Here is a 57,671-nt window from a genome sequence, read left to right on the forward strand (position 1 = left end):
GGCGGGCGGCGCATTGCCTGCCCGTCACGGCAGCCATCCGGATGTGTCATGGGCAATTCCACAGCAGCAGTTGTCGGATAATTCCCCGGAGGAGTTGCAGGAACAACTGTTGGCACACATCGGATCTCTCGACGGTGTGGCTGTGGGACCGTCGCACATCTCGGTCCCTGGAGCGCGTGCACTCACGCTGGACGACTCGTCTGCTGGGGTGGATGGTTTTCTCGTTTCATCGGTAGGCGAGTTCGCCCACCTGCATCCGCCCCAGGACGGTTCGCTGCACCTGGTGTTGCCTCCTGACCAGGCCGCGGATCTGGTGACGAAGGGGTATGGGCGTATGCACCCCTGGGCAGGAACGCGACTCGCTGTCGGGTTCGTCATGGTGTACGGGCCGCGGGATGCCGAAGAGCTGGACGTCGTTCGTCGGATCGTCGAGGCCAGCTACAACTTCGCTCGAGGCAGAATTGGGTCTGCGACGTGACAATCGCTGCAGAAGCGGCAGCAGCGCGGTTGTCCCAAGCACGCCGTTCCGGTACGACGATCGAGCCATTCAGTGACGTCGATCCGAGTGTCGATGCCGCGTGGGGATATTCGGTACAGGATCTCGATCGACAGAACCGCCGCGCGAACAGCGAGAATGTCATCGGTGCCAAGCTCGGACTGACGAGCCTGGCCAAGCAGCGGAGAATGGGAGTGGACACTCCGGTCGTCGGATTCTTGACCGACGCGATGACAGTCGAAGCCGATCGCGTGTCGGTTGAGTTGGAGCGGTGGGTTCAACCGCGCATAGAACCCGAAATTGCATTCGTCATCGCTCGTGACATTTCCGGACCCATCACTCGCGCTGAGGCTGCGGCACTCGTCGATTTCGTCACGGTTGGGGCGGAAATCATCGACTCTCGTTTCACCGATTATCGTTTCGGCCTGGCCGACGTGATCGCCGACAACACCAGCGCCGCCGGCATGATTCTCGGATCGCCGCATCGGTTGGCCGACATCGATGATCTTTCTGCGGTGCAGTGCGTCGTCGAGGTGAACGGGGTCGACGTTCGGAAAGCTCTGGGTTCTGCGGTGCTCGGGGACCCGCTGCTGTCGTTGGTAGTGCTCGCGCGGCATCTGGCCGGTCGCGGTGAGACGCTGCCTGCTGGTTCAGTTGTGCTTGCAGGTGCACTGACCGACGCCGTACCACTGAACCCGGACTGCCGTTATGCACTTCGCGTCGAGAGCCTCGGTGCCGTGCACGTCGCGCTCTGACAATCGATATACGAAACAATTCAAGATCACATGGACTCCGGCTGTCACCGGAACACAACAGGCAAGGAATTCTTCATGGTTACGATCGGCACCTCATCGCTAGAGGTTTATCCACTCGCATTGGGCGGCAACACCTTCGGCTGGACCACCGACGAAGACGCATCGTTCGAGATTCTCGACGCCTTTACCGCCGGCGGTGGCAACTTGATCGACACCGCTGATTCGTACTCCGCCTTCGCGGACGGTAACTCCGGTGGAGAATCCGAGACCGTCATCGGCAACTGGACGGCCAAGCGCAACAACCGTGACGATGTGGTGATCGCAACCAAGGTCAGCCAGCACCCCGACTTCATGGGCCTGTCTGCCTCCAACATCGTTGCAGCAGCCGACGCGTCGCTTGCTCGACTGCAGACCGATCACATCGATCTCTATTACGCGCACTACGACGACGAGACGGTGCCTCTGGTTGAGACCCTCGGTGCATTCGACGCGCTGGTGAACGCCGGTAAAGTCCGTTACGTTGCGATCTCGAACTACAGCCCCGAGCGCATCCGCGAATGGGTCGACACCGCGAAAGACAACGGTTTCGCCGCACCCGTTGCGCTGCAGCCGGAATACAACCTCGTCGCCCGCAGCGACTACGAGGGTGAGCGACAGCAGTTGGCACTCGACAACGATCTCGGTGTGTTTCCGTACTTTGCCCTCGCGGCGGGATTCCTCACCGGGAAATACCGCACGCAGGACGATTTCACCACTCACATTCGTAGCACGATGGCCAAGGGATACTTCTCCGATTCAGGTCTGGCCGTTGTCTCGGCCCTCGACGACATCGCTTCGGCTCACTCCGCCGAGATTTCTTCGGTGGCGTTGGCGTGGTTGCTGGCTCAGCCCGGCATTACGGCACCTATCGCCAGCGCCAGCAAGATCTCCCAGTTGCTTGCCCTGCTGGCCGCGCCTGAGCTGACCCTCGCTTCGGATGAGATCGACCGACTGACCACAGCGTCCGACGCTGTGTGATTTCACAGGTCCGATGATTCGGCAAGACAGACCTGGACCGGATGAGACGAGCCAACCGGCGCGCATGGAGATGATCTTCGTCCCCATGCGCGTCGTCGTCGATAGTGCAGTCAGCAGGACCACTGGTCGCATCTGCCCATTACACGCAACGGCATCGAACGGATTTGGTATCTTTTGGAGATCAATGCGTGAGATTTTGAGACAGTAAAAGAATTAATGTGGAGGCCAAGTATGGACCTCAGGCACTTCGAAGCGTTCATCGCCGTAGCCGAGGAGCTGCACTTCAGCAGAGCTGCGGAGCGGCTGCGCATCGCCCAGCCACCTCTCAGTCAGCGGATCCGGCAGATGGAAAAGGAGTTGGGGGTCGCTCTGTTCGTTCGGAGTACACGGGCGGTCTCGCTGACTCCGGCCGGTGAATCGCTGTTGGGTCCGGCTCGGAAAGTGGTGTCCGGTGCCGCCGAGGCGCGGGATGCGGCACTGGCGGGCGCTGCGGGCGAGTCGGGACGGGTAACCATCGGATTCGCCGGTGCTTCCAGTCGCATCGCTCTGCCCCAATTGGCCGGTGCCGTCCGCGATCGGTTTCCGAAGGTGGACCTGCAACTGCGTGGTCAGACGTACGCGAATTCAGCCCTCGAACAGGTCAGGGAAGGTTCGCTGGACCTCGGATTCGTCCGCCTGCCTTTCCTCAGCAGGGGAGTGGACTACGTGGTGATCGAGCGTGAAGAATTGATCTGTGCGCTCCCGTCGTCTCACCGGTTGGCACATCGACCGACGGTCGCGCTCTCGGATTTGGTCGACGAACCGTTCGTGACCTTTCCCGCGAACTCGGGGTCGAGTTTGCACGCCATCGGTGTTCAGGCGTGCGCGCACGCAGGTTTCCAGCCGCGGGTATCGCAAGCTGCGCCGGATTCCTACACCATTCTGGCGATGGTGGCGGCCGGGGTCGGCGTCACGCTCACGTTGAGCTCCTGCAAGGACATTCAGCCTTACGGGCTGGTGTACAAATCCATCTCGGACTTCACCCCAGCGTTACACTCCGCCCTTGCATGGAATACCGAGTCGGCATCTCCAACAACCCATTCGGTGGTTTCCGTGGCGAAGGCGCTGTTTGCGCAACGTGACTCGCAGGCGCAGTCTCCGGACGCATGAGCGAAAGCAACCCTCAGGGTTGGTTGCTCTATCTCAGATAGACCCGATTTGGGTCGATGTGATGCCGCAGCAGGTCGAGCTGATGCAAGTCCGGTTCGGGTAGCTCTACGATATTGCGTGCATGCTTCAGCGGCCAACCGGTCGCCTCGCTCACGACAGACGGGTCGACACCGGGGGACACGGCCACGAGTTCCAGTTCGTCGTACATGCCTTCGCGGGCCAGAACTCCTAGCTCGGTGTACACCTTGGTGACGCCCCGGCCGAATGGGCGTCCACCGGCGCGCCGTATGCGTTCAGGTCCGGGAGAAGTGCAGAAGTCCAGTTCGTCGACGAAGGATTGCGGATTGTGTCGACGCATGATCACGTGGACTTCCCGAGCATTCATCATCACCTCATGGGCACCGCCCGAACCTGGTAACCGTTTGTCCGGCTTGTGCCAATCTCCGATGACCGACGAGTTCAGGTTTCCGTATCTGTCGATCTGCGCAGCGCCGAGGAAGCCGACATCGACGCGGCCACCCTGAAGCACATAGCCGAAAAGCGCAGGCAGCGTCAGGACGGCCTCAGCACCTGTGATGAGCACGGAATCTGCAATGGTTGCGGGCAGTTCGCTGGGATGCGCGCCAGCGACCCCGGACTCGTAGACCACCTCGATGTCGGGTGCCACGGTCTGCTGAGCCAGGGCGACGACCACTGTCGGCAAACCGATTCCGGCGAACACGATCCGCTTGGCTGCGAGATCTCGAGCCGCGGTGATCGTGAGCATTTCGGCCTGTGTAGCGCCCCGGAGTGTCGTCGTGCCTACATCGTTCATCATCGCGGGATCCTTCTTCCATAATCGACGGGAGTGCTTTCGGCTCGTCCGACAGCCAAGCCATCGATTCGGGCGGAGCCGAGCTTGTCCAGATAGCCGAAATGGTCCTGCGCTTCGATGACCCACTCCTGGAGCCAAGCGATGAGCCGCTCGTGGTCGGCACTGATGTGCGCCCATTCGAGATAGAACGCGTTGTCTCGGTCGTAGTAGCCCTGAGCGAACGACGGATGGGCACCCATCGGCACGGGAACGACCGCGTCGACCGCATGGGACGGCAAAATCGTCCGGTTCGGGTCTCCACGCACAATGTCGTCATCGACGATCTCTTCCACGGTGACGATCACACGGTCTGCGGCAAAAGCGGCCTCGGCCTGAATGCCGGTCAGACCCCACATCTGGATGTTGCCGAGTCTGTCGGACCGCTGCGCATGGATCACTGTCACATCGGGGTTGATCGGGGGGACCACGTAGATTTTCTCCCGCGTTCCATCCGGACCGGGGAACGGTGACTCGACCTGCCGATAGTCGGGGTTGACGCTCGGGAGGTCACTGCCGGTGATGGACCGCAGCGGGTAGAAGGGAAGGCGTTGCGCACCAGCGAGATAGCGGCACACCATGCTGTGGTGCGTGTACTCGACGAATTCGAGCGGCGCGGGATCAGCTCGTTCTATGCGGCGTCTCAGCTCGCCGAGAGAGCCCGCCGAGGAATTGCCGATGAACGACGACACCAAGGTGGATACGCATCCTGCGGCCACCAGCTGGTCGGCGATGATGTCGGCAGTCATCCGAACCAGGGTCAAGTCGGTCAAGCCTTGACGAATGATCTCATGCCCTGCTGCCACCGGAATTGCATGCGTGAAGCCCTCGATGGACACTACGTCTCCCGAGTGAACATGTTCTGCAATTGCATCTTCGAGCGAGGCGATCTTGCTCCGGTCTACGGTTGTCACGTTCGTTTCTCCTGTCGGTGCACTGCTGGATGAGCTTGCCTGCCGGATTGTTTCGAGTCCAATATCCAAAGCGATTGTTTTAAGACGTTGAAGACATCAGTGCGAGGAGACCTGTTGCGGCTGAACGAAGGATCAATCAAGACGCATTGATATCGAAGGCCTCTGAATTGGTGTCGACCCAGTATTGGACGGGTCGCTTTGTGGCTTGCGACACTCGGTTGACCATCTTCGAAAGGAACCACCGTGGAGCTTCGACTTCATCACGTCAATGTCACGTCCGACGACATGGAAGAGTTGGGCAAGTTCTACTCCGACGCCCTCGGCCTGGGTGAGATCCCCAGCCCACCGATGATCGCCACCTCACGTTCTTCCGATAGCGGTGAATCGGGTGACGACGAATGGTCAAGTCGCGCAAAGTTCTATGATGCGGGCGATAAGGACGAGCTCCAACTTCATGCGACCCGGCGACAGCCCTACCTTGCGTTGACCGAGGGCCACACCGTGAATCCGCTCATCGGTGGGCATGTCGCCTTCCGAACGGACGATATTCAGGAACTGATGCGCCGGTTGCGCGAGCACAACATCCCGTTCGACGACTGGGGTATCTGGTCAGTGGAGGGGTGGTACCAGATCTTCTTCACCGACCCCGCCGGAAACATGATCGAGGTTCATCAAGTCATGGAGGCAGAAGAAGAGTCATGAGTGCCGCGTCGTCGGGACCAGGGTTGCCGACCTATGCACAGTTGCAGCAACGACCCGATGATGTACGCGGCACCGCGTGGGGACTCTTCGGCTGGGACGATCAGCTGGGGAGTCTCAATCATCTGACTGCCGCTCGGGTCGTCGCTGCGGCACGTCTGGTCACGGCCGGCCATCGCGTCAACCTCAATCTGTCGCTGTCGGCCTTTTCCGAACCGCTCATTGCGCACCGCGGTAACCCGGTGCACGAAGTGTTCGGGCTCAACGAGTTTCATCGGGACGATCGTGTGGACAGCTTCTACCCACAAGCATCGACGCAGATCGACAGTCTTCGACACTTCGCCCACCCCGACCGGGGTTTTTACAACGGGGCAGACCCAGCCGACATCGTCGCAGGCAAGGGGTCTCTGGGAATCCAGCACGTGGCTGCCTCCGGTATCGCAGGTCGTGGCGTACTTCTCGACGTTTCGGGTTACCGGAAGTTCTGTGGCCGCCCCGTCGATCACCACACCAACGAACAAATCGGCGTCGAGGATCTGGTAGCAACGGCGCGCTGGCAGAACGTCGTACTCGAACCCGGAGACATCGTGCTCCTGAGATTCGGTTGGACCGAGCATTTCGTCGTCGATGCGAACCCGTACGAGGGTCTGTCGGTGGGCCTCGAGCAGTCCGAGAAGATGGCCGCCTGGTTGTGGGACAGCCAGTTTGCACTCGTTGCTGCGGATAACGTCGCCTTGGAGGCCTGGCCGTCGGATCGTTCGGGTCTGCCGACAGTCCATGCAGAAGCCACTGGGGCCCTGCCACATTCGTCACACACGGGGATGCTCCATCGTATTCTGATCCCCCTGCTGGGCATCTATATCGGCGAGTTGTGGGACCTCGAAGAACTGTCGCAACGGTGTAGGGACATAGGGCGCTTCGAATTCTTGGTCACCGCAGAGCCGTTGAATCTGCTCGGCGGGGTCGGTTCCCCGGCCAATGCTCTCGCCATCCTCTGACATACGTCTGTGTACCGCGCAGGGCCGCATACGATGCGTCCTGCCTCGTGAAGGGAAATACTGTGTTGTTGGAAGGGAAGACCGCCGTCGTCACCGGTGGGCCGGGAGGGCTCGGCCGAGCTATCGCGTCTGCATTTCTGGCAGAGGGCGCGAACGTGGTCCTGACCGATATTTCGAAGGCCGCCCTCGACCGTGCGCGCGCGGATCTCGATGCCGGCGACAAACTCATCAGTGTCTCCGGTGACGTGTCGTCGGCGTCCGACGTGAAGGCGGCTGGTGCCACCGCGGTGGAGCAGTTCGGTACGCTCGACATCTGGGTCAACAACGCGGGTTTCACCCGCGATGCCACGATGCGCCGCATGACCGAAGACGAATTCGACGACGTGATCCGCGTACATCTCAAGGGTGCCTGGTTGGGAACCCGGGAAGCTGCGGCCATCATGCGCGAACAGGACAGCGGCGGGTCGATCGTCAACATGTCGTCTATCTCGGGAAAGGTGGGCATGATCGGACAGAGCAATTACAGCGCAGCCAAGGCCGGCATCGTCGGTCTGACCAAGGCTGCGGCGAAGGAAGTCGGGTTCGCCGGTGTCCGAGTCAATGCCGTGCAGCCCGGAATCATCGACACTCCGATGACATCCGGATTGCCGCAGAAGGTCATGGAGTCCAAGCTGGCGGAAGTTCCGATGAACCGTTTCGGTCGACCGGACGAAGTTGCCGGGGCGGTGCTCTTCCTTGCCAGTCCGCTGTCGAGCTACGTCACCGGCTCGGTACTCGAGGTCACCGGAGGTCGGCACATCTAGAATTCTCCAACACTCGTGATCGCCGATGCCGGTGCAGGATAACGTCCTTGCACCGGCATCGGCGTCTGTACCTACTTGTCGGTGCGGTAACGACTCAACTTGTCCGGATCGACGCTGACTCCGACGCCCGGACCGACCGGGATCTTCATGACACCGTCGCGAATGTCCAAGGGCTCGGCGATCAGATCGTCGGCGAGGTCGAGGTAGTTCGACAACTCCCCGGGCCGCGAATGAGTGGCCTTGAACGCCGAGCCGAACGCGACCGTTGCCGCTGAACCGATCTGAGTGTCGATCTGATTTCCCATGAGGACATCGACGCCCATTCCCTGACAGAGGCCCAGGACCGCAACACTGTTGGTGAAGCCCCCGCGCGCGGTCTTGATGCTCACCGCATCGCATCCGCCGGACATCAGTTCTCGGGACACGTCACCGGGGCGTGGAACGCTCTCGTCGCCCACGATGGGAATCGTGGACGTCGCTACCAACCGACGTCTACCCATGGTTTCCCTTGCGTCGCAGGGCTCTTCGAAAAGGCTCGTCCGGGAATCCGCCAGTGCCGGCAACGCCGCGATCGCTTCGTTTGCAGTCCAGCCTCGGTTGGCATCGACGTACAGTTCGATATCGTCATCGAGTTCGCGCGCGAGTATCGCGCACAGCTCGAGGTCCAGATCCATCGGGCGGCGACCGACCTTGATCTTGAATGCTCGTATTCCGTGTTCGTCGACGAAGTATCGGGCTTCGTCCAATACCTCTTGCGCGCTGTGAAACCCGAGCATGTGTGACACCCGCAGGTGATCCGAGTAGCCACCCAACAGCTTCGAGACCGACACTCCCAGGGTAATTCCGACTGCATCCCAGATCGCGATGTCGATCGCTCCTTTGGCGACGTCGTTGTGCACTGTTCGGTCGAGGATCGCGCTGATTCGTTCGCGCTCGAGAATCGACTGTCCGACAAGGGCCGGTCCGAATACATCGTCGATGACAGCCACTATCGAGCGTTGGGTCTCGCCGTACGTGTAGGGCCGCGGCGGTGCATCGGCGATACCGATGACGCCGTCACTGGTGTGTACCCGAATCAGAACATGGTCCGCTACGGTCACCTCGCCGCTGGCGAACTTCAAGGGCTTCCGGAACGGGATGACGTACGGAATTGCCTCGATCTTTTCGATCTTCATGATGTGGTGCACCTTTCGATCCAGTGTGCGTCGAGCATGGGTGTGCGGTCGGGCCCGACGGGTCCGACCGCACACCCATGTGGGGGTGAATTTTCAGCGAGCATCGATTGCAGTCGGATCCAGAGCCACCGTCGTCTTGGTGTGGAGTCCTCCGGTGACCTTGTCCGTCCATCGACTCATCCCGAAAACCAGAACGGCTGCGGCGACGAAGAAGCCGGACATGATGAGTAGGCCGGTCTCGCTCGATCCTGTTCTGTCCTGCAGGAAGCCGAACAGGTATGGGCCGATCAGCCCGCTGAGGCTGGCAAGGCCGTTGATCATCGCGAGGGCCACAGCAGCCAGACCCGCAGTGAACACCTGCGCAGGCATGGAGTTGAACGAAGGAAGTGAGCCGAAGAATCCACCGGCCGCGAGGCTGATGCCGAGCAGTGCGAGGTAGGGATTACCGGTCAGGGCCGCGGTCGCCAGTCCGACTGCACCGGCTATCTGAAGGATGGTCATGTTCCAGGTGCGCTCACCGGTCTTGGATACGTTCTTCGAGACGAGGATCATGACTACGGCCGCGAATGCCCACGGTATGGCCGACACCATTCCCGATGCGACGAAGCCGAGATCGAATTGGCTGCGAACGATCGTGGGGAGGAAGTACGCAATCGTCCAGTAACCGATCGTCATGCAGAAGTACAGGATCGTGAACGCCCATGCGGCGGGGCGACGCAGCACAGCCCAGAGGTACTTGATCTCGTGGCCGGGACCGTCGGGACGTTGTGCGGAATGCTTGGCGAGGTACTCCTTTTCGGAGTCATCGAGCCACTTTGCCTCCGACGGTCCGTTCGGAAGGCGGAGGTAGATATAGGCCGCGAGTGCGATGGCGGGGATGCCCTCGATGAGAAATGCCCAGCGCCATCCCGCCAGCCCGAAGAGTCCATCCAACGACAGCAGCGATGAGGTAAGGATGGATCCGACGGCGAGTGCGATCGGCACTGACAGGTTCAGCATCGAGTACGTCTTGGGGAGCATTCGTGGGGGACACCAGAAGGCCAGGAACAGCAGTGCACCGGGGGAGAATCCGGCCTCGGCGACGCCGAGCATTATTCGCACGATGTACAGCGTTACGTCGTTCTGGACGAACGCCATGAGCATTGTGCAGGCACCCCAGCTGACCATGATGCGGGCGAGCCACACTCGAGCTCCGAATTTGGCCATTGCCATGTTGGACGGGATCTCGAAGAAGCAGTAGCCGATGTAGAACAGCCCGGCGGCCAGCCCGAACGTTGCGGCAGACAGTCCTAGGTCCTCCGACATGGGTCCGGCCAGAACACCGATGTTGGCTCTGTCGATGTACGAGATGAACATTCCCAGCATGATGACCGGGATCACCCGGCGAAGAGTCTTCTTGTAGATCCGTACTTCGATGTCGTCGACGGGTGAATCGTCCGACGTGAGTTGGTTTTTCATCGGTTGGCTCCTCGGGAATACGATTGTGCGGTGCGTGTCCGGTGCTGTGGCGGCTGCAGGCGGGGTGTTGTAACTGCTGGACTTCCCGCGCGCCGCGTTCGATGTGCTCATGTGATCCACAGCACTTGCTGCTCAGGCGACTATAGGTACGCGCGGCCATCTCTGACCAATACCAATCAGCTGTACTTTCAGTGCAAAAATTGATGAATCCCGGACGCGGCCGCCACGTCGGCAGCCGACAGCACCCTTGATCCGGATGGGCTCGTTTATCCGTCGCGGATATGAATACGTCGCGATCGAGTATTGGACGTCATCCCATTTGGGGTGGACGCTCGAAGTCAGCGCAACACCGCGCAGCACCGTGTGGTCATCGATGCCCAGATGACGGTGGCGGCCATCGACTTCAGGAGTTCAAAGTGAGTACTACCCGACATGAGGGTGCCTACCTGGTCACAGGTGGGGCCGGTGCCATCGGTACTGCCATTTGTGAGCGGCTGGTGGACATAGGACTCTCCGTTGTGGTCGCAGACGCGAACGAGCAGGCCGCAGAGGACGTTGCAGGTCGTCTGAAGTGCGACTACGTGACGGTCGATCTCCGCGACCGCGCAAGCGTCGACGCTGCCGTCGAGACCGTGGTCCAGGAGCATTCCGCCATCCGCGGTGTCGTCAACTGTGCGGGCGTGACTCGATTGATGGACTTCTTCGAGATCTCGACCGAGGACTGGAACTGGATGATGGATATCAATGCGTTGGGAACGATGCACGTCATGCAGGCCGTAGGTTCTCGCATGCGGGATGCGGGTGCCGGCGGAAGTATCGTCAACGTCGCCTCGATCGCGGGGAAGGGCTACCGGCAGACGTCCAACGCTGCCTATGCCGCAACCAAGGGTGCTGTTCTCGCGCTCACCAAGGTTGCTGCGATTCAGTTGGCACCGTTCGACATTCGAGTCAATGCCGTGTGCCCGGGCCCCACCAACTCGCCGCTGCTCAACGTGCACAATACGCCCGAGGCGCAGGGACGAATCGCAGAAATGGTCGAGCACGTACCGCTGCGCCGCTTCAGCGAACCGTCCGATATCGCTGCCGCCGTGGCGTACTTGCTCATGGCGAATGCAGTCACCGGGCAGTCCATGAACGTCGACGGCGGCTTGGTCTTCGATTGATGCGCTGACGTCGGGCCACTCGGGTCGTCAGAGGACCCCGGATCGACATCGCCACCCCGGCACTCCTGGAGGGGAGCGCTGGGGCGGCGATGTCGAAGGACTCGGTACGAGTCTCAGCGGTCGAGGAACGTATTGATCGCCGAGGCAACCTGACCCGGATCGACGAGATTCGCGAAGTGGGCTTGTCCCGTCAAAACGTGTTTCGATACGTTGCGGAGCCTGGATTCCAAGTAGGCCGAGGCACCGACGAGATGTTTCGGGCTTTGTTCGCCCACGAGAAGCAAAGTCCTGGTTGTCGATTCGCCATATTCCGACATCACTGAGACACACGCGTCGATCTCGGCCAACTCTCGAGTCCAGGTGGGTGCGAGCGAGAGAAACAATCCCCACAACGGTGTCGCCGAAATGGCTTCCGTCTCGGCTGCAGGTGCTCGAATGAAATGCTCCATGGCGATTCGCATCGCCGCGTCGTTGTCGGACGCTGCGATCGCTGCCGCATACGGGGCGAGATGCTGCCCCGCGACCGGCCCGTCCACCGGTAGTGGCGGCTCGTACAACACCAGGGACGCCACCTGCGAACCTCGTCGAACGGCTTCGAGGGTGCAGATCGCACCGTAAGAGTGACCGACCAGGGTCGGTACTCCTCCGGTCGACTCGGCCGCCAGGGCGAGGACAGCTGCGATGTCGGCGGCCTCGGTCTCGAGCGTGTACTCCGGTGCGTCCCCGCTCAGACCTCGTCCTCGGCGATCGAGAACGAAGACCCGGTGGTCGACAGCGAGATGTGAGGCTACCTGCAGCCACGACTCCGCTGTCGAGATACTGCCGTGCACAATCACGACAGGCGAACCGGATCCGAGGCAATGTACCCCCAGCGAGGTTCCATCGGCCGACGTGACCATCTCGGTGGTGATGTCGTCTACGGGTGAATCAGGCTGCGCCATGAACACACTCCCATCATCGAGGTCGAAACTGGATACGGGGGGCGGTCACTTGAGCAGCCGAATCGAGTGCTCGTCGACGTACTCGCGCATTCCGGCTTCACCGAATTCACGGCCGATTCCGCTCTGCTTCACCCCGCCGAACGGCATCCGCAGATCGAGTGACTCGAAGGCGTGAGTATTGATGAACGTGCTGCCCGCTTCGATTCGACGCGCAATGGCCAGACCACGATCGGGATCGGTGGTCCATACCGAGGAGCCGAGCCCGTACTCGGAATCGTTTGCCCACTCGACGACCTGGTTCTCGTCGTCGTACGCGATCAACGGAATGACCGGTCCGAACTGCTCGCAGCTGCTGACCGGAGCGGAGTGTTCCACGTCGCGGACCACGTGAGGAAGAATGTAGTAACCGTCGGATGCAGAATCGAGCTTACGTCCGAGCTGCACGATCTTCGCGGACGAATTCTTCGTCTCTTCGATGAGTGCGTTCACCGAGTCGTACTGAGTCTTGTTGTTCATCGGCCCGAAGCTGGCACTTTCGTCGAGGCCGTGACCGACGGAGTACTGGTCCACACGCTCGCAGAAGGCGTCGGCAAATGTGCCGTACAAGGCGCGTGGAATGTAGATTCGCTTGACGGCGAAGCAGATCTGGCCTGATCGAGTGAACACACCCTTGAGCATCCGGTCCAGGGCGGCGTCGATGTCGACATCGTCGAGCACGATGGCCGGGTCGTTGCCGCCGAGTTCGAGGGTCAGGTTCTTGATGGTCCCCGCAGCTGCCGCCATCACCCGGCCTGCAGTAGCCGTACCCCCGGTGAAGCCGATCTTGCGAACGAGTGGATGGGAGGTGAGAGCCTGTCCCACATCGGCATTGCCGTGAACGACGTTGATGACGCCGGCGGGGAGGGTCTGGGCCATGCGATGCAATGCCACGGTCAGTGCGGCCGGCGCGAAAGGCGACGGCTTGATGACGATCGTGTTCCCTGTGGCCAGCGCGGGAGCCAGCTTCATCATGGTCAGCACCACGGGCATGTTCCACGGAACGACGGCACCAACGACGCCGCGGGGCACCCGCTCGACACTGATGAAGCTTTCGTCGTCGTCGAACTGGACGGGATCGAAGAATCCGTCGACGAGGCTGGCAGTATGTTGCATGACGCCGGTGCCGAGGCCGAAGTCGGTCTGGGCTTCCCACAGCATTCCTCCGTGCTCGCGCACGAGCTGTGCGGCGAGATCGGAACCGCTCCCCGCCAACGCATCCGCAGCGGCGAGCATCAGGCGTGCTCGTTCCGCCGAGTCCACGTTGCGCCAGGACAGATACGCGCGGTGCGCGGCCTTCACTGCGCGATCGACATCGTCGGGCGTGCCGACGGCGACGCGGGCGGCCACGTCACTCAACCTGCCCGGATCCACGACGTCGTCGTACCGATCGGAATCGGTCAATTCGTTGTCGATGAGATGGCCGACAGTGAGCAGGTCGTTCATGGTGGTCATGTGCGTTTCTCCTGGTTGTTGTGCGACGTGAGGGTGACGAAAATCAGAAGACGACAACGGGTTTGACGGTCGATCCGTTCTCGGAATCTGCGAACGCGGTGTTGATGTCGTCGAGCGTGTAGTTCTTGATGAGCTTGTCGAAGGGGAAGCGTCCCTGCTCCCAGAGAAGAACCAGCCGCGGAATGAACTGCTGAGGCACCGAGCTCCCTTGAATGATGGTCTTGAACGTCCATCCCTTGACCAGTGACGCGCCGATCTCGAAAGTGACGTCCGTGCCCGGTGCTGCCGCACCGACCAGCGCCACAGTTCCTCCGATGCCCAGGGACGCGGCCGCCTGCTGAAGCACTGAGGGAACCGCTGTGGTGTCCAGCGCGTAGTCGAGCCCCTTGCCTCCGGTGATCTTGTCCAGTTCGGCGAGCACATCCTCGCTCTTGCCGTTGATGGTGTGAGTGGCTCCGATGGTCTTGGCCAGTTCGAGTCGCGAGTCGTGCAGGTCGATGGCCACCACCGTGGTGCAGCCTGCGATCTGGGCGGCCATGATGGCGGCAGATCCGACGGCACCGGTGCCGAATACTGCGATCGAAGTGCCGGGTGCCGGCCGCAGGTCGTTGAGTATCGCGCCTGCGCCGGTCTGCAAGCCGCAGCCGAGAGGGGCGATGATCTCGAGCGGTGCTTTCTTGTCCACCTTGATCACGCTGGTCTCCACCACGTTGGCGTGAGTGGAAAATGCGGACTGCCCGAAGAAGTGCGAGGAAATGGCTTCCTCGCCGGCAGACAGTGAGGTGGAGCCGTCGCGGCGCGCACCTCCGAAATCTTCGGCGAACAGGTTCTCGCAGTATGCAACTCGTCCCGATCGGCACTGCACACACTTGCCGCAGTATGCGGCGGAGAGCACGACGTGATCGCCGACCTCGACGGTGGTGATATCGGAGCCGATCGCTTCGACGACGCCTGCACCCTCGTGTCCGAGGACGGCGGGCAGGGGCGTCGGGTAGATGCCGTCCCTGACGATGGCGTCCGTGTGGCACACGCCGGACGCGACGATGCGGACCCGTACCTCGTTGGCTCGGAGGTCGTCGAGTTCGAGCTTCTCGATGGTGAGAGGATCGCCGGTGGCGCGTGCTACAGCGGCAGTAACGGTGGTGCTCACGAGTGTGCTTCTTTCGATTCGGTGTCCACCCGCACAGCGGGCGACACAGTGGTTGCGGTGGAATGGTCGGCGGGCTGCCGGGTAGCGGAGTGACGATTACTGACGAGTAGGACAGCGAGGCAACCGATTCCGGCGAATGCTGCGAACGTGTAGAAGTTCCAGTCGACGCCCAATGCCGAGGATGCGATCCATCCTCCGAGAATCGGCCCGAATATCGCGCCCACGCGTCCGAGGCCCAGGGACAATCCGAGAGCCGACGTTCGATCTCTGTCACCGAAATACGTTGCAACGTAACCGTTGACGAGTATCTGTGTCCCTACAGTGCCGAGTCCTGCGATGGCGACCACGATCATGGCGGCGTAGAGCGGCAATCCGAGGCTCAGGGAGAGTATGGCGAGGACGGCGAGCAGGAAGGAGGTCACGGTCACCGGCTTGCTGCCGAATCGGTCTGCGATTCGGGAGGCGATCAGAGCGCCGGCTATCGCACCGAGATTGAGTACGAGAAGAAATGTCAGTGAACTGCCGAGCGAGTAACCGGCTTGGCGCATGATATTCGGTAGCCAGGTATTGACGCCGTAGACGAGCAATAAACCGCAGAAAGATGCCACGACGAGCAACGCCAGCGGAACTCTGCGTGCCCCGGTGAACAACGATGCCATGGTGCCGCGGCTCTCGGATGTAGTGGCCGGGGCGGCAGTGATGCCGAATTTCTCGGCGAGAGCATGGGCTTCGTCGATCCTGCCCTTGCCTACAAGGAATGCGGCCGATTCGGGAAGGTAGCGCCACGTCAGCGGAACGATCGTGACGAGCGGAAGCAAACCGAGCGCGTACATGACGCGGAAACTGTTTTCGGGAAGCAATGCCAGGGCCGACAGCGCGGCGAGCACGCCGCCCACCGAGTAACCGCTGTACATCAGAGCGTTGTTGAACTGGCGACGAGCAGGGGGCGAGTACTCGATTGTCAGCGCGATGACAGTCGGAACGACACCGCCTAGTCCCAGCCCGCCGAGGAAGCGGAGAAGACCGAAGATCTCCGGGTTGGGGGCCAGCGCGGTCAGACCCATGAGAACGGAGAACGAGATCAACGAGGTCAGAATGATCGCGCGGGCTCCGACTCGGGGTGCCAGCCAGCCGGACACCAGGGCGCCGAGGAGCATTCCCATCAGCGCATAGCTACCGATGGTGCCGACCTGGCCCGGTGTCAGTTCCCATTGCTGATACGCGAGAAGAGACGGGACAGTGGTTCCGTAGACGACCAGGTCGTAGCCGTCGAAGACGATGATCACGAAGCAGAGAGCTACGACGGTCGAGCTGGAACGGCGGGCGCCCGACGGGCTTGGCCTATTCGTGGCCAGGGGATTCACCTGATTCCTCCGATGATAGGTGTTCGAACACCGGCCGATGCGATCTCGCGCAGATTCGGATGACCCCAAATGTGCGAGTCGGCTATGTGAGTACAGTCACTATGTGACAGAATGGTCGTGAAAGTCAAGAGGAATGACACATGTAAGTCGATCGGTGATCGACACAGGTGAGAGGAGGGGTCGATGCGACCACGTGCTCTGGTGTTCGACCTGTACGGGGAGTACTTCCGTTACACCGGCGGAGCGGCCAAGTTGGGCACTCTGACGGAGTTGATGGAGGTCTTCGGTATCGAATCGGCGACGGTGCGCGTCGTGATGGCGCGGCTGCGCAAAGAGGGGTGGTTCGACTCGACCAAGAGTGGTCGAGAGGTGTCCTACCTGCTCAACGAAAAGAGTTGGCGGCTGCTCGACGACGGTCGGGCTCGCATCTTCGAGCGGCACTTCGACGACTGGGACCGCACGTGGACGCAGGCCTTGGTCGATGAGGAAGGGCTGGGGCGAGAGCAGCGCAAGCGCATCGAGACGGCCCTGAACTGGTACGGGTTCGGCGAATACGGTTCTGCGACATGGTTCTCGCCGCATGACAGGGAGAAGCAGCTACGCGAAATGCTCAGCGGGGAAGACGAGCTACGGATCCAATTCCTGCGGAGTCAGACATCCGGGCTGACGAACGATCGCTCCATAGCCGATCGTTGCTGGGACCTCGCCGAACTGGGGGGCGAGTACCAGGCCTTCATCGAGGAGTTCCAGCCGCGATTGGCGGGCTTCCGTCGTGGGCTCGGCGGCCGGCAGGCGCTGGTCGAACGAATGAAACTGATTCAGAACTACCGTCGTTACCCGTTCCGCGATCCCGACCTGCCCGACACTCTGTTGCCTCCGGGTTGGCGTGGCCGTGCTGCGCACGAGGTGTTCACCGAGTGTCACGACGAACTGCGTACGAGTGCCGAGGCGTTCGTGCTCGAGGCCTCGGGAGATGCGCCGACGGCGAAGCCCTAGACGGCTTATATGTAACAAAAAGATTGACTTTGAATAGATTTATGACACACAATAAATTGGTCGCCCGAGATCCGGGCCCTCATTCCACGCTAGGGGCCGACATCGATGTCCATCCCAGAACAACACCGAACAGCCACTTCGACGCCGCTACGAATTGCGTGCATCGGAGGCGGCCCAGGCGGTCTCTTCACCGCAATCGCGTTGGCGCACAGTGCACCCGACGCAACGGTCGAGGTTTTCGAGCGAAACCACGAGAGCGATGTATTCGGCTTCGGTGTCGTGTTCTCCGATGCCACGCTCGACAACATCGACCGAGTCGACCCCGTTCTGCGTGACACTCTTGCCGATCACGGCCGCCATTGGGACAGCATCGAAGTCCACGCCAAAGGCGAGGTCACTGCGGCCGGTGGCAACGGCATGTCCGCCGTGCATCGTCGGGTGTTGCTCGGGGCACTTCGGCACCGTGCTCTCGAATTGGGCGCGAAACTGCACTACTCGACCACCGCATCTGTGCAATCGCTCGACGAGGACGGCGGGTACGACCTGATCGTCGCAGCCGACGGCACCAACTCTGCATCCCGCGAGGTGTTCGCTTCGGACCTCGACCATTCGGTCGAACAAGCAACGGTGAAGTTCATCTGGTTCGGCACGACATTCCAATTCGACGGACTCACCTTCTTGCACAAGCAGTCCGAGCACGGAAATTTCGCCGTACACGCTTACCCGATCGGATCCGATCTGAGTACCTTCATCGTCGAGACGGACGAAGACACCTGGCGCAAAGCCGGTCTGGACGGGTTCGACATGTCGTCCCCTCCCGGCGAGTCGGATACCGTCTCGCAGCGCTACCTCGAAGAATTGTTCGCCGACCTTATCGACGGTGCGAGGCTGGTAGCGAACAATTCGCGTTGGGCCAATTTCAAAACTCGCCGCACCGCGCGTTGGCACAGCCGGACCGACCGCGGCACACCTGTGGTGTTCCTCGGCGACGCCATGCACACGGCCCACTTCTCGGTCGGATCGGGAACGAAGATGGCCATGGAGGATGCAGCCGTTCTCGCGCAGACCGTCGCCGAACACGCGCCCGATCTCGATGCGGCTCTGTCGGAGTTCGAGCAGATCCGGCGTCCCCAGGTGGCCAAGGTCCAGAATTCGTCGGTTCCCAGCCTTGCGTGGTGGGACCACTTCGGGGAGTACTACCGCGAACTGGAACCGTGGCAGTTCGGGTTCCATTTCTTCACGCGGTCCATCTCCGCCGAGAAGATACGAGTTCGAGACCCGCAGTTCGTCGAGGTTGCCGAACTCGCCTGGCACGAACAGCATGGTGCCGCACCGCTCGAGACTCCTCTGAAAGCAGGGGCGGTCGCGCTCGACTCGCGGCTTCTCTCTGTCACCGCTGGCACGGCAAACTCCGTGACACTCACCGACGGCACGTCGATTCTCGTTGCGAACCAGGCTGCGCACGAAGCCGAGCCACTGTTCTCGGCACCCGACTCCGACCGCACCGCTCTGGACGAAGACTCTCTCTCACGCCTCGACGAGCTGTGTGCTGGCGGACCGGGGGCCGTGATCATCAAAGGGGGGACCGAGCTGTCGCGGGTACTGGCCTCGGAGTACGTACGCCTGCGACACCACGTCGCAGCGATTGTGATCGAGCAGGAATCGTCTGTTCGCTCCCGCCGCGCTGTCGACCGAAGAGATTGTGCAGCAACACTGGTCCTGTCCGGCCGCGCTGATGCGGTCGCTTTCGACAAGCTGGACGAATCCGAGAGCGCCGCGGCACCGTCGAGGTCGGAACTATGACAACGACTCACGTTCCGCTGGCTGTCCCGGGCGCGGAAGATGCTGCAGATTCCCTCTCCGCGCTGTTCAGTCCGACGTCCATTGCGGTGTTCGGTGCCTCGAGTGCACCTGAAAAGCTCGGCTCGGTGATGCTCGCCGCCATCGACAGAGGAAGCCGCGGCGCTGTCACTACGTACGGAATCAATCCACGCGGTACCGCCGAGGGATTCAGCTCGTCGATCGCGGACGCAGTTCGATCCCACGGCACAGCAATAGATCTGGCGGTTCTGTGCATTCCAGCCGCCGCGACCCCCGCAGCGCTGCAGGAAGCGGCCGACGCCGGGGTGCGGGCAGCGTTGATCTGTTCCGGTGGCTTTGCAGAGGCCGGCGACGACGGCATCGAGCTGCAACGCCGGCTGAGGGACATCACGTCCGAAACCGGCATCCGATTGCTCGGTCCCAATACATCCGGGTTCTTCCGTCCCGGTCACTCCACGGTCAGCTTCGTCCCGACTGTCGAGCACATCGCCGCGGGTACGGTCGCCGTCGTCGCAGCGAGCGGGGGCATGAACCATGCGCTGTCGTTCCTGTTGTCCGAGAACGGCGTCGGTGTGGGCCTCGGTGTCGGTCTCGGTAACAGCGTGGACGTCACGAATGTCGACGTGCTGCGCTACCTCCAGCATGACGATGCGATCACAGCAGTCGCATTGCACGTCGAGTCCGTCGAAGACGGCCGCGCGCTGTTGTCGGCGGTCGCAGACGTGACTGCAGTGAAGCCAGTGGTGGCCATCGTGGTGGGTCGAAGTGATGTCTCCGCGTTCTCGGAGTCCCACACAGGTGCGCTCGCCACGTCGTGGCGGACTACGCGCGCACTGCTCACCGAAGCGGGTGCCGTGGTCGTCGACGACGAACACCACCTGGTGGATGCGCTCGCCGTACTCGGCCGTACGCGACTACCCGCGTCCGCATCTCCGGGAATAGGCCTAGTCACCGCACAGGCCGGTCCCGGATTGATGGTTCTCGATGCACTGCTGGCCGGCGGGGTACGTGTTCCGACGCTGTCCGACGCCACGCTGAGTCGATTGTCCGATCTGTTGCCACCGTTGACCTATCAGGCAAATCCCGTCGACACCGGCAGGCCCGCGGCCACCTTCGCGGACGTCCTCCGGGCGACGGCGGACGACCCGGACGTCGACGCGCTTGCCGTGTATGCCCTTGCCGAACCCGACGCGATCGACCTCGCCGACGCCGTCGGGACGTCCTCGGTGCACGAGCGGCTGCCCGTCGTGCTCGGTATCGGTGGACCACGAGAGGCGGTGTCCGCAGCAACCGTCTCTGCCGCGCTCCTCGATCTGCCGGTCCTCTCGAGCCCTACGTCGTTGGCCAACGGCGTGCGCGCCCTCGTCGAAGATGCAAAGCTCCGTTACGGTCGGGTGCATACCGAGGCGTTCGTTCCTCCCGCCGGACCTTCCATCACGCTTCCTGTCGACGAGGCAAGAGGCAAGGACTTGCTCGACGCGTTGGGTATTCGTACGCCCGATCGGCGTGTGGCCCACACCCGAGAGGACGCGCACCGAGCGCTCGCGGAACTCGAGCATCCCGTCGCAGTCAAGATTCTCGACGCGTCGGTTCTGCACAAGACCGAAATCGGCGGAGTCCACCTGTTCGTTCGCACGACAGAGGAACTGGACACCGCGTTGGACGCCCTCGATTCGATCGGGGCACCGGCGTACCTGCTCGAGACCATGGCCGGTTCCGGCGTCGATCTCTTCCTCGGTGTGCGGAGAGACTCAGTGTTCGGACCGATCGTCGTGGCAGGTTTGGGTGGAACCGCAGCAGAGGCGATCGGCGACGTGGCCATCCGCAGTGGTGAGCTCACGCTGTCCGCTGCGACGACGATGCTCGACGATCTCCACACGGCCGCTGTCCTGCATGGATGGCGCGGCGGACCGAGGCTGGACCGAAACGAGTTCGGCCGCGCAGCTGTCGCGTTGGCGGCCTACGTCTCGAATCACGACGAGATCGGCGATCTCGAAATCAATCCGTTGCGACTGACCTCGGACGGTCTGATCGCGCTCGACGCCGTCGTCGTCGGGGCCGGACACACTGCTACAGAAGGAGATCGGTGATGAGTACTCGGACCCCCGTCTCGATCGACGGTGTCGTGCCGTGGCCTGCCGACGATGCTCGCCGTTATCGCGAAGCCGGGTATTGGAGCGGTCGATCGTTGGGCTCGCACATCGTGGAGCAGGTCGAACTGCATCCAGACGCCGAGGCGCTGGTCGACGGCTCGATCAGGTTGACGTACCGCCAACTGTGGGACCGGTCGGCGTCGATGGGGCAAGCGCTTCTGAATCTCGATGTCGAACCTGGCGACAGAATTGTTCTGCAGCTTCCCAATTCGTGGGAATTTGTTGCTCTCACCCTGGGGTGCTTCCGCATCGGTGCCGTACCGGTGATGGCGCTGCCTGCTCACCGACGACACGAGCTGACGCACCTGGCGGCTTTGTCGGACGCCGTGGCCATCGTGGTCGCAGACACCGACAAGGACACCGACCTGAGGTCCACCGCGCAAGAGGTTGCGGCCGAGGTTGCGTCCGTGCGGGCGGTGTTGGTCCACGGTGACCTGAGTTCCGGGGAAAATACGTCGACTCCCGAGTTCAGCCTGGCGGATGCCTCGACGACGATTCCCTCGTTTTCCGATGCCGACTACGACCCCGCGGGCGAGGATGTTGCGTGCTTCCTGCTGTCCGGTGGGACGACCGGGCTTCCCAAGCTGATCGTTCGTACGCACGACGACTACGCCTACAACATCATTCGCTGTAACGCGATCTCCGAAATCACCTCGGACACCGTGTACCTCGGTGCGCTGCCGAGCAGTCACAATTTCCCGTTGGCCTGTCCAGGAATTCTGGGCACCTTGTTCGCGGGTGGACGCACGGTGATGCTTCCGTCGGCGAGACCGGACAGGGCATTCCTCGCGATCGACAGCGAGTCGGTGACCGTGGCAACGGTGGTACCCGCGGTGGCTCAGTCCTGGATCGAGTACCAGCGTGAGCATGGCACGTTGACCGGATCCAGCCTGAGGGTTCTCCAGGTCGGTGGTTCCCGGATGCCCGACGAATTGGCGGCGCGAGTGGAACCGGTCCTGGGCGCACGTCTTCAGCAGGTCTTCGGGATGGCCGAGGGTCTGATCAACATGACTCGATTGAACGACGACCTCGAGGTCATCACCAATACCCAGGGGCGGCCGGTCAGCGAGGCCGACGAGATCGCCGTTGTCGACGAGCTCGGGGAGCCGGTCGACGACGGAACTCCCGGAGCGCTACTGACCCGCGGTCCGTACACCCCACGCGGCTATTTCCGCGCGCCCGAACACAACTCTCGCGCTTTCACTGCGGACGGGTGGTACGCCAGTGGCGACATCGTGATCCGCCGACCCGACGGGAACCTCGTCGTGGCAGGTCGCGACAAGGACATGATCAATCGGGGTGGCGAAAAGATCTCGGCCGAGGAAGTGGAGAACTTCGCCTACCAGGTCGACGGCATCGAGATGGCTGCGGCCGTGGCAATGCCGGATCCAGTCCTGGGCGAGCGCCTGTGCTTGTACGTCTCCGTTGCCGCGGGTGCCCATGTGACTCTGGACGACGTTCTCGCGGTGATGAATTCCGCGGGTGTCGCTCGGTTCAAACTCCCCGAGCGGTTGGTGGTCGTGGATGCGATACCCACCACGAAAGTAGGCAAGTTGGACAAAAAGGCCATGCGTGAGGACATCCGCACACGACTCGACGCAGATCAGGAAGGCAACCGATGACCGACACCGAAGTGCACCCCGAGGACCCAGCACTCGAGCAGCTCTACCGCGACTTCGAGTCCGAGAATCTCATGCCGCTGTGGACCCAGCTCGGCGACCTGATGCCGATGTCACCGAAATCCAAAGCTGTTCCCTTCGTGTGGAAGTGGTCGACGCTGTACCCGCTGGCGCAGCGCGCAGGCGATCTCGTTGCCGTCGGTCGAGGTGGCGAGCGCCGTGCCATCGCGCTCGCCAACCCCGGCCTGGCGGGGGTCCCGTACATCACTCCCACGCTGTGGGCAGCGATCCAGTATCTCGGCCCCAAAGAGGTCGCACCGGAACATCGCCACGCGCAGAACGCGTTCCGCTTCGTCGTCGAGGGTGAAGGGGTGTGGACTGTGGTCAACGGCGACCCCGTCGCCATGCGGCGCGGCGACTTCCTGCTCACTCCGGGTTGGAACTTCCATGGGCACCACAACGAGACCGATCAGCCCATGGCCTGGATCGACGGACTCGACATTCCGTTCGTTCACTACACCGACACCGGCTTCTTCGAGTTCGGGTCCGAGAACGTCACCGACGATTCGACACCGGACATCTCTCGGTCCGAGCGTCTGTGGGCTCATCCGGGCCTGCGCCCGCTCGTCGGGCTCGACAGCAAATCGAGTTCGCCGATCGCCGCGTATCGGTGGGAGCACACCGATGCGGCGTTGAAAGCACAGTTGGACCTCGAGGACGAGGGGTTCGCGGCGACCACCGAACCGGGGCATGCCGCGGTTCGATACACCAATCCCACCAATGGCGGCGACGTCATGCCGACGATCCGAGCCGAGTTCCACCGACTTCGTCAGGGTGCGCACACGCGACCCCGACGTGATGTCGGCTCCACGGTGTATCAGGTGTTCGAGGGGAGTGGTCGGTTCGTTCTCGCCGGCGAACAGCGTTCGGTGTCGAAGGGCGACATGGTCGTCGTCCCGTCATGGACAGAATGGTCCATCGAAGCCGACACACAGTTCGACCTCTTCGCGTTTTCGGATGCACCGATCGTCGAGAAGCTGCACTTTGCCCGCACCGTATTTTCCGAAGGAGCTTGACCTCGATGAAACTCGCTACTCTGCGCCGAAACGGCACCACTACCGCAGTGCGCGTCGACAGCGACGATTCTGCCACCGTCATCGACGGCTACGTCGACTTGTCCGCCCTCCTGGACGAAGGGAACTGGCGTGAACTGGCCGAGAACGCGGACGGAGAACAGCTCCGATTGGCCGATGCGGATTACGCTCCCGTGGTTCCGCGACCGGGCAAGATCATCTGTGTCGGGCTGAACTACGCGAACCACATCAAAGAAATGGGCCGTGATCTTCCCGAGTACCCGACGCTGTTCGCCAAGTTCCGTGAAGCGCTGACGGGCCCGTACGACGACGTCGTGGTCCCGAGTTACGCAGCAGCACAGCTGGATTGGGAGGGCGAGTTGGCCTTCGTCGTCGGCAAGCAGGCCTACCAGGTGGCCGAGGCCGAGGCCGAGAGATACATTGCCGGCTACTCGATCATGAACGACTACACGATGCGCGACTACCAGTACCGCACGTTGCAGTGGGACCAGGGCAAGACGTTCGAGAGGACCAGCGGCTTCGGCCCCTTCCTCACCACGACGGATTCGTACACCTTCGGCGGCACGCTCGAGACGTCGTTGGAGGGGAAAGTCATGCAGACGACCACCACCGACGACCTCGTGTTCACGCCTGCAAAGCTGGTCGAGTACATCTCGCACATCGTGACTTTGCAGCCGGGAGACGTCGTGATCACCGGTACCCCGGGAGGCGTCGGACATGCCCGCAAGCCTGGCGTCTACATCCAGGACGGGCAGACCGTCGAGGTGACCATCGACGGTCTCGGCTCGGTCCGCAACAAGACCATTGTCAAGTAAGGCGCGTTCGAGGTGACCTTTCACGACATGTCGCTCGTCGAGCGGCTTCTGATCGCCCGGCGCGGTACTTCGTATCTCGCGCAGCGGCTCTCCGAGGTCACCGATTCCGAACTCGACGGCGCGACTCTGCTGGCGGGATGGACCGGGCGCCACCTGGTTGCGCACGTCGGCTACAACGCTGCGGCTTTGTGCAGGTTGATGGACTGGGCGTCGTCGGGTGAGGAGACGCCGATGTACGAGTCATCGCAGCAGCGCGGCCGTGAGATCGACGAGGGTTCCACGCTGTCGGCCGCAGCCATTCGAAACCTGTTCGACCACACGGTCGCGCGGCTCGACGAGAAGTGGCGAACTGCGTCCGAGTCAGCGTGGGCGGCCGAGGTCAGGACGGCTCAGGGCCGCACGGTCCCAGCGTCGGAAACGATCTGGATGCGGACTCGCGAAGTGTGGATCCACGCGGTGGATCTCGGCAACGGTGGGCGGTTCGCGGACTTTCCCGAGGTGGTGAACGAGGGCTTGCTCACCGACATCGTCGGGATGTGGCGCAAGAAGGGTGAAGGAAGTGGGTTGGTCCTGGCAGTGGACGGGCGTGAGCCCATCGCAGTGACCGACGAGGCGACGACCACGACCGTCAGCGGTGGACTCGAGGCAGTGACCAGGTGGGCGGCAGGGCGTGGATCGATCGGTTCGACGGTCGACGGCGCGATCGACGAACCGCCTCGGTGGCTGTGAGGCAACGGATCAGCGACGCGCAGCAGAGCCCTCGAGTATCGATGTGAGCCAGGCTCGTTCTGCGCGGCTCGTTTCGCGCGCGACGAGCAACAGGCCACGCCGGTAGACGTCCGGAATCTCTTCGGCTCGAACGGTTCGATCCTCGTCGTAGAAGAAACTGGCCGGCTGCTCCAGGAAGTCCAGTCGTCGGCGCAGCACTGCGTGTTGTTCCTCGACCGACGGTACGAGGGACAAGAAGGTCAACACCACGATGAACCGCGAGAAATCCGAGACTTCGTTGGCCTGTGGATCTCGCAGCCGTGCCACCAACGCATCTCGCCCGTCGTCGGTGATGGTCAGCACGTACCGTGCCGGGCCCGCGCCGGGTTCGGCACGTCGTTCCAGCAATCCATCCCGATGCAGGCGTTTGATCGCCGGATACAGGGTGCCGTCGCTCACCGGCCTGGCATATCCCGTCAGCTGCGCGACCCGGCGCTTGAGTTCGTATCCGTGCAGGGAGCCTTCGGACAGAAACCCGAGGATGGTGAGTTCCAACATGGGGCCATTGTGTCAGAACTACCTCGGTTCGATGCGTACATCGAACCGAGGTACTGTGGTCGGGTACCGGCGAATTTCCTCTCCTCCTCTGTAAGGGTTTCGATGACTACCAGTTTCGATCTCGAACGCACCGCGCTGGTTCTTGTGGATCTGCAGAACGACAACGTCCACGCGGACGGCGCGTATGCCTCGTTCGGGGCGGCCGACCACGCACAACACCAGAACCTCGAAGAGCACGTGCGCGAGCTGCTGGCCTTCGCTCGCGAGAAGTCCATCCCGGTGATTCACAATCACATCGTGTCTCTACCCGGCCGACCGTTCGGCGGAAGCAACGCTCCGATCTTCAAGCTGATCGGACCGGACTCGCTGAAATTGGGTTCGTGGGGAGCTCGAGCACTCGACGGTCTCGAAGCGCGTGAAGACGAGCCGGTCCTGATTCGTAACCGCATGAGCGCCTTCAACGGCACCATGCTCGACACACTTCTTCGTAACCTCGGAATCAAGGATGTTCTGGTCGCGGGCGTCTGGACCAACATGGCCGTCGAGCACACCGTTCGCGATGCGGCCGACCACGGCTACCGTCCGATCCTCGTCACCGATGCGACCTCGAGCCTCAGTCAGGAATGGCAGCATGCCGCCGAAAGCTTCGCACTGACCAATATTTCCGAGTTCGCGACCACCGCAGAGGTTCTCGCGCAGACCGCAACAGCATGATCGCCGCGTGGTACGACTCGCAGGGATCGGCGCACGAGGTTCTCGAGGTCGGAACGCTGCCGACGCCCGAGCCAGGGCCCGGGGAGGTCCGGGTACGGGTGCAGCTTACTTCGGTGAATCCCGGTGACACCAAGAAGCGACGCGGATGGCTCGGGTCATCGATGTCCTATCCGCGAGTCGTGCCACACAGCGACGGTGCAGGGTTCGTCGACGCTGTCGGGTCGGGTGTCGAACAGTCGCGGGTGGGGGAGCGCGTCTGGGTGTTCGGTGCCCAGTCGTATCGCGCATTCGGAACAGCTGCGCAATTCACCGTCGTGTCCGAGTGGCAAGCGGTTGCGCTGCCGGCTTCCGTAGCGCCCGAAGTGGGCGCTTGCCTGGGGATTCCGGGTATCACCGCCCACCGCGCCGTGTTCGGCGACGGCAGTGTCGAGGGAAAAACTGTTCTGGTCCACGGAGTACTGGGCGGTGTCGGTTCATTGGCTGCTCAGCTCGCGCGGTGGAAAGGCGCGACCGTGATCGGAACGGTGCGTACCGCTGCGGACCTCGAACAGGCCCGGGCGTCAGGAACGAGATTCGCGGTCGCGCTGGACGATCCCGACGCAGTTACCCAGGTACGCGAATTCGCCGGAGGTGGAGTCGACCGCATCGTCGAAGTGTCGTTCTCGGACAACATCGACTTCGATGCGACAGTGGCGAAGAACGACACCGTTATTGCCGCGTACGGCACACGGGACGCGCGCCCGAGCCTGCCGTTCTGGCCGATGTTGTTCGACAACATCACCATTCGGCTGCTGGGTAGCGACGACTTCTCGCAGGAAGTGAAGATGACGGCCGCCCGCGATCTCACCGACGCCGCTTCCGTGGGAGCACTGTCCATCTCCGTCGACGATCCACTGCCTCTCGACCGAATTGCCGACGCTCACGACCGAGTCGACGCGGGCACTCGGTCGAGAGTCGTCCTGCAGATTCCGGAGTGATCAACCACCGAGCTTGCGGGTGACCTCGGGAATGACTTTGTCGGCAATGTATTGGATTCGTGCGGAGCCGGATTCGACGGACTCGCCCGGTAGTTGAGCCCAGTAGTGGAAGTCGCGGATCTGGGGGAACTCGGTGGCCATGGTCACCAGTTCGTCGATCGCCATCGAGGCGTCCATGAGTTTGTAGGCACCGGCATCGAGTAGGTGCTGAGGGCTGTCGAACGACGACGGCTGATCGGGGCCCTCGAATGAGCCCCATTCGATGTACTTGTTCATCTGGTAGAGCGCGTGTTCGCCGACCTCGGCCCACGTGCGTTCCGGATCGTCGGCCACCACCGTCCATTGGCTGGCGTAGATGCGGGCATCGTCCACGTTCTTCCCGTGCCGCTCGATCGACTGCTGGTAGTCCGTGAAGTGGGCGTTTTGCAGAGTGATGACACCGTCTGCCAGTCGAGCGGCGCGATCGATTCCCACCGGAGACTGTGCTCCGATCAGAATCCTCGGGGGCGTCTCGGGTAGCGGCGTCACCGGCAACGCAGGTACCGAGAACCGCTTGCCTTCGTAGGCTTCACCGGTGCCGGCCCAGGCGTGCCGAATCACGGCAATGGCGTCCTCGAGAAGGCTGGGGCGCTGCTTGACCTTTCGCCCGAATGCGGCGAATTCCTTCTCGTGATAGCCGAGGCCGAGTCCCAGCTCGAAACGGTTGTCGGTCAAGAACGACAGAGCTGCCGCATCCTCGGCCAGACGCATCGGTTCGTGTAGTCCCGCCACGATGATGTTGGTACCGATGCGCATGGTCTTCGTGCGAGTACCGATTGCCGCGGCAACGACCAGGGGAGACGACGCGTAATCGTCCTCGGCGAAATGATGCTCGCTCAACCATGCTGACCCGAAACCGAGTGATTCGGCCCAGACGACCTGGTCCACCGATTCTCGATAGAGAGAACCCAATGGTTTCCGCCATTGAGCCGGATTGCGGAAGTCGTACCACAGACCGAAGGTCGGAACCTGGTACAGCGAAGCAGTTGGGTTGAGCGAGTTCATCATTCCTCCACGTTGAGTAAGGCGAACATCAAACGAAAAGCATGCCGCCGTCGATGAGGGCGGACTGTCCTGTCATGTAGTTCGAGTCGGGTCCGGCCAAGTACGAGACGTACGCCGCAACGTCGTCGCCGGTCGAGACGCGTCCGAGGGTGATGCCGGCAGCCATTGCCTTCATCGACTCGCCCTTTCCGACACCGTTGATGGCACCGAGGTCGCGGTCCACCTCGACCCACATGTTGGTATCGACGATGCCGGGGCAGTAGGCGTTGACGGTGATGCCGTGTTCCGCCCACTCCTGCGCAGCTGCCTGGGTCAGGGCGCGGACTCCGAACTTGGTCGAGCTGTAGATGCCGAGCAACGCGAATCCCTTGTGGCCCGCGATGGACGAGGCTCCGATGATCTTTCCGCCATGCCCCTGCTTGATCATCTGACGCGCTGCTTCGGTGTAGCAGAGGAAGATTCCGCGGCCGTTGACAGCGTGGAGGCGGTCGTACTCCTCCGGTGTCACGTCGAGAAGTGCCTTCGTCTGGGCGATCCCGGCGTTGGCCACCAGGATGTCGAGCGATCCCAGCTGTTCGGCGGTGTCGGTCATGAGCGCCCGCACCGAATCTGGATCGCTGACGTCGCCGGTCAACGCGGCGGTCTTCACTCCGTGTGCGGCGACCTCGGTCCGAGTTTTCTCCAGCTCTTCCGACATCGAGGGCAGGTCGGACAGTGCGATGTCGTGTCCGTCCTGTGCGAGGCGCAGCGCGATGGCTTTGCCAATTCCGCGTGCCGAGCCGGTGATGTGTGCGACGGTCATGGTCGTCTCCTGAATCATGTTGTGTGAGCTGTGAAGTGGTGGATGTCAGGCTGTCGGATCGACGAGGAGCTTCATCTTGCGTCCGGCCCGCAATTCCTCGAACCCGCCGTCGACGACGTCTCCGAGAGCGATCGTGTCGACCCAACCGGTGGTGTCGTAGTGGCCCTTGGCCATCAGGTCGATCACCGAGCGGTAATCATCACCGGTGTAGCAGATGGTGCCCTGAATGCGCCGCTCCCGAAGAACGAGGTTGATCAGGGGTGTCGAGAGAGGCTTGTCGTAGATCGCCACACTGATCAGGGGGCGTCGCTCGCCGACACAATCCAGTGCCGACTCGACTGCGGGAGCTACGCCGGCTGCGTCGAACGCGGCGTCGACGCCGTCTCCGTCGGTTCGATCGGCGATGAGGGCGGGAACGTCGACCGACATCGGATCGAGGGTGCGAGCCCCGAGTGCTTCGATGGACTTGCGTCGAGTCTCCGACGGTTCGACGACGTCGATCTCGGTCAATCCCATGCCGCGCAACGCAAACCAGATGCCGATGCCGATGGGGCCGGCACCGTAGACCAGCGCGCGGCTCTGGTCGCCGACCTCACCCAGTACGGCTGCGTGATAGGCCACCGACATGGGTTCGACCAGCGCGCCCATCTCGACCGGAATCGAATCCGGAAGCTTGTGAACCTGGTTGCGGGGAACCACCGTGTACTCGGCCATCCCGCCGTCGGCCATCAATCCGTGGAAGCCGATCGACTTGCACAGGTTGTACTGGCCGTTGCGACAGGGGCGGCATTCGCCGCAGCGGTAGATGGGTTCGATAGTGACCGCGTCACCCTCGGCGACGTCGTCGACGCCCGCTCCGACAGCGGTCACAATGCCCGAGAACTCGTGCCCGAGAACCACCGGCATGGCTTTGTGAGTCAATGGATGCGGGTCGGACGGCGGGATGAAGATAGGACCGTCGTAGAACTCGTGAAGATCGGTGCCGCAGATACCGTTACGGGACACGCGGATCTTGACCTGCCCCGGACCGGCTTCGGGCTCGGGCACGTCTTCGATCTCTACCTTGTGATTGCCGTAGTACACAGCTGCGCGCATGGTTCTTCTCCTGAGATGAGTTGATGCAGTTGACGAGTCAGAGGGTGCGAACGAGCTTCTTGTTCGCGAATTCGTCGAGCCCGAATCGACCGAGCTCTCGGCCGATGCCGGAAGTCTTGACTCCGCCGAACGGCATGTCGGGCGCGCTCTTGATGGTGGTGTTGATGCCGACCATACCGACGTCGAGCCGGTCGGCGACGTACGCAGCTTCGCTGTCGTCCGTGGTGAACACGGCACTGCCGAGACCGAACGGGGAATCGTTGGCGAGATCGATGGCGGCGTCGGTCGAGTCGACCTTGTGCAGCACCGCAACCGGTCCGAACAGTTCTTCCCGGTATGCCCTCATATCCGGCGTGACACCGGAAAGCACGGTCGCGGGGTAGTAGGCACCGTCGCCGTCGGGGACGGTTCCACCGAGGTGCACCGTGGCACCCTTCGAAACGGCGTCCGCGACCTGCTCTGCGATTTCGTCGCGTCCGCCGATGGACGACATCGGACCCAGTCGCGTAGCGGGATCCGTCGGGTCACCCATCGACCACGACTGCGCCGCCGAAACGAACCCGTCGAGGAACTCGTCCCACACCGAGGCGTCGACAATCATCCGCTTGGACGAGGTGCATGCTTGGCCTGCGTTGCCGAATCGACCGGGGACAGCCGCGGCGACAGCATCATCGAGGTCGGCGCCGGCGAGCACGAGGAACGGGTCCGAGCCGCCGAGTTCGAGTACTGCCTTTTTCATGTACTTGCCGGCGAGCTGTCCGATGATGCTGCCCGCGCGTTCCGATCCGGTGAGCGAGACCCCCTGAATTCGGGGGTCGGCGATGAGATCGGCTATCTGGTCGCTGGAGGCAAAAATGTTCCGGTACACACCCTCGGGGCTTCCTGCATCACGCAACATCGCCTCGACGGCCAACGCCTGTTGCGGGCAGTTGCTGGCATGCTTGAGTAGAATCGTGTTGCCCAGCAACAGGTTCGGCGCTACGAATCGGGCAACCTGGTAGTAGGGAAAATTCCATGGCATGACGCCGACGAGTGCTCCGATGGGTGCCGTACGCACCAATGCTCGTCCGGAACCGGCAATGTCGAGTTCCTCGTCCGCGAGCAGGTCCATACCCTTGGTCGCGTAGTACTCGAAGATCGACGCGGAGAGTTTCACTTCGCCTCGGGCCTGTGCGATCGGTTTGCCCATCTCGAGTGTCATCAACTCGGCGAGTTCGGTTTCGCGTTCGCGATGCAGATCGGCGACCCGCTGGAGAACCGAAGCGCGTTCGGCCACTTCGGCGGTCCGCCATGTTCGGTACGCGGCGTCGGCGGCGGAGAGCAATGCCATCACCTGCTCGTCGGACTCGGTCTCGAACTTCGCCACGATGGTGCCTGTAGTGGGATCGGTGCTTGCGTACTTGCTCATCGGCATGTCTTTCGTTGCAGGACGCCGGCCGGGCGACCGGTGTAGGTCACCCGGACGGCGTGATCGATGCAGTGTCCTCGAGTGAAGGGTCAGGCAGGCTCGAGCGCGTCCGATTGCGTCAGGAAGCTCGGGTAGCCGGATGCCTTCTCGTTGTCGAGCACCGAGCGATACTCCTTGATGCCGCCGAGGTAGAACATGACCGTGCGCTTCTTGCCGGGGATGTTGGCACCGAAGATCCACGACGCAGCTTTCGGGAACAACGTCTGGTCGGCGATGTCGGCGCAGATATCGGTCCATTCTGTTTCGATGTCCGGCTTGGCCTCGATCCAGCCCATGGAGTTGTTCTCGATGGCCCCGATGGTGTCCGAGATCCACTCGACCTGTGTCTCGATCGACGGCGGCAGGTTCGTGAAAGGTCCGTTCGGTCCGAGGATCATGAACATGTTCGGGAACCCGGTGGTGGCCATTCCGAGGTAACTGGTCGGCCCGTCCTGCCAGTGTTCCTTGAGGCTTTCGTCGTTGCGTCCGCGGATGTCGACCTTGACGTAGTTGCCGTCGACGGCGTCGAAGCCGGTGGCGCAAATCAGTACGTCGATCTTGTGCAGTTCCCCATCTTCGGTGACGATGCCTTCGGCTGTCAGTTCGCGGATGGGGTTCTCGCCGACGTGAACCAGAGAGACGTTGTCCCGGTTGAACGTTTCGTACAGGCCCGAATCACACAGTGGTCGGCGGGCGTAGAGATCGGTGGGCGTCAACTTGCGTCGAGTCTCCGGATCCTTGACGATCTCGGCGATCTTGGAACGGATGAATTTCGCCGCTTCCTCGTTCGCTTCGGGATTGGTAGCGATGTCGCAGAACGTCTCGAACATGAAGCGGAACCCGCCGCCCTCGTCCCACGTCCGCTGGAAGATCTGCTGGCGTTCCTCGGCAGAGACGCTGAACGTCTCGATCTCACTTTCGACGAATCCCATTGCGACGCTTGAATTGCGGACCTGGTCCCAGTTGGCCTCGAAGTTCTCTTTCTGCCGTGCCAATTCCTCGTTGGACAACACGCGGTTGCCCGCAGGAACGCTGTACTGAGGGGTGCGCTGGAACGAGGTGAGATGCCCGGCGATCGGCGCGACCGCGGTGATCACCTGACCTCCGGTGGACCCGTTGCCGATGACTCCGACTCGCTTGCCGGTCAGATCCAAATCCTCGGGCCATGCGCCGGTGTGCACCAACCGGCCCGCGAAGTTCTCGATGCCCGGAAAATTCGGCACATTCGTCGCCGACAGGAGGCCGAGGCCGTTGACGAGATACTTGGCCTTGTAGGTGATTCCACGGTCGGTGGACACGGTCCAGGTTCCGGCAACCTCGTCGAATCGGGCCGCGGTCATGGTGGTCTCGAGCGCGATGTCTTCGCGCAGCGAGTAGCGGTCGACGACGCCGTTGAGGTACTCCAGGATCTGGGGCTGGCGAACGAACTTCGTGTTCCAGGTGGTTTGGTCGTACAGATCGCGGTCGAACGAGTACTGGTAGACGAAGCTCTCCGAGTCCGACAGGGCCCCCGGGTACTTGTTCCAGAACCAGGTACCGCCGACACCGGCGGCCTTGTCGATAGCGATGGCGGTCAGTCCGAGTTCACGCCGTAGCTTGTAAAGCATGTAGATCCCGCCGAAGCCGCATCCGACGACGAGTGCGTCGATCTCACGGATCTGATCGGGTTCGTGTGACGCCATGTGATTGCTCCTCCGGTCTTGCGACCTGTGTGGTGTAGTTCACTTCCTCTGGTCACAATGGTGAGGTGGAGCACAGGTGTCTGGTGTGTACCAATCTGGAACACCCGGATATGACTGTGCTGAACTGCAGTTATGCGCGTATGGCAGTAATGGAATAGTGATTGTTGCGACCTGTGAGTGTTCAGGTGGCGGATGAACAACTGGTTAGAGGGCGAGAACCTATGAGTGATGCGGTGCGCGAGGCGAAGCGGCACCTGATGCGCGCAGGCCTGCTGTCCGGTGCTCCCGACGAGGGGGTGGTTCCGGACCTGATCTTGCGCAGCTGGCGTCGCTCGATAGGCAACAGCGCGGACAGCACGCTGCCATCGCAGAAGTTCGACGAGATCGATACCGACTCGATTCTGCGCCGCGCAGCAGATCCGGTACTCGACCGATGGCAGGACCAGCTGGTGGACACCGGCACGACATTGTTTCTCAGCGACCGCGCAGGCAGCATCGTGGCGAGGCGCGCTAGCGATCGAGGATTGCAGCGAAAACTGGACCGAGTGAACGCGGCCGAAGGGTTCGACTATTCGGAAGACTCGATCGGGACCAACGGTCTCGGTACGTCGATGGTCGAAGGCCGAGCGGTGTACATCGAAGGCAGCCAGCACTTCAACGAGTCGCTGTCCGTGCTGGCGTGTGCCGCCGTTCCGGTCTACACGCCGTCGGGCCTGGTGATCGGATCGGTCTCGCTCGGGGGACCGTTGGCCATTGCGAATTCTCTGATGGTCACCCTCACCAAGGAAATCGGTCAGCAGATCGAAGAACGATTGAAGGCGGCAGCACGACCGCAGGACCTCGCGTTGGCAATGTCGTTCATGCGTTACGCCAACTCTCGTCGTCCCACGGTCATCATGGATCGCGAGTCGCTGCTGGCGAATACACCCGGACTGCCCTATGTGAGCGTCGACTCGCACGTGCTCCTGTGGGATCGCCTCAGCGCACACAACTGGGCGGTCGCGAGCACGGCCCGCTGGGATATCGAGTCAGGCGCGGTGGCGGTGACAGCTCGGCGAGTCGTCGAAGGAGCCCGCGACTACTACGTGCTGCACTTCGCTCCCGTTCCTCGAGACGAGGTGCCGACGGCCGCCCCCATCGGTCCCAGTGCACACGGAGACAGTGCTTCGCGAGAGGCGGCACAGGCGGCGGTGACGGTGATCGACGGTCCTCGTGGATCCGGTCGTGCATCGCGGGCGCTGGATGCACGCGCCGGTCGAGGAGAAGGCGGAGAACTCGAGGTAGTCGTTCTGTCGACAGACACCGCAACGCCCTGGTCTGCTGTGGCAGACCTGCTCGAGGGCGGCCGAGATGTCCTGGTACGAAGACTGGAGTCGGTGCATGACCACGAAGCGGTGGTGGTCGCAACCCTGGTTCGGGAACACCGCGCGGCTGTTGCAGCCGGTCGGCGGAATCAACTGTTGATCACCAGCTGTGCCGAGGCATCCTCACCGGAAGTCGCTGCACTGGTCGATCATTGGGGTATCGACGCCAGAACGGAAGCTCTCTCCGCCGCCCCGGATCGCATTCCGGGGCTCGTCCGAAGCATTCTCGATCAGGTGGATACAACGCGGCGGCATTCGATGTCTCCGACAGCTCTGCAGTCGTTGATGCAGTGGGAATGGCCCGGCAATATCGCAGAGTTGACGGCGACCGTGACCACCCTTGCGTCGAGTGTGACTGCGTCGGTGATCGAGCGTCACCACCTGCCCGAACACCTCCAACGAGCGCCGTCACGTCGGAAGATGACGATGATGGAATCGGCCGAGCGTGATGCCATCGTCGAGGCATTGGACCGCGCTGGTGGCAACAAGTCGATGGCAGCAGAGCTCCTCGGGATCGGCCGAACTACCCTCTACCGCCGTTTACGTCAGCTCGGTCTGGACGACGGTGAGGCGTCGCTGTAGGTGCCGCTCACGAGCCGCTCTCGTCGAGAGCGACGACCTTGTCGAGTACCACGCGCAGCGCTGGGTTGGTGTTGTCTCGGCGCCACGCGGCTCTCATGTCCACATCTGCTGTGGTGTCGTCCAGGGGGACGAACACGACGTGCGGGTCGGTGACGTTGCTGGCCACCGAGGCCAGGGTCAGGTGGCACCCCACCTCGGCGGATACCAGGGCGAGGGCAGTCTGAGTGTCGGGAGCGATCTGAACGACGTCGGGGACGAAGCCGTGCGCGTCCGCCAATCGGCGGAGTCGATCAGGGAGTACCGATCCTTCGTGCAGCGGCAGGGATACGAAGTGTTCCTGTGCCAGCTGCCCGATTCCGACGTGCCGTGCGTCGGCCAGCGGATGTGTGTCGGCGATTGCGACGACGAGATGATCTGGCATCACGACCTGGGACTCGACGGTGGACGGAATGACGTCCCATCTGCCGAGTGCAATGTCGGTGTCTCCACCCAGAAGCCGTTTCATGGCCGGCTGGGCGAAGTTCTGGCTGGAGAGTTCGAGTTCGATACCCGGGTGCTGAGACCGAACGAGTCGAGCGAGTCTCGCGACCATGCGATGCGTCGACACACCCGCGAACGCGATGCGGACGAGGCCGGTCTCGCCGCCGTCGGCCGATAGGACAGCGTTCTCGGCGGTGCGCATCGCTTCGAGCACTGCGCGGGCGGGGTCTATCAGGGCCTGACCGCTGGCAGTCAATTTCACCGAGCGGGTGTTTCGGTCGAACAGGGTGGCACCGAGGTGCTTCTCGAGCTGCTTGATCGTGCGACTCAAGGGCGGCTGCGCGACATGCAAGCGCGCGGCGGCACGGCCGAAGTGCAGCTCCTCGGCTACGGCGAGGAACGCGCGGAGCTGCTCGACGTCCACCTACCCTCCTTTATTGCCAAAATTGTCAAAACAGAAGTACCAATTAAGTATTGGACTGATAGTAATGCAGTAACCGATAGTTGTCCCATGGATACGCTGAATCCCGATGTACCGGACGACGTCTTCGCGGACGTGCTGAAGCAGATCTCCCACTTCGTGCGCTCACGTGTGGTGCCGCGTGAACTCGAGATCATGAACACCGATTCGATTCCCGACGATCTGCGGAAACAGTCCGCAGAGATGGGGCTGTTCGGCTACGCGATCCCGCAGGAGTGGGGCGGGCTCGGCCTGAACCTGATCCAGGACGTCGAGTTCGCGATGGAGCTCGGCTACACCGCGCTGTCGCTGCGATCGATGTTCGGCACCAACAACGGGATCGCCGGCCAGGTGCTCGTGGGATTCGGTACCGAGGAGCAGAAGGCGAAATGGTTGCCGGGCATGGCATCCGGCGACATCGTCGCGTCCTTCGCGCTCACCGAGGACGGGGCCGGGTCCAATCCGGCGGGGCTACGGACCACCGCGAAAGTCGACGGCACCGGGTGGGTCATCAACGGCAGCAAGCGATACATCACCAATGCACCGATCGCGAACATGTTCGTCGTCTTCGCGAAATTGGACCCGAAACCGCAGAGCGGCAACGGCATTGCAGTATTCCTGGTCCCTGCCGACACCGCCGGGATCGAGGTGGGCGTCAAGGACGCGAAGATGGGGCAGCAGGGCTCCGGCACGGCCGACGTGAACTTCACCGACGTACGCGTCGAGGCCGACGCACTGGTCGGCGGGAACGGCGACATCGGCTACAAGGCGGCGATGACCTCGCTGGCCCGGGGGCGGGTGCACATTGCCGCGCTGGCCGTCGGGCAGGCGCAGCGTGCCTTGGACGAGTCGGTGTCCTATGCCGCGGCATCCACTCAGGGTGGCGAGCCGATCGGCAACTTCCAGCTGGTGCAGGCGATGATCGCCGATCAGCAGGTCGGTGTCATGGCGGGCCGGGCGATGGTGCGTGAGGCTGCGCGGGCGTGGGTGCAGGAGACCGATCGCCGTATTGCGCCGTCTGCGGTGAAGTTGTTCTGCACCGAGATGGTCGGCAAGGTCGCCGATCTCGCGGTCCAGATTCACGGCGGTGCCGGATACATGCGTGAGGTGCCGGTCGAGCGCATCTACCGTGATGTGCGCTTGCTCCGACTGTACGAGGGCACCAGCGAGATTCAGCGACTGATCGTCGGTGGCGGCCTGATTCGGGCCGAACAGAAACGCAACTCGTGAACGCACCACTCGAAGGCTTCACCGTCGTCGCGATAGAGCAGGCCGTCGCAGCTCCGCTCGCCACCCGGAATCTCGCCGATCTGGGTGCCCGTGTCATCAAGATCGAACGCACCGACGGCGGAGACCTGGCGCGGGGTTACGACCACGCCGTTCACGGCACCGGAGCGCACTTCGTGTGGCTCAATCGGGGTAAGGAATCGCTTGCGGTCGATCTGAAGTCGGTGCAGGGACGCCACATCGTTCGAGAACTCATCGACCGAGCCGATGTGTTCGTGCAGAACCTCGCTCCTGGTGCGGCAGAGCGTCTCGGCTTGGGTGCCGACGAATTGCGCACGGCGAATCCGCACTTGGTCGTCGTCAACATGTCCGGGTTCGGCAGGGGTGGTCCTATGCAGGATCGTAAGTCCTACGACATGCTGATCCAGGCCGAGTCGGGCTTGATCTCCATCACCGGAACACCGGACGAGCCGGCCAAGACCGGAATACCCACCGCCGACATCGCCACCGGAATGTATTGCGCACAATCGGTTCTCGCGGCGTTGCTGCGGCGCGGACGAACCGGCGAAGGCGCGACCATCGACGTGTCCATGCTCGATTCGACCGTGGAGTGGATGGGCCACGCGATGTACACACAGATGTACACCGGCACGCAACCGCAGCGTATGGGTGTGAGCCACAGTTCCATCGCGCCGTACGACGCCTATCCGACGAGCGACGGTCAAATCCTGATCGGTGTACAGAACGACCGTGGCTGGTACACGCTCGTCTCGGAGGTACTGGGCGTCCCCGAGTTGGTGGACGATGTTCGATTCGCGACGAACGTGCTGCGCGTACAGAACCGCACCGAATGCGACGCTGTCGTCGCCGCCCGCACATCGCTCTTCACGACAGTCGAGCTGGACGCGAAACTGGCGTCGGCCGGTATTCCTGCGGCCCAGGTCAAACAGATGGATCAGGTCGTTTCCCATCCTCAACTTGTCGAACGTGACCGTTGGCGCACGGTCGGTACCGAACACGCCACAGCACAGGCGCTGCTGCCTCCGGCTACATTCGCCGATCACGAAGCTCCGATGGGCGATGTTCCAGCACTGGGTCAACACACCCGCGCACTGCTGATCGAATCCGGTTGCTGCCCCGACGAAGCGGACGGCATTCTGCGCCAGGGTATTGCCGTGCAGAACGCAGCCTTCGATGCGTACTTCGCACGATGACCGTCGGCACCACCACAGAACAGGACATTTCATGATTTCAGGTCGTACAGCCGTCATCACCGGTGGCGCTCAGGGCATCGGTTTGGCCATCGCCACGATGTTCGCCGAGAACGGCGCGAACATCGTCATCGGTGATCTCGACGAGTCCAAGGCCAAGGAAGCCGCAGACGCTCTACCCACCCCTGCAGTCGGCGTTCGCTGCAATGTCACGTCCGCCTCCGACGTACAGGCCCTGGTGGACACTGCCGTCACATCGTTCGGGTCTATCGACATCATGGTCAACAACGCGGGAATCACTCGCGACGCGACCATGCGGAAAATGACAGAGGAGCAGTTCGATCAGGTGATCGATGTGCATCTCAAGGGTTGCTGGAACGGCACGAGAATCGCAGCAGGCTTCATGCGTGAGAACGGCGGTGGATCGATCATCAACCTGTCGTCGATCTCGGCCAAGGTCGGCTTCGTAGGGCAGAGCAACTACTCGGCGGCCAAGGCCGGAATTGTGGGACTTTCCAAAGCGGCAGCGAAAGAAGTTGCACACCTGGGTGTTCGGGTCAATGTCATTCAGCCGGGACTGATCAAGACGGCGATGACCGAGGCCATGCCGCAGAAGGCGTGGGACCAGAAGATGGCGGAAATACCGATGCAGCGTGCCGGGGATCCGCGGGAAGTGGCATCGGTAGCTCTGTTCTACGCGTCCGACCTGTCGTCCTACATGACCGGCACCGTCTCCGAGGTTACCGGCGGGCGCTACATGTAGCGATCGATCGTCCCCTCGTAATCCCATCCCGCCCTGATAAGGAACTTCATGCCCGACGCTGTCATTTGTGAACCGCTACGCACACCTGTCGGTGGATTCGGGGGAGTGCTCCGCGATGTGTCACCGCAGCAGCTCGCCGCCGTGGTGATCAAAGAACTGTGCGCGCGTACCGGACTGGAGGGCGGTGCCATAGACGACGTCATCCTGGGACAGGCCTCGCCGAACGGCGAAGCACCTGCAATCGGACGGGTCGCCGCACTCGATGCAGGCCTCGGTATCGAGGTTCCAGGTCTACAGGTCGACCGTCGGTGCGGATCCGGACTGCAGGCCGTCCTACAGGCGTGCATGCAAGTACAAACGGGCGGTAGCGATCTGGTGCTCGCCGGTGGTGCGGAAAGTATGAGTCAGGCCGAGTTCTACGCAACCGGAATGCGATGGGGGATCAAGGCCGAATCGGTGGCGCTGAGCGATCGACTGGCCCGAGCCCGTGTCACTGCAGGCGGGACAAACTTTCCTGTTCCCGGCGGAATGATCGAAACCGCCGAGAATTTGCGAGCAGAGTTTTCGATCAGCCGTGAGGACCAGGACGAGCTCGCCGTCCAGTCGCATCAGCGCGCAGTGGCCGCGCAGAAGAACGGAGTGTTCGCAGAAGAGATTGTGGGAGTGCCGGTTCCGCAGCGGCGCGGCGATCCGATTGTGGTCGACACCGACGAACATCCGCGTGCCGACACCACTGTCGAGAGTCTGGCGAAGCTACGTCCAATGCGCGGGAAAATCGATCCGGCCTCGACCGTCACAGCAGGTAATGCCAGCGGTCAAAACGACGGTGCTGCGCTCGCGATCGTGACGACTCCGGAGCGCGCAGCCGAGCTCGGGCTACGTCCGATCGCGCGGTTGGTGAGTTGGTCCGTTGCCGGTGTACCGCCACGGACGATGGGAATCGGACCGGTCCCGGCTTCCGAGAAGGCTTTAGGTCGCGCGGGGTTGACCATGGCCGATATGGATGTCATCGAGTTGAACGAAGCCTTTGCCGCACAAACTTTGGCAGTCCTGCGAACGTGGGGGATCGAGCCGGACGATCATCGGCTGAACTCGAACGGCTCGGGCATTTCACTCGGCCACCCGGTCGGTGCCACAGGAGGCCGGATTCTCGCGACTCTCCTTCGCGAAATGCGGCGGCGTGGTTCCCGGTATGGACTGGAAACGATGTGCATAGGTGGCGGGCAGGGTCTTGCTGCTGTCTTCGAGAACATCTCTCGGTAGGAGCGTCAGTCCCCGTCTGGTGCTCGACAAACTCGGAGTTGTGGACTCCAATTACTAGAGGCTGCACAGAGTGGTGGACACCCTTGGTGCTTGGTGGCTGTAGACCGTTCCCCGCGGTGTCTCCGGTATCGAGAGTGCCGCGAGCGTGTCACTACTCGGTGCAACAGGCGGTGGATCGGGATGTACGGCTGTGGACTATAAATCCTGCTCAGGGGATGTGCGTTGGGTCCGGGTGGGTCCATCGACATATGGTCGATCTAGCTGGGGGTCAAGTGGTCGCAGGTTCAAATCCTGTCAGCCCGACACATTGCAGTTCAGAGGCGGTTCCGAAGAAGGGGCCGCCTTTTTCGTTCGGGTGCTGCGTGACTGTCACCCGTCGGTCTGGATGATTCCTCTGGAACTGAGTGTGAGCGTGCCCAGGGCGTTGAGATTTCCGAGCGCGAGAATCCTTTGCTGTCGGTGCTCTGTGCGACTCTGCACGGCATGGCGATATGCATGGCGTGCGATCTGGAAATGCTCGATTCGGTGGGTTGTACTTGGCGGCCCAGTCGAATACGCAACGGGAGAGCAAGTGTCACGACTGCGGCACCCCACCGGGAGCGCTTCATCACCCGGGGTGTGACGGCGAGCGGTGCCGGTGTGGCCAGATGCTCTCATGCGGCAGCGGGTGCGCAGTGGATGAGTGCGAACGTGAAGACGGCCACGACTACGTCGACGCGAGCTGCAGGTGGTGCAACGAACCGCTCGGGCAGCTTCGCGTGGTGGACGGCCGATGCCCCTGCGGCCTGCTGACTGTGGTGCCGGTGGTTCGTCTCCGTCCCGGAGGTGGTGAGAAAACTCAGGTCGATTGCAGCAGAACTGTTGCTGCACAAGCGGAACGATGGCAGTACTTCGTGACGGTATCTGGCTGATGCATCGGTCGATTGTCGAGCGCTGACCGGACGTCGCCGGCGACACTGCGACTGAAAGCCACGAGCCGTAGCGAATGCCATCACTCCGGCGACAGCAAGAGGCACATCGCATTGCATACGGGCTTTCGCGATTCAAGGTGCGACTCGCGGGTGTAGAACTGAAGTATGACCGAGCAGTGATGTTTCGCTGCGAGGGTTGTCATGCGGACCGTCCGCTACGCGTCGACCATGCCCCGAGGTCGTGCGCGGAAACGACACCAGCGCCCGAAGGAACACGATGTCCGAACTGGCACAGACCCGCCCAGGAATCGACGTACCCGCTCCGCCGGTGTTCGAGTCGGTGGACGACGAAAGGCAGCACCGAAAGCAACGACTTGCGGCCGCTTTCCGGCTCTTCAGTCAGTGCGGCTTCGACGAAGGGGTGGCGGGGCATATCACCGCTCGTGACCCAGAGAAGACCGACCACTTCTGGGTCAACCCCTTCGGTATGCATTTCAGCATGATCAAAGCAAGCGATCTCATCCTGGTTGATCACGACGGTCAGATCGTCGAAGGTAACCGTCCGGTCAACCGTGCTGCTTTCGTCATCCACTCCCAGGTGCATGCGGCTCGACCGGACGTGGTTGCGGCCGCACACGCACATTCTTTGTACGGCAAGGCGCTCTCGAGCCTGCGGATGGGGCTGGCACCTCTGACTCAGGACGCTTGCGCGTTCTACGACGACCACGCCGTGTTCGACGACTACACGGGTGTCGTTGCCGAGTTGGAAGAGGGGAGAAAAATTGGTGAAGCACTCGGTCAGCGCAAGGCGATTGTGCTGTCGAACCACGGTCTGCTCACGGTCGGTCGGACCGTGGACTCCGCGGCGTGGTGGTTCATCACAATGGAGCGATCCAGTCAGGCGCAGCTCATCGCCATGGCAGCAGGTGAACCGAAACCGTTGGATGACGTGACGGCGAAGTTGACGTACAACCAGGTGGGTCTCGAGTACGCGGGGTGGTTCCAGTTTCAGCCGATGTACGACCGAATTGTCGCGCAGCATCCGGAGTTGATGGACTGAACTACATCCGCGACTTCGTCTCGGTTTGAGCCGCCGAAACTCCGCTCAGCGGAGCGGCTTCGAGACTTCGCGACGACTGCAGCTCGACGTTCTTCGATCAGCGGTTTTGTGACGACACTGTGCCTTCGGGTGCCGAAGACTCTGCCGAACATCGTCTGTCGGGTCGCAACGCGAGTTCGATTCGCAGCGCTGCAATTTGAGAGGTCAGGTCCGCAACCTGTTGCTGGGTCGCAGCCTGGTTCGCGTCGTCCTGTTCGGCGACCTTCTGGACGAGCCACGACGCCAGGGTTGCCGTGACTAATCCGAGCAATGCGATGCCCGCAACCATCAGCCCGACGGCGATGAATCGGCCCGTCGCTGTTGATGGTGAGAAGTCTCCGTAGCCGACCGTCGTGATAGTCGTAGTTGCCCACCACAGGGCATCGGGGAAGGTCTTGATACTGCCGGCCGGTGCGGCGCGTTCGGCGTCGAACATCGCGAGTGACGCGACAAAAACCAGCATCAAGGTTCCGGCGACGGCATAGGTGACTACCCGACCACGGAGAGCGCCTCCGATCGAGCGTTGCAGCAAACTGACCAAGGTGAGGAGCCTTAGCAGTCTCAGCGGACGCAGTACCGGCAGCGCGACGATTGCGAGTTCGTGTAGGTGCAGAAGAAACCAGCGCGTGCGTTTTTCCGCAAGGGCAAGTCGCACGAGGTAGTCGATCCCGAACAATGCCCAGATCCCGAGGATCGCGTATTCGGCGACGTGTGCCTCCGTGCCTGTCGGCTGGCTCAGCACAGTCCATGTGTAGATCGCAAGGAACGTCAAAGCTGATACGGCAAGCGGCCATTCGGTTGCTCGCTCCCACTGCTGATAGTTCATGAGCGGGGACTGTACTGCGGGACCCGGGGCCTGGCCCGACCCATTTCCATGCTCGGCCCAGATTGCGCCGGGCGGTCGGTAGGTCGAATGAATGAATTGTCGAGCGAGGACGACTATCGCCGAAGCGGTTTTGCATAAGCTGCACGGTTCGAGTCCGTTTTGTCCGACAGGAGCGTGTCAGCGTGAGTTCACCCATTCTCGTCAAGGGCCAAAACATCTCCCTGCCGGACGACGTGACCGAGTTGGATGTCATCGTGTCCTGGGTCGACCCGGAACGAGATCTGGATGCGTCTGCACTGTTGGTGACGTCGGGTGGGCACGTTCGGTCGGATGCAGACTTCGTCTTCTACAACCAGCCGGAGTCTGCGGACACGACCGTGCGCTACCGCGGGAGCAGTAGCACCGACGAAGGAAAACAAGAACGAGTATCGATCCATCTCGATTCTCTCGCAGCCGAAGTCGACAAGGTGGTTATAGCGGGCAGCTCCGACGATGTTCCGTTGGGTGACTTCGGGAAGCTGTCGATGCAGGTGCGGGATCAGACCGGTTCGGTACTGGGCGAGTTCCTGACCGGCGATGCGTCGTCGGAACGTGCATTGGTGTTCGGAGAGGTGTATCGGCGGAACGGAGCGTGGAAACTACGCGCGGTCGGGCAGGGTTGGGAATCCGGATTGGGTGGTTTGGCGCAGGACTTCGGCGTCGACGTCGACGACAGTGAGCCCGAAGCGTCGGTGAACGATGTGGTCGTTGTCGAGGTCGCGGACTCGCACGTGCAAGCCGTCGACACGACCGGTGAGATCGTCGACGTCTCGGTTGTCGATGTCGAACCGCCGAAACGCGGCGTTCGCACCAAGAAGCCGATTGCCAAGAAGGTCACGCCACCTCAGTTCACCCTGGCAGGGGGAGATGGGTGGCAGACAGCTCGCCTGTTCTCCGTTTCCGGTGTCGGATCCGGTGAGGAGCAAGAGAAGAGGGCCACCTCGGCACTGATCGCGACGATGCAGGCGGTTCGTCCGTTCGCTCGCGCAATCTGCGCACATGCCGGAGCGCCATCCGGTCCCTTCGAGGGCTACCTCGAAGTGCAGTTCGCCAAGGGCGAGGGCAAGGTCATTCCCGACGGTGTGTTCCGTGTATCTCGGGCGGGCCAAGTGTGGACCGCGTTGCTGGAAGTGAAGACCGGCACCGGCAAGCTACAGAAGGAGCAGCTCGAGAATTACCTCGACGTCGCAAGACGGCACAAGTACGAGACCGTTCTGAGCTTGTCCAACGACATACCCGCCTCCGCCGGTGAGCTCCCGGTCCAGGTGAACAAGACCAAGCTGAACAAGGTATCGCTGCGGCATATCTCGTGGTCCGAGGTTATCCACGAGGCTCGAATGTTGTTGTCACACGGCGACCTTGCGGACTCACTGCAAGTATGGATGCTGAGCGAATTCGTCCGGTATCTGACGCACCCGAAGTCCGGCGCGACGGAGTTCGTCGACATGGGTCGCCACTGGGTGGCAGTTCGTGACTCCGTCACCGCCGGTACCCTCCGTTCGAGTGATGTCAAAGCCTTGTCGGTGGCGAATACTTGGGCGTCGCTGTCCAGGCACCTGGCGCTGCGGATGACGGCCGACCTCGGCGTTCCGGTGAAGCACCACCTCCCGAGGAAGTTCAGCGCAGATCCCCAGGCGCGCAACGAGTACATCGTCGAGCAGCTCGTTGCCTCCGGCTGCCTTGCGGCCACGTTGCGCATCCCTGATGCCGCGGGAGATGTCACCGTCGAAGCAGATATGCGCACCAACAAGATTCAGTGCCGGACCGCGATAGACGCGCCGACCGACGGGACTGCTCTTCGACGCGCGTCGTGGCTACTCAAGCAACTGAAGAACGCTCCCGCCGACATCCTGGTCGAGGCCGTGTTCGCAGACCCAGGCGAAGTTTCGTGCGAGAACCTGGCGACCGTGCGAGCGGATACGAAATCGTTGACCGCAGGCCGGACCAGTGAACTGCAGTACTTCACGCTGACGTCACCGACTAAGATGGGCAGCAAGCGCTCGGGATCCGCAGCTAGCTTCATCGGAAGTGTGACCGACGGTCTCGACGCGTTCTATCGGGACGTCGTGCAACCTCTGAAGCGATGGGTCCCCTCGGCACCGGAAGCAGTATCCGCCGAGACCATAGCCGACTGACCGCGCCATCGGAGGTTCCTCACCAGGCAGGCTGCACTGTGCATCGACTTTCGGGCGTAGCCATGATTGGGGAGCCCGTCGACTGGGCACAGAGAAGATATGACCGACAACGCAAAGCTCACAGTCGAACGCACCATCGAAGCACCCGTCGACGCAGTATTCGACGTCCTGTCCAATCCCGAGCGGCATCAGGCGCTCGATGGATCAGGCTTCGTGCGCAGCGTGGACCACGCCGACCGGATTCAGAAGGTCGGCGAGAAGTTCACAATGAACATGCAGGGCGATCACATGGGCGGCGAGTACCAGACCGACAACGTGGTGAGCGGTTACATCAAGGACAAGCTGCTCGCCTGGAAGACCGCCCCCGCCGGTAACGAGCCTCCCGGCTGGGAGTGGTTGTGGGAGTTGGAGTCTCAGGGCCCCAACGATACGCTGGTCCGCCACACCTACGACTGGTCCAAGGTCACGGACAAGAAGCTGCTCGAGCAGATCAAGTTTCCTCTGGTCACCGAGGATCAGCTGAACGACACGCTTGCTCGATTGGCAGTCGAAGCGACGTCCTGATTTCGGGCCGCAGATCTCAGATCATCCGAAGAACGCTGTGCTGTCGAGACTGTCGACCGGCATCCAGCGTCGAGGAACGTCCTTCGACGTAGTCGCGGCCAACAGATCGACTCCACGGACGGCCAACGCCGACGTCGGCATCTGATCGACGATCAGACTGATGGCGTAGGTAGCGGCCGTCACGTGGAGGCACGGGTCGATTCGCCCGGAGCACGTGCACGATGCTTCGGTGTTGTCTGGGACCGGCGACAGCTTACTCGCGACAAGTTCGGCGTGGACCTCATCGGGGAGGTCACCGCTGGTTGTACCGCCTCGCGTGTGGCGGGCAAGGATGCGCAGCACCGACTTCCGTTCGGTTGCCGAATATCGGGGGAGTGAGAGCACGGCCGTCTCGCTCCTTTTGCCCGCGGACACGACGCAGCGAAACTCGCCGATGTTGTTGTGGTTCAGGGAGACTGAATCATTGCGCACCAGGCTGCGCGCCCGCGGGAGCATCGGGTTCGGCCGGGTGACGGTGATGGGTTCGACTCGCCGGATCCAATCTTTGCCCCACGGCGTCGAGCCGAAGGCCGCAGGCTGCGGTGTTGTAGCCATCAGCGCGCCACCGCCCGCAGCGACAGCGTCTCTCGCAACGTCGAGTCGTCGAGCGCCGCCAGAGCCAACTCGTTGTTGCTCTCGGTCAAACCAGCGATCGCCTTCTTGCGTGTATGGAGTGATGCGATGTGCTCCTCCAGTGTTCCTTCCGTCGTCAGTGCAATGACTGTCACGCGAGACTTCTGGCCGATTCGGTGAACCCGGTCGGTGGCTTGCGCTTCGACCGCGGGGTTCCACCATCGGTCGTAGTGAATCACCGTGCTGGCGCGGGTGAGATTGAGGCCGTACCCCGCCGCCCTCAGACTGAGAACCATGACGGGAGATCGGTCGCTGTTCTGAAATTCGTCGATCATCTTGTCGCGCTTGTCCACGTCGAGCCCGCCGTGAAAGAACGGAATCGGGGCACCGGTGAGGCCTTCGAGATGCTCCGCCAGTATCTCTCCGGTCCGACGGTACTGAGTGAACACGAGCGCAGCTCGAGAGGATTCAGCGAGTTCCTCGACGATGTCGGTGAGCCTGTCGAGTTTGCCGGAGCGATCGGCCAATCGAGACAAGTCGCCGTTGACGAGCCCAGGATGGTTGCAGATCAGTTTGAGCGAGGTCAGTAGCGCCAACACCGCTGTCCCTCGTGCGCGGTTCGAGCCGAAGCCGGTATCGAATGCTTCCTCGACGGCCGAGTTGTACAGTGACGCTTGCTCGTTCGAGATCGGACAGAGAACATCGATGTGGTGCTTCGGCGGCAGATCTGTCGCAACCTCGGCCTTGGTTCGGCGGAGGACGACCGGCGCGATCGCGCTCGACAGTTGAGCGAGTGCGGCCGCCGAGCCTCCCTGCTCGATGGGTGCAGAGAACCGGCGGGTGAACCGCGCCCGAGTTCCGAGCAGTCCGGGATTGGTGAGATCGATCAGTGCCCAGAGTTCGTCCATTCGGTTCTCCACGGGCGTGCCGGTCAGGGCGATCCGAGTGGTGGACTTCAGCCGACGCGCGGCGCGAGCGATTTTGGTCCGCGAGTTCTTCATGACATGTGCCTCATCGAAAAACACAGTGTTCCAGGAGATGTCACTCAATCGGTCTGTGTCGGTGCGCAGGGTGGGGTACCCGGTGACCGTCACCGAGCCTGCGTCGGCGCATTGCTCGAGGGTGCGGGATGGGCCGCGGTACACGTTGACGACCAATTCGCCGTCGGAAAAGTTCTCGATTTCTCGTCGCCAGTTGCTGATCAACGACGTCGGGCAGACGACCAGATAGCTGCCCTCGCCTTGCCGCGCTCCGACGATCATGTGCGAAATGGCCTGGAGCGTTTTGCCCAGCCCCATCTCGTCGGCGAGGATTCCGCCGCCGCCGACCTCTTGAACCGTCGGCACCCAGGACGCACCGTGCAGTTGATAGGGCCTCGGGGTGAACGTCGACGCACTCTCGGTCAGATCGTTCTGCATGCGCAGGCTGGCGCGGAGTGCGTCAGCGGCACCGTGTGCAGTCTGCACACTGGAGCCACCGGCATTGGGAACTGCATGTGCGGCAGGCGGAAGTGCGTCGACCAGCGCTGGAGGAACCAGATTCAGGTCAGGGTTGTGCTCGATGTGGTGCAAGATCGACAACCATCCCCGTGCCGAAGGATCTCCCGAAGAGCCGGATGCGGTTCGCAGCTCACCACCGTTCGCGGCTACGAGTTGCGCTTCCACAGTGCGGACGGCAACGGTTCCATCCGCGCCGGGGACCACAAGCTCGATGGGAGTGGACTCTCCGACAAGCGTCGCTTCGGGCGTGTTGTGCCAGACAGCGAAACAATGACGGTGCGGCAAGTAGGTGACGTGCGGATCTGGGCCTGTGTCGGCGGTCGAAAGCATGCACCCTCCGGCGAAGTTCGCTGCCTCGGCTGGGTCCGAAGCTGCCAACACCGTACGCCGTCCGGTGGCATTGTGCCGCATCCGGAATCAGCTTGACTTTTCCGAAAATTACTGTCCTACAGTGCCATCGAGAATGATCCACGCGATGGACCGGATCAGGATTGCTCGCGCGAACACCACCACGTCGTGCGGCCACCCACCGTTCCGCGAGCCATCGGCGCACCACAGCGAGGGCAGGCCGCGTCCGCTTTTCGGAACGGAATGATTTCCCCGGTGTGCACACCACCCTTCTTTATCGCTGATCTGATCGCGCGGCGCAGAACAACGCGCAGTTCGTCGAGTTCCTCCGTCGTGAGCGTCTTGGCGCGCCTGGACGGGGATTGCTGGCTCTGCCACAGCACCTCGTCGGCCAGTAGATTGCCGACTCCCGCTAGTGCCGCTTGGTCGAGCAGTCGTGCCTTGAGAGGCGCACCGCTGGAACCGATTCGGTCACGGAAGTCGTCGCGGGTGATCTCCGCGGCATCCGGTCCGAGAGCGTCGATGTCGGGTTCGAGTCGAACCCGGCCGAGACGGCGCTTGTCGAAGAGTCGAAGCTGCCCACCGTCGTCGAACGTCATGGAGAAGCGCGTCCACTCCGGTTTGTCTGTCGGGCGCTCACCGACGTGGGGATCGCCACCTCCGTACTGCGACGTCCGCGCCCCGTCGGGAGCGGTGACGATGACACGGCCACCCATGCCGAGGTGAATGCCCAGGGTCGGGCCGCTCGAGCCGTCGGCCGTGACGGTTTCGCACCACATCGCCTTGCCCTGTCGACGCGCCTCGGTGAGTTTCCCGCCCGTCAGTGCCCGGGCAATATCGCCTGGCATGTGCGGTCGGCACTCGAAGGAGTCGGTGTCATCGATGTCGACGATGACACGATCGAGGGCTTTTTCGACGACCTGTCGGGCGTTTTCGACTTCGGGTAGTTCGGGCATGGATCCGGGGTACCCAATTCGTGAGCAGTATGCGCGGCGGGCCGATCAGAGTGGGTCAGTCCCAGTAGGACGGCTCGATGTCGGGGTGGTCGGTGACGGTATCTATGGCCGTCTCGGCCAGAACACGATCGACAGCCTCGGCGTTGCCTGCAACCGTGGCGAAGTGAGGGTCGACATCGTTGGTGATGCACCACGCACGGTCGGCAGGCCAGATGAACGCGGGATCTGGTGAGTCGCCATACGGCCAGAGGAGTGGATCGTCACTGCTCCAATTCTCGTAGTCCGCGAGTGAACCTCGAAAGAGAAAGTAGTCACGGTTGGGGACCTTGAACTTCGGCTGTGAGGCGATGTCGATCGAACTCCATCCGTCCCATAGAGCGAAGTAGCACTCGTCCGGCGTGGTCGTGTAGCCAGACAGGACGTCGAGTGCCACGCCGACCTGCGCCAGTTCGCTGATCTTCTGTTCGAATTCGACGTCGCCGGTGGATTGCCCCGGAAAGTCGGGATCGGGTATGAACAACACCCGCGCGTACTTCTCGAACCCGATCGGACCCCGACCGGCCAAGTGATACCAGGGGAGATTCTGATCGAGCAGCCACTGACCGGCCGACGCGTTTTCACACAATTCGAAGCTCACGTCGTTATTGTGTCGGATCGAGATACACCTCGAGCGACAGGATGTGCCGTCATCGGTTGTTCGACTTGCCCGCCGTATCGAGCGGTCCGAGTTCGGCGTCGAGCACTCTCTGCACCACGCGCATCGCCGCCAGCGCGGCCGGTGCTCCGCAGTAACCCGCTGTGTGAATGACGCTTTCGGTGATTTCCGTTCTGGTGAGTCCGTTGCGAAGCGCTCCGCGCACGTGGCCCGCGAGCTCCTCGTGCGCGCGCAACGCGATGAGAATTCCGAGGTTGAGCAGACTGCGGCTGCGGTGATCGAGTCCGGGGCGTGTCCATACACCTCCCCACACGGTGTCGGTGACGAAAGCTTGAAGTGCAGCGGAGTCGGTGTGCTCGGCATCGGCGAAGGCCCGCTCGACGAATTCTTCACCCATCACGTCTTGTCGAACGGCGAGTCCGTCCCGAAAGCGCGGACCTTTGTCGTCTGTGGTGAACTCGTCGTCGATCATGCTGCTGCCTCTCGTCTGCCGTGATGTCGTCAGATCATGTCAGGCGTCGATGATGGGGTCTCGATTCGATCGCAAACCTTGTCCTGACCGAGTGCGGGGGTGGGGGATCGAACAGACTTGCTCACCGAAGCTATCGGAGGTTGTTCGCATAAAAGTTGTTCGTAGACTTGCTGTTTGCGCAACTCTTGCTGTCGTCGGAGAGCAGGCCGGCACGGTCGGACTTACCGGCGGCAAAGAAGGTGGGTGGGGCTGCCTCGTCAGGTGCGGTGGAATCATCACACCGGGCCTGGCCGCTGTGTCCGTTCCGTCGGGGTGACCTACTTCGGCGACGCCTCGGATCGACTGGTGTCAGTGAGTGAATCGCCACGATCAGGTGGGGCGATACCCGGTTTGCGTGTAGCTCCCATGAACGCCGAACCGCCGACCGAGCTTTCGATTCCGTGAAAGCGTCCGCTCCGCATCCTGGAGCGAAGTAAGCGCGCTATCGCGACGAAGATAACAAGAACCGTGACGACGGCGACGAGAGCCAATACGGTGTCCATCGGTGCCTCCCTGTTCGTCGGTACTCCCCACCGTCGGCCATGAGCGCGCCACTGTCAAACGCCTGCGGATGTGTTGGGGTCGAGAACGCTGCCGATCCGATCAACGACGACCAGTCGGTCCGTCGCCGTGCGTGGACCCGTTGTCGTAGGTCGAGCGTTCCTCGCGAGTGGCTTCGAGGAACAGCTGGAGAAAGGACGAATGTTCGCGGCGTTTCTGGGTCGGGTTTCCCTGAGGCTCTTCGGATTGCTGAGGCATTTCGATTCGCGTCCCTCCCGTGTCGGCTGTGCGGAGAACTCCTGTCAGTACTGACTCCGGCAAACAGTCTCAGATTCTGAATAGTCAAGCAACTGAGATAGTACCCAAGCGTGGAGGAGAATCGATCGACTACCGCTGTTCGGCGTCTGCTAACGAACTGCCGGGTTCGGCGTGGTGCGCCACAGGGGTCGAGGAATGCTGTTCGTAGCAGATTCGATCGTGCCCAATTGCTGGGGGACAGCGTTTCCACTCGATTCCTGACGTGCCCAATCAAGGAACCCACTCGTACAAGGCGAACCCGAACTACAAGGAGCCCGCACCTCGCCGGCATCGGGATACTGTTCGGACGACAATCAGGAGGCGAATCCGGTCGGTCGTATGCCCACCCGGTTCACATTCCGGCGGCGGTCGGGGGTTCGATCAGCATTCTCTTGATGACCTTGCCGGTCGCAGTGCGGGGGAGCTCGTCGAGGAACGTGATGTCTCGGGGAACACAGAAGCGGCTCAGCCGGTTTCGAATGTAGGCACGCACCATGTCTGCATCGAGGCCCGCGGCGCCGCGACCGACGACGAACGCTGCGAGACGTTGTCCGTACTCACTGTCGGGCACACCGACCACTGCGACCTCGCCGACCTGAGGGAGATTGGCGATGGCGTCCTCGACCGGTCCCGGAAACACGTTCTCGCCACCGGAAATGATCATCTCGTCGTCCCTGCCGCACACGAACAACCGCCCGTTGCAGTCGATGTACCCGAGATCGCCGGTGTCCATCAACGCAGCTCCACGTGCAGACGCGGTGGGCGGAGGTTCGGCGTTGGTGTAACCGTCGAACAACATGTCGTTACCGACGAAAATGCGGCCGAGGCTTCCCACCGGCACGGGGGTGCCCTGGGCGTCGAGCACCGCAATGGTCGTGCCGAGCGGCGGACGTCCTGCGGTGCCAGGTGACGCGCGCAGGTCGTCGGGGATGGCGATCGTGGCCCACGAGACCTCGGTGGAACCGTAGAAGTTGTAGAGAACATCACCGAAGACGTCCATGAATCGGCTGACGGTCGATCCGGTCAGGGCAGACCCGCTGCAGGCCACGACTCGGAGACTGGAAGTGTCGTAGCGAGATCGCACCGCCTCCGGCAGATCGAGGATGCGCTGGAGCATGATCGGCACGGCTATCAACGAGGTGCAGCGGTGCGTCTCGATTGCGCGCAGACAGTCTTCTGGATCGAACCGATCCTGGAGTACTACCGTGGCGCGCAAGGGCGTGCCGATCTGCAGTGCAGCAAACCCCCAGCTGTGGAACATCGGGGCCGCGATGAGCATCCGCTCGTTCATCCGGAGAGGCATCCGCGACAGCATGGCCGCGACGGTGCCGAAGCCTCGTGGTGTGGGACGGAGTGCGCCCTTCGGCGACCCGCTGGTCCCCGATGTCAGGACGACGACCGATCCGGGGCGATCGGGTCTGACGAACGCGGCGGACGGCGATGCGACGAAGTGCTCGAGGGTGCGCCGACGCGGAATGGCGGTATGAGAAGAGAGACTGACTCGGGTCACGTCGTCCGGCAGGTATCGAACCATCGAGTCGAATTCGTCGTCGACGAACAGCATTCGGAGTTGGTGGCGGGCGGCAATCGTCTCGATCTGACGCGCCGCGAGGCCGGTGTTGAGGAGCACGACCTCGACGCCGAGCATGCCGCACGCGACGGTGCATTCGATCATCGCCGAGTGGTTTCGGGCCAGTATCCCGACGGTGCTTCCCGGGCGAATGTCGGATGCTGCGAGACCTGCAGCGATGCGATGCGACCGGTGGTGGATCTCTGAGAACGTGCGGGTTCCACGTTCGTCGATCACGGCGATCTCATCGGGTGACTTCGCTGCCGCTGCCGCGAATCCGCCACCCAGAGTGAAGCCCCACTTCGACAGGGAGTTCAACTGCCGGTACGCGCGGTCGGGACGTGCGGCACGGACGACGCCAGTTCCCACCATTGTCTTCAGGATCGCCAATTGCAGCGACCGGGAGTCGCCGCTGTTCGAGACGATGGAGTCAGCGGTGCCGGAAAGAGAATTCTCCAGTCTGCGAAGTCCTCCCATGACCCAGTCGACGACCGCCCGGTTGTGTTCGGGCTGGGGTGCATAGGCCCCGCCGAGACCTGCCTTGAACACAGTGACATCGATCTTCGTCTCGCCAGCCGAGCGTCTGGTGAGCGTGAACCTGATGAAGCCACCGGAGTCGGTGTGCTCGATGGTGATGATCGGTTGATTACGGCGGTGCACCACGAGCTCGAGGTTGTGCTCGACACCGCCGACGCCGCATCGATACCCGGTGGCGGTGTCACGCAACGTGCAGTATTCGAGACCGGGGAAGTAGCGTGGAAACAACTCGACCGCGCTCAAGACCTCGCATACCTGCTCGACGTCGTGTGCGAACACAACCTTGCAGTCGATGACGTCCGAAACCATTCCCCACCCCTGTACCCGCCGAGGCAGACGACAACGTCGCATCAGCACCGACCAGGGGATGGCGGCGAGCTCTGGGAACGGGTCATCCGCCTGGATGAAATCGCTATGCTAATCCCGGTGCACGGTTTCGGGGGGTGGAATCGGCCGAACTCGGTTCTCGACAGCCGACAACTCGGCGCGAACGACCCATAGCGCCCGATTTTCGCGAGACTTCTTACCTGTCCGACCGGCTCCAGACGTGGCTGAACGGAACGGTGCGGCCCAGAATGCGTTCTGCGGCGCGATGTCCTGACTTCATTGCTGCGGTGACCGTTGCCGGGTCATCGGTCCAGGTGGCCTCACCCGCGAGATGCAGTACGCCGCCGATGGGCGTGGCGAGATCGTCGTGGTCACGCGTCTGCGAACCGACCGTCATGTAGGAGTAGGAACCATACGAGAACGGATCGTCCTGCCAACGTGTGACATACACACGGTCCGGCGGGACGACTCGGTCGCCGTATATGCCACGCAACGTGTGGACAATCGAGTCCCCGATACGTTCGTCCGACCAATGTCGGGTCTGCTGTGCACAGGGACCCGCGGCGAAGGTCAACAGCGTGGGCCTGCCATTCGGCTGGGTCACGTCGTACCACGAGTGCCACCAGCGCCCGGCTTCGCCCTGCTGCCGTATTGCGTAGACGTTCTCGTCCCAGAACTTCACCGGGAATCGGAGGAACACTTTCTCGAAGGCGTTCATTTCGAGCCGATGGAGAGCAACCGAGACAGGTTCCGGTAGCGGAGGTTCGACGGTGAAATTCGGCGACTTCAGTACTCCGATCGGTACTGTCACCACGGCGCGATCAGCCGAGAAGGAGCCTTCTGCGGTTGTCACGACCACTCCCTCGTCGCCCCAGCGGACCTGCGTGACCTCATGTTCGAGTCGAACGTCCAATCCCTCGGTGAGACAGACGGCGAGTTCGTCGTAGCCGTCGGGAAACACAACTTCGTCGCCGTCGATGGCGTCGTCGTCCAAACCGTGTGCGTCGAGATCCCCCTGGGCTACCCCCAGCTGTTCCTCGGCTCGGTGGCCCAGAAATTCGCGCACTCGGTCCAGGCGATCGATGTCCCAATTCAGTCGAGTCAGAGTCGCTTCCACCGCATCACCGAACGACGTCCGTGGAGGGGACTCGGCAATGGTCCTGGCAAACCGTTCGTCGAAGTCGTGAACGTCGGCGGCGAACCGTGCGGCGGCTGACTCGCTCAACCTGGCACCGGTGGGGGAGTAGTACGCGATCGGTCGACCATCCGGTTGATAGCTGCCCACGGTGAACTCCGCTGTGCTCATACCGAAAGCGCGCACGGCGTCGGCGACGGGGTTGTTGTCGATCCCGTGAATCCAGGACGCACCGACGTCGAGGGTGTCGCCGTCGCCGCGCACCGTCCACACACGACCGCCCACGCGATCGCGAGCCTCGAGAACGACGACTCGCCGACCCATACGATGCAGAATCCTGGCTGCGGTAGCACCGGATATTCCGGCTCCCACCACGATCGTGTCGAAATGGGTCATAGCTGCTCCGATCACGTGGTGGGCCTGCTCAGTTTCCTCGACCGGGGTTTCCCGGGCCTGAATTGCCGTTGCCGGGGTTCCCCGGGCCCGAATTACCGTCTCCCGGGCCTGAATTGCCGTTGCCGGAGTTGCCGTTGCCAGAGTTGCCGGGGCCTTCGTTGCCGGGGCTCGAATTGCCGTTGCCGTTGCCGTTGCCGGGGCTTTCGTTCTCCTGTGGTGCGGCAGGTGCAGCGGGTTGGATCAGCACCGGATTCGACGATGGCGTCATCTCGGCGTCGGTCGGGTTCGGGGCGGTGGCTACCGAAGGCTCAGGCACCTGCGTCGTGGGCACCGCGATCGGCGACTCGTTCGGTGTCGGTGTAGCAGGCACCTGACCTGGGTCCTCGCCCGCGCTGGACGCGATCCAGACGATTCCCGCTCCGAGCGCAAGGACGAGCGCGGCCGCCGCCCCAGGAACCATCCACCGTCGACGCGGAGGACGGTGTGCGGTGCCGACCGGGTCAGCAGCCGCAACCACGTGTGTGCGCTCGACAGGTGTGACGGCAGTCGGGGGGAGCGGGGTTGCACTTCGGACGATCCTGCGCAGTCGGTGCGCGACCGCAGCTGCGTCCGGGCGGTCCTCCGGCTGCCGAGACGTCATGGCCGTCAGTAGCGAGTGCCACTCCGGCCCGAGCTCCTCGGGAACGGCGGGATCACGGTGCAGCCGCGCTACCGCGGCGGCCACCGCGCTACCTTCGAATACCATTGTGCCGGTGAGGCACTCGATGAGAACGAGGCCGAGCGTGTAGATGTCGGTCGGCGGTCCCGCAGACGTACCGGTCGCCTGTTCCGGGCTGAGATAGTGCGCGGTGCCCACTGTGGTGCCGTGCTCGGTGAGTCGATCGGAGTCGACAATGCGGGCGATGCCGAAATCGGCCAGTTTGGCGCACTGCCCCGTACCTGAGTCCGGGGCGTGCGCGATCAGGATGTTGGCTGGTTTGATGTCTCGGTGCACCACACCCCGGTCGTGGATGTACGCGAGCGCCTCCGCCATCTCGCTTCCGATGCGCGCGACGTGGACGGCGTGCATCGCCCTGTTCCGGCGAAAGCTGTTCAGTGTCGGTCCGTCGATCAATTCCATCACCAGATAGGGCGACGGAATTCCTGTGGCGTCCGGCGCAGTCCCGGCGTCGTACAACGTGACCAGGCCCGGGTGCGACAGCGACGCCAGGGTTCGAATCTCCGCGTCGATCCGTTGAACCGTGTCCACCGGCTCGCCGTGGCGGAATATCTTCACTGCCACGGACCTGCCGAGGACCTGGTCTTCTGCGTGCACCACGTCGGCCATCGCGCCGCGCCCCAGAACTGCGCCCAGTCGATATCGACCCGCGAACAGACGATCCTGAGCAGCGCGAGAACGGGCATCCTCCTCCATCGTGATTCACCCGCCGTTCGTCGACTACTCCGAGCACCTTA

At 62.3% G+C, this 57,671-nt stretch carries 50 protein-coding genes (1 of these 50 only partly in view); 25 read left to right on the forward strand and 25 right to left on the reverse strand.

The annotated features are described in order from the left end of the window. The 4 genes from CH305_RS21185 to CH305_RS21200 all read left to right on the forward strand — a co-directional run. Positions 1–478, forward strand: the final stretch of a protein-coding gene (locus CH305_RS21185) for a luciferase family protein (protein ID WP_218828611.1). Its footprint begins 542 nt before the window's first position; only the last 478 of its 1,020 coding nucleotides appear in the window; its start codon lies beyond the left edge, outside the window; the stop codon is at positions 476–478. Continuing rightward, positions 475–1,251: a 2-keto-4-pentenoate hydratase gene (locus CH305_RS21190; protein WP_094704831.1), complete on the forward strand. Its 777-nt coding sequence runs from the start codon at positions 475–477 to the stop codon at positions 1,249–1,251. Before CH305_RS21185 ends, CH305_RS21190 begins: the two co-directional genes overlap by 4 nt. 75 nt (positions 1,252–1,326) lie before the next feature. Then, the gene (locus CH305_RS21195) at positions 1,327–2,268 is read left to right on the forward strand and encodes an aldo/keto reductase (RefSeq protein ID WP_094705204.1); all 942 of its coding nucleotides are present in this window, start codon (positions 1,327–1,329) and stop codon (positions 2,266–2,268) included. Between the two features lie 231 nt (positions 2,269–2,499). Continuing rightward, positions 2,500–3,417 (forward strand): LysR family transcriptional regulator, encoded by a 918-nt coding sequence (locus tag CH305_RS21200; protein ID WP_094704832.1) that lies wholly within the window; start codon positions 2,500–2,502, stop codon positions 3,415–3,417. A gap of 28 nt (positions 3,418–3,445) precedes the next feature. On the opposite strand, the gene CH305_RS21205 is transcribed toward CH305_RS21200, so the two are convergent. After that, positions 3,446–4,234, reverse strand: a complete 789-nt coding sequence (locus CH305_RS21205; RefSeq protein ID WP_256983936.1) for a CoA-transferase subunit beta — start codon at positions 4,232–4,234, stop codon at positions 3,446–3,448. Next, on the reverse strand, positions 4,231–5,181 hold the full coding sequence (locus CH305_RS21210; protein ID WP_094704833.1) for a CoA transferase subunit A: 951 nt from the start codon (positions 5,179–5,181) through the stop codon (positions 4,231–4,233). Before CH305_RS21210 ends, CH305_RS21205 begins: the two co-directional genes overlap by 4 nt. A gap of 243 nt (positions 5,182–5,424) precedes the next feature. On the opposite strand from CH305_RS21210, the gene CH305_RS21215 reads away from it, so the two are divergent. The 3 genes from CH305_RS21215 to fabG (CH305_RS21225) all read left to right on the forward strand — a co-directional run bounded on the left by CH305_RS21215 (position 5,425) and on the right by fabG (CH305_RS21225) (position 7,681). Then, entirely contained in the window at positions 5,425–5,883 is a 459-nt protein-coding gene (locus CH305_RS21215) for a VOC family protein (RefSeq protein ID WP_094704834.1), read from the forward strand. Then, positions 5,880–6,878 (forward strand): cyclase family protein, encoded by a 999-nt coding sequence (locus CH305_RS21220; protein WP_094704835.1) that lies wholly within the window; start codon positions 5,880–5,882, stop codon positions 6,876–6,878. Before CH305_RS21215 ends, CH305_RS21220 begins: the two co-directional genes overlap by 4 nt. A 65-nt stretch (positions 6,879–6,943) precedes the next feature. Next, positions 6,944–7,681, forward strand: a complete 738-nt coding sequence (fabG, locus tag CH305_RS21225; protein ID WP_094705208.1) for a 3-oxoacyl-ACP reductase FabG — start codon at positions 6,944–6,946, stop codon at positions 7,679–7,681. A 71-nt stretch (positions 7,682–7,752) separates the two neighbouring features. Here fabG (CH305_RS21225) and CH305_RS21230 read toward each other — a convergent pair whose 3' ends face one another. After that, positions 7,753–8,856 carry a mandelate racemase/muconate lactonizing enzyme family protein gene (locus CH305_RS21230; protein ID WP_094704836.1) on the reverse strand — a complete coding sequence of 368 codons (1,104 nt, stop codon included), beginning with the start codon at positions 8,854–8,856 and terminating at the stop codon, positions 7,753–7,755. 93 nt (positions 8,857–8,949) lie between these two features. Further along, positions 8,950–10,314 (reverse strand): MFS transporter, encoded by a 1,365-nt coding sequence (locus CH305_RS21235; protein ID WP_094704837.1) that lies wholly within the window; start codon positions 10,312–10,314, stop codon positions 8,950–8,952. A gap of 416 nt (positions 10,315–10,730) precedes the next feature. Here CH305_RS21235 and CH305_RS21240 point away from each other — a divergent pair, with 416 nt between their 5' ends. Further along, a complete protein-coding gene (locus CH305_RS21240; protein ID WP_179278370.1) occupies positions 10,731–11,477 on the forward strand; it encodes an SDR family NAD(P)-dependent oxidoreductase in 747 nt (248 codons plus the stop codon). Positions 11,478–11,590: 113 nt separating this feature from the next. On the opposite strand, the gene CH305_RS21245 is transcribed toward CH305_RS21240, so the two are convergent. From CH305_RS21245 to CH305_RS21260, 4 genes are read right to left on the reverse strand one after another with little or no spacing between them, the layout of a single operon-like run. Next, positions 11,591–12,418 carry an alpha/beta fold hydrolase gene (locus CH305_RS21245; RefSeq protein ID WP_094705210.1) on the reverse strand — a complete coding sequence of 276 codons (828 nt, stop codon included), beginning with the start codon at positions 12,416–12,418 and terminating at the stop codon, positions 11,591–11,593. Between the two features lie 45 nt (positions 12,419–12,463). Then, positions 12,464–13,909 (reverse strand): aldehyde dehydrogenase family protein, encoded by a 1,446-nt coding sequence (locus CH305_RS21250; RefSeq protein WP_094704839.1) that lies wholly within the window; start codon positions 13,907–13,909, stop codon positions 12,464–12,466. Between the two features lie 43 nt (positions 13,910–13,952). After that, on the reverse strand, positions 13,953–15,059 hold the full coding sequence (locus tag CH305_RS21255; protein ID WP_094704840.1) for an NAD(P)-dependent alcohol dehydrogenase: 1,107 nt from the start codon (positions 15,057–15,059) through the stop codon (positions 13,953–13,955). After that, positions 15,056–16,345, reverse strand: coding sequence for an MFS transporter (locus tag CH305_RS21260; protein WP_256983939.1), 1,290 nt, complete (start codon positions 16,343–16,345; stop codon positions 15,056–15,058). Before CH305_RS21260 ends, CH305_RS21255 begins: the two co-directional genes overlap by 4 nt. 261 nt (positions 16,346–16,606) lie before the next feature. Here CH305_RS21260 and CH305_RS21265 point away from each other — a divergent pair, with 261 nt between their 5' ends. The 7 genes from CH305_RS21265 (at position 16,607) to CH305_RS21295 (ending at position 25,650) form a co-directional block, all read left to right on the forward strand. Then, a complete protein-coding gene (locus CH305_RS21265; RefSeq protein ID WP_037150285.1) occupies positions 16,607–17,419 on the forward strand; it encodes a PaaX family transcriptional regulator C-terminal domain-containing protein in 813 nt (270 codons plus the stop codon). A gap of 105 nt (positions 17,420–17,524) precedes the next feature. After that, the gene (locus CH305_RS21270) at positions 17,525–19,222 is read left to right on the forward strand and encodes an FAD-dependent monooxygenase (protein ID WP_094704841.1); all 1,698 of its coding nucleotides are present in this window, start codon (positions 17,525–17,527) and stop codon (positions 19,220–19,222) included. Next, positions 19,219–21,330 (forward strand): acetate--CoA ligase family protein, encoded by a 2,112-nt coding sequence (locus CH305_RS21275; RefSeq protein ID WP_094704842.1) that lies wholly within the window; start codon positions 19,219–19,221, stop codon positions 21,328–21,330. The genes CH305_RS21270 and CH305_RS21275 overlap by 4 nt, the downstream gene beginning before the upstream one ends. Next, positions 21,330–23,015: a (2,3-dihydroxybenzoyl)adenylate synthase gene (locus CH305_RS21280; protein ID WP_094704843.1), complete on the forward strand. Its 1,686-nt coding sequence runs from the start codon at positions 21,330–21,332 to the stop codon at positions 23,013–23,015. The genes CH305_RS21275 and CH305_RS21280 overlap by 1 nt, the downstream gene beginning before the upstream one ends. Further along, positions 23,012–24,088, forward strand: coding sequence for a cupin domain-containing protein (locus CH305_RS21285; RefSeq protein ID WP_094704844.1), 1,077 nt, complete (start codon positions 23,012–23,014; stop codon positions 24,086–24,088). Before CH305_RS21280 ends, CH305_RS21285 begins: the two co-directional genes overlap by 4 nt. 5 nt (positions 24,089–24,093) lie before the next feature. Continuing rightward, complete coding sequence (locus CH305_RS21290; protein ID WP_094610299.1) at positions 24,094–24,921, forward strand: fumarylacetoacetate hydrolase family protein; 828 nt, start codon at positions 24,094–24,096, stop codon at positions 24,919–24,921. Positions 24,922–24,933: 12 nt separating this feature from the next. Continuing rightward, positions 24,934–25,650, forward strand: coding sequence for a maleylpyruvate isomerase family mycothiol-dependent enzyme (locus tag CH305_RS21295; RefSeq protein WP_094704845.1), 717 nt, complete (start codon positions 24,934–24,936; stop codon positions 25,648–25,650). 9 nt (positions 25,651–25,659) lie between these two features. Here the strand turns inward: CH305_RS21295 and CH305_RS21300 are convergent, their stop codons facing one another. Next, a complete protein-coding gene (locus CH305_RS21300) occupies positions 25,660–26,187 on the reverse strand; it encodes a PadR family transcriptional regulator (protein ID WP_094704846.1) in 528 nt (175 codons plus the stop codon). 102 nt (positions 26,188–26,289) lie between these two features. Here CH305_RS21300 and CH305_RS21305 point away from each other — a divergent pair, with 102 nt between their 5' ends. Together CH305_RS21305 and CH305_RS21310 are read left to right on the forward strand one after the other, a co-directional pair. Then, entirely contained in the window at positions 26,290–26,901 is a 612-nt protein-coding gene (locus CH305_RS21305) for an isochorismatase family cysteine hydrolase (RefSeq protein WP_094704847.1), read from the forward strand. Then, complete coding sequence (locus tag CH305_RS21310) at positions 26,898–27,878, forward strand: NADPH:quinone reductase (RefSeq protein WP_094704848.1); 981 nt, start codon at positions 26,898–26,900, stop codon at positions 27,876–27,878. Before CH305_RS21305 ends, CH305_RS21310 begins: the two co-directional genes overlap by 4 nt. Here CH305_RS21310 and CH305_RS21315 read toward each other — a convergent pair whose 3' ends face one another. The 5 genes from CH305_RS21315 to CH305_RS21335 form a co-directional block, all read right to left on the reverse strand. Beyond that, the gene (locus CH305_RS21315; protein WP_256983942.1) at positions 27,879–28,925 is read right to left on the reverse strand and encodes an LLM class flavin-dependent oxidoreductase; all 1,047 of its coding nucleotides are present in this window, start codon (positions 28,923–28,925) and stop codon (positions 27,879–27,881) included. It lies immediately after the preceding gene. 25 nt (positions 28,926–28,950) lie between these two features. Then, positions 28,951–29,724 (reverse strand): SDR family oxidoreductase, encoded by a 774-nt coding sequence (locus CH305_RS21320; protein ID WP_094641632.1) that lies wholly within the window; start codon positions 29,722–29,724, stop codon positions 28,951–28,953. Positions 29,725–29,769: 45 nt separating this feature from the next. Continuing rightward, a complete protein-coding gene (locus CH305_RS21325; RefSeq protein WP_094610304.1) occupies positions 29,770–30,819 on the reverse strand; it encodes a 2,3-butanediol dehydrogenase in 1,050 nt (349 codons plus the stop codon). A gap of 37 nt (positions 30,820–30,856) precedes the next feature. Next, on the reverse strand, positions 30,857–32,227 hold the full coding sequence (locus CH305_RS21330; RefSeq protein ID WP_094705216.1) for an NAD-dependent succinate-semialdehyde dehydrogenase: 1,371 nt from the start codon (positions 32,225–32,227) through the stop codon (positions 30,857–30,859). Between the two features lie 89 nt (positions 32,228–32,316). Then, the gene (locus tag CH305_RS21335) at positions 32,317–33,948 is read right to left on the reverse strand and encodes an NAD(P)/FAD-dependent oxidoreductase (protein ID WP_094704849.1); all 1,632 of its coding nucleotides are present in this window, start codon (positions 33,946–33,948) and stop codon (positions 32,317–32,319) included. 221 nt (positions 33,949–34,169) lie between these two features. On the opposite strand from CH305_RS21335, the gene CH305_RS21340 reads away from it, so the two are divergent. Further along, entirely contained in the window at positions 34,170–35,894 is a 1,725-nt protein-coding gene (locus CH305_RS21340; RefSeq protein ID WP_094704850.1) for a sigma-54-dependent Fis family transcriptional regulator, read from the forward strand. 7 nt (positions 35,895–35,901) lie between these two features. On the opposite strand, the gene CH305_RS21345 is transcribed toward CH305_RS21340, so the two are convergent. Then, positions 35,902–36,798, reverse strand: a complete 897-nt coding sequence (locus tag CH305_RS21345) for a LysR family transcriptional regulator (RefSeq protein WP_037150315.1) — start codon at positions 36,796–36,798, stop codon at positions 35,902–35,904. Positions 36,799–36,885: 87 nt separating this feature from the next. On the opposite strand from CH305_RS21345, the gene CH305_RS21350 reads away from it, so the two are divergent. The 5 genes from CH305_RS21350 (at position 36,886) to CH305_RS21375 (ending at position 43,269) form a co-directional block, all read left to right on the forward strand. Further along, the gene (locus CH305_RS21350) at positions 36,886–38,064 is read left to right on the forward strand and encodes an acyl-CoA dehydrogenase family protein (RefSeq protein ID WP_094704851.1); all 1,179 of its coding nucleotides are present in this window, start codon (positions 36,886–36,888) and stop codon (positions 38,062–38,064) included. Further along, positions 38,061–39,275 carry a CaiB/BaiF CoA-transferase family protein gene (locus CH305_RS21355; protein WP_094610309.1) on the forward strand — a complete coding sequence of 405 codons (1,215 nt, stop codon included), beginning with the start codon at positions 38,061–38,063 and terminating at the stop codon, positions 39,273–39,275. The genes CH305_RS21350 and CH305_RS21355 overlap by 4 nt, the downstream gene beginning before the upstream one ends. Before the next feature lie 31 nt (positions 39,276–39,306). After that, the gene (gene fabG, locus CH305_RS21360) at positions 39,307–40,035 is read left to right on the forward strand and encodes a 3-oxoacyl-ACP reductase FabG (RefSeq protein WP_094704852.1); all 729 of its coding nucleotides are present in this window, start codon (positions 39,307–39,309) and stop codon (positions 40,033–40,035) included. Between the two features lie 48 nt (positions 40,036–40,083). Next, a complete protein-coding gene (locus tag CH305_RS21365) occupies positions 40,084–41,298 on the forward strand; it encodes an acetyl-CoA C-acetyltransferase (protein ID WP_094704853.1) in 1,215 nt (404 codons plus the stop codon). A 1,188-nt stretch (positions 41,299–42,486) separates the two neighbouring features. Beyond that, positions 42,487–43,269 (forward strand): class II aldolase/adducin family protein, encoded by a 783-nt coding sequence (locus tag CH305_RS21375; RefSeq protein WP_094610403.1) that lies wholly within the window; start codon positions 42,487–42,489, stop codon positions 43,267–43,269. A 97-nt stretch (positions 43,270–43,366) separates the two neighbouring features. On the opposite strand, the gene CH305_RS21380 is transcribed toward CH305_RS21375, so the two are convergent. Beyond that, entirely contained in the window at positions 43,367–44,134 is a 768-nt protein-coding gene (locus tag CH305_RS21380; protein ID WP_094610404.1) for a potassium channel family protein, read from the reverse strand. 182 nt (positions 44,135–44,316) lie between these two features. Between CH305_RS21380 and CH305_RS21385 the strand changes: the two genes are divergently transcribed. Together CH305_RS21385 and CH305_RS21390 are read left to right on the forward strand one after the other, a co-directional pair. Next, on the forward strand, positions 44,317–46,308 hold the full coding sequence (locus tag CH305_RS21385; RefSeq protein ID WP_094704855.1) for a TerD family protein: 1,992 nt from the start codon (positions 44,317–44,319) through the stop codon (positions 46,306–46,308). 99 nt (positions 46,309–46,407) lie between these two features. Further along, the gene (locus CH305_RS21390; protein WP_094704856.1) at positions 46,408–46,872 is read left to right on the forward strand and encodes an SRPBCC family protein; all 465 of its coding nucleotides are present in this window, start codon (positions 46,408–46,410) and stop codon (positions 46,870–46,872) included. 21 nt (positions 46,873–46,893) lie between these two features. On the opposite strand, the gene CH305_RS21395 is transcribed toward CH305_RS21390, so the two are convergent. The 9 genes from CH305_RS21395 to CH305_RS29710 all read right to left on the reverse strand — a co-directional run bounded on the left by CH305_RS21395 (position 46,894) and on the right by CH305_RS29710 (position 57,630). After that, a complete protein-coding gene (locus CH305_RS21395; RefSeq protein ID WP_094704857.1) occupies positions 46,894–47,466 on the reverse strand; it encodes a hypothetical protein in 573 nt (190 codons plus the stop codon). Then, positions 47,466–49,313: a DEAD/DEAH box helicase gene (locus CH305_RS21400; protein ID WP_094705218.1), complete on the reverse strand. Its 1,848-nt coding sequence runs from the start codon at positions 49,311–49,313 to the stop codon at positions 47,466–47,468. Before CH305_RS21400 ends, CH305_RS21395 begins: the two co-directional genes overlap by 1 nt. Before the next feature lie 155 nt (positions 49,314–49,468). After that, positions 49,469–50,287: an Fpg/Nei family DNA glycosylase gene (locus tag CH305_RS21405; protein WP_094610318.1), complete on the reverse strand. Its 819-nt coding sequence runs from the start codon at positions 50,285–50,287 to the stop codon at positions 49,469–49,471. Positions 50,288–50,342: 55 nt separating this feature from the next. Then, entirely contained in the window at positions 50,343–50,924 is a 582-nt protein-coding gene (locus CH305_RS21410) for a hypothetical protein (protein ID WP_094610319.1), read from the reverse strand. Positions 50,925–50,973: 49 nt separating this feature from the next. Beyond that, a complete protein-coding gene (locus tag CH305_RS21415; RefSeq protein WP_094610320.1) occupies positions 50,974–51,414 on the reverse strand; it encodes a carboxymuconolactone decarboxylase family protein in 441 nt (146 codons plus the stop codon). A gap of 317 nt (positions 51,415–51,731) precedes the next feature. Beyond that, positions 51,732–51,956 (reverse strand): hypothetical protein, encoded by a 225-nt coding sequence (locus tag CH305_RS29170; protein ID WP_094704858.1) that lies wholly within the window; start codon positions 51,954–51,956, stop codon positions 51,732–51,734. A 647-nt stretch (positions 51,957–52,603) separates the two neighbouring features. Further along, positions 52,604–54,667: an AMP-binding protein gene (locus CH305_RS21425; protein WP_094704859.1), complete on the reverse strand. Its 2,064-nt coding sequence runs from the start codon at positions 54,665–54,667 to the stop codon at positions 52,604–52,606. 214 nt (positions 54,668–54,881) lie between these two features. Continuing rightward, positions 54,882–56,216 (reverse strand): NAD(P)/FAD-dependent oxidoreductase, encoded by a 1,335-nt coding sequence (locus tag CH305_RS21430; RefSeq protein ID WP_094705220.1) that lies wholly within the window; start codon positions 56,214–56,216, stop codon positions 54,882–54,884. 28 nt (positions 56,217–56,244) lie between these two features. Continuing rightward, the gene (locus CH305_RS29710; RefSeq protein ID WP_094704860.1) at positions 56,245–57,630 is read right to left on the reverse strand and encodes a serine/threonine-protein kinase; all 1,386 of its coding nucleotides are present in this window, start codon (positions 57,628–57,630) and stop codon (positions 56,245–56,247) included. Between the last annotated feature and the right edge of the window lie 41 nt (positions 57,631–57,671).

This window comes from Rhodococcus sp. 15-649-2-2 (assembly GCF_002258645.1).
Classification (GTDB): domain Bacteria; phylum Actinomycetota; class Actinomycetes; order Mycobacteriales; family Mycobacteriaceae; genus Rhodococcoides.

Coding starts and splice junctions, on each gene's coding strand:
- CH305_RS21195 (WP_094705204.1), top strand. CDS start 1,327: ATGGTTACGATCGGCACCTCATCGCTAGAGGTTTATCCACTCGCATTG.
- CH305_RS21200 (WP_094704832.1), top strand. CDS start 2,500: ATGGACCTCAGGCACTTCGAAGCGTTCATCGCCGTAGCCGAGGAGCTG.
- CH305_RS21205 (WP_256983936.1), bottom strand. CDS start 4,234: ATGATGAACGATGTAGGCACGACGACACTCCGGGGCGCTACACAGGCC.
- CH305_RS21220 (WP_094704835.1), top strand. CDS start 5,880: ATGAGTGCCGCGTCGTCGGGACCAGGGTTGCCGACCTATGCACAGTTG.
- CH305_RS21230 (WP_094704836.1), bottom strand. CDS start 8,856: ATGAAGATCGAAAAGATCGAGGCAATTCCGTACGTCATCCCGTTCCGG.
- CH305_RS21235 (WP_094704837.1), bottom strand. CDS start 10,314: ATGAAAAACCAACTCACGTCGGACGATTCACCCGTCGACGACATCGAA.
- CH305_RS21245 (WP_094705210.1), bottom strand. CDS start 12,418: ATGGCGCAGCCTGATTCACCCGTAGACGACATCACCACCGAGATGGTC.
- CH305_RS21250 (WP_094704839.1), bottom strand. CDS start 13,909: ATGACCACCATGAACGACCTGCTCACTGTCGGCCATCTCATCGACAAC.
- CH305_RS21265 (WP_037150285.1), top strand. CDS start 16,607: ATGCGACCACGTGCTCTGGTGTTCGACCTGTACGGGGAGTACTTCCGT.
- CH305_RS21270 (WP_094704841.1), top strand. CDS start 17,525: ATGTCCATCCCAGAACAACACCGAACAGCCACTTCGACGCCGCTACGA.
- CH305_RS21275 (WP_094704842.1), top strand. CDS start 19,219: ATGACAACGACTCACGTTCCGCTGGCTGTCCCGGGCGCGGAAGATGCT.
- CH305_RS21280 (WP_094704843.1), top strand. CDS start 21,330: ATGAGTACTCGGACCCCCGTCTCGATCGACGGTGTCGTGCCGTGGCCT.
- CH305_RS21285 (WP_094704844.1), top strand. CDS start 23,012: ATGACCGACACCGAAGTGCACCCCGAGGACCCAGCACTCGAGCAGCTC.
- CH305_RS21290 (WP_094610299.1), top strand. CDS start 24,094: ATGAAACTCGCTACTCTGCGCCGAAACGGCACCACTACCGCAGTGCGC.
- CH305_RS21300 (WP_094704846.1), bottom strand. CDS start 26,187: ATGTTGGAACTCACCATCCTCGGGTTTCTGTCCGAAGGCTCCCTGCAC.
- CH305_RS21305 (WP_094704847.1), top strand. CDS start 26,290: ATGACTACCAGTTTCGATCTCGAACGCACCGCGCTGGTTCTTGTGGAT.
- CH305_RS21310 (WP_094704848.1), top strand. CDS start 26,898: ATGATCGCCGCGTGGTACGACTCGCAGGGATCGGCGCACGAGGTTCTC.
- CH305_RS21315 (WP_256983942.1), bottom strand. CDS start 28,925: ATGATGAACTCGCTCAACCCAACTGCTTCGCTGTACCAGGTTCCGACC.
- CH305_RS21320 (WP_094641632.1), bottom strand. CDS start 29,724: ATGACCGTCGCACACATCACCGGCTCGGCACGCGGAATTGGCAAAGCC.
- CH305_RS21325 (WP_094610304.1), bottom strand. CDS start 30,819: ATGCGCGCAGCTGTGTACTACGGCAATCACAAGGTAGAGATCGAAGAC.
- CH305_RS21330 (WP_094705216.1), bottom strand. CDS start 32,227: ATGAGCAAGTACGCAAGCACCGATCCCACTACAGGCACCATCGTGGCG.
- CH305_RS21335 (WP_094704849.1), bottom strand. CDS start 33,948: ATGGCGTCACACGAACCCGATCAGATCCGTGAGATCGACGCACTCGTC.
- CH305_RS21340 (WP_094704850.1), top strand. CDS start 34,170: ATGAGTGATGCGGTGCGCGAGGCGAAGCGGCACCTGATGCGCGCAGGC.
- CH305_RS21350 (WP_094704851.1), top strand. CDS start 36,886: ATGGATACGCTGAATCCCGATGTACCGGACGACGTCTTCGCGGACGTG.
- fabG (WP_094704852.1), top strand. CDS start 39,307: ATGATTTCAGGTCGTACAGCCGTCATCACCGGTGGCGCTCAGGGCATC.
- CH305_RS21365 (WP_094704853.1), top strand. CDS start 40,084: ATGCCCGACGCTGTCATTTGTGAACCGCTACGCACACCTGTCGGTGGA.
- CH305_RS21375 (WP_094610403.1), top strand. CDS start 42,487: ATGTCCGAACTGGCACAGACCCGCCCAGGAATCGACGTACCCGCTCCG.
- CH305_RS21380 (WP_094610404.1), bottom strand. CDS start 44,134: ATGAACTATCAGCAGTGGGAGCGAGCAACCGAATGGCCGCTTGCCGTA.
- CH305_RS21390 (WP_094704856.1), top strand. CDS start 46,408: ATGACCGACAACGCAAAGCTCACAGTCGAACGCACCATCGAAGCACCC.
- CH305_RS21395 (WP_094704857.1), bottom strand. CDS start 47,466: ATGGCTACAACACCGCAGCCTGCGGCCTTCGGCTCGACGCCGTGGGGC.
- CH305_RS21400 (WP_094705218.1), bottom strand. CDS start 49,313: ATGCTTTCGACCGCCGACACAGGCCCAGATCCGCACGTCACCTACTTG.
- CH305_RS21405 (WP_094610318.1), bottom strand. CDS start 50,287: ATGCCCGAACTACCCGAAGTCGAAAACGCCCGACAGGTCGTCGAAAAA.
- CH305_RS21415 (WP_094610320.1), bottom strand. CDS start 51,414: ATGATCGACGACGAGTTCACCACAGACGACAAAGGTCCGCGCTTTCGG.
- CH305_RS29170 (WP_094704858.1), bottom strand. CDS start 51,956: ATGGACACCGTATTGGCTCTCGTCGCCGTCGTCACGGTTCTTGTTATC.
- CH305_RS21425 (WP_094704859.1), bottom strand. CDS start 54,667: ATGGTTTCGGACGTCATCGACTGCAAGGTTGTGTTCGCACACGACGTC.
- CH305_RS21430 (WP_094705220.1), bottom strand. CDS start 56,216: ATGACCCATTTCGACACGATCGTGGTGGGAGCCGGAATATCCGGTGCT.
- CH305_RS29710 (WP_094704860.1), bottom strand. CDS start 57,630: ATGGAGGAGGATGCCCGTTCTCGCGCTGCTCAGGATCGTCTGTTCGCG.